General features: G+C 49.9%; 49 protein-coding genes and 1 pseudogene (1 of these 50 running past the window's edge). 44 read left to right on the top strand and 6 right to left on the bottom strand.

Annotation, left to right across the window (positions count from 1 at the left end; genetic code table 11):
- The 4 genes in view from GOM71_RS18180 to GOM71_RS18165 are tightly spaced (at most 5 nt apart) and all read left to right on the top strand, a layout consistent with a single transcriptional unit that may run on beyond the window.
- A protein-coding gene (locus tag GOM71_RS18180; RefSeq protein ID WP_156283616.1) for a dynamin family protein crosses the window boundary here: on the top strand, window positions 1–838 show its end. 1,421 nt of this gene lie to the left of the window's left edge; only the last 838 of its 2,259 coding nucleotides appear in the window; the start codon falls outside the window, past its left edge; the stop codon is at window positions 836–838.
- A gap of 5 nt (window positions 839–843) precedes the next feature.
- Entirely contained in the window at window positions 844–2,796 is a 1,953-nt protein-coding gene (locus GOM71_RS18175) for a dynamin family protein (protein WP_173275787.1), read from the top strand.
- Complete coding sequence (locus GOM71_RS18170) at window positions 2,790–4,634, top strand: dynamin family protein (protein WP_156283612.1); 1,845 nt, start codon at window positions 2,790–2,792, stop codon at window positions 4,632–4,634. The genes GOM71_RS18175 and GOM71_RS18170 overlap by 7 nt, the downstream gene beginning before the upstream one ends.
- On the top strand, window positions 4,621–5,001 hold the full coding sequence (locus GOM71_RS18165; protein WP_156283610.1) for a hypothetical protein: 381 nt from the start codon (window positions 4,621–4,623) through the stop codon (window positions 4,999–5,001). Before GOM71_RS18170 ends, GOM71_RS18165 begins: the two co-directional genes overlap by 14 nt.
- Before the next feature lie 46 nt (window positions 5,002–5,047).
- On the opposite strand, the gene GOM71_RS18160 is transcribed toward GOM71_RS18165, so the two are convergent.
- Entirely contained in the window at window positions 5,048–5,623 is a 576-nt protein-coding gene (locus tag GOM71_RS18160; RefSeq protein ID WP_156283608.1) for a GNAT family N-acetyltransferase, read from the bottom strand.
- A 354-nt stretch (window positions 5,624–5,977) separates the two neighbouring features.
- Here GOM71_RS18160 and GOM71_RS18155 point away from each other — a divergent pair, with 354 nt between their 5' ends.
- From GOM71_RS18155 to tyrS, 9 genes are all read left to right on the top strand, one after another.
- The gene (locus GOM71_RS18155; protein WP_156283607.1) at window positions 5,978–6,946 is read left to right on the top strand and encodes a phosphotransferase family protein; all 969 of its coding nucleotides are present in this window, start codon (window positions 5,978–5,980) and stop codon (window positions 6,944–6,946) included.
- Window positions 6,947–6,981: 35 nt separating this feature from the next.
- Window positions 6,982–10,386 (top strand): P-loop domain-containing protein, encoded by a 3,405-nt coding sequence (locus tag GOM71_RS18150; RefSeq protein ID WP_156283606.1) that lies wholly within the window; start codon window positions 6,982–6,984, stop codon window positions 10,384–10,386.
- The gene (locus tag GOM71_RS18145) at window positions 10,374–11,582 is read left to right on the top strand and encodes an MFS transporter (RefSeq protein ID WP_173275784.1); all 1,209 of its coding nucleotides are present in this window, start codon (window positions 10,374–10,376) and stop codon (window positions 11,580–11,582) included. The genes GOM71_RS18150 and GOM71_RS18145 overlap by 13 nt, the downstream gene beginning before the upstream one ends.
- A gap of 458 nt (window positions 11,583–12,040) precedes the next feature.
- Complete coding sequence (locus GOM71_RS18140) at window positions 12,041–13,537, top strand: type I restriction-modification system subunit M (protein ID WP_156283603.1); 1,497 nt, start codon at window positions 12,041–12,043, stop codon at window positions 13,535–13,537.
- Window positions 13,527–14,798, top strand: coding sequence for a restriction endonuclease subunit S (locus GOM71_RS18135; RefSeq protein ID WP_156283601.1), 1,272 nt, complete (start codon window positions 13,527–13,529; stop codon window positions 14,796–14,798). The genes GOM71_RS18140 and GOM71_RS18135 overlap by 11 nt, the downstream gene beginning before the upstream one ends.
- Before the next feature lie 22 nt (window positions 14,799–14,820).
- Window positions 14,821–17,895, top strand: a complete 3,075-nt coding sequence (locus tag GOM71_RS18130; protein WP_156283599.1) for a type I restriction endonuclease subunit R — start codon at window positions 14,821–14,823, stop codon at window positions 17,893–17,895.
- Window positions 17,896–18,025: 130 nt separating this feature from the next.
- Complete coding sequence (locus GOM71_RS18125) at window positions 18,026–22,393, top strand: DUF4145 domain-containing protein (RefSeq protein ID WP_156283597.1); 4,368 nt, start codon at window positions 18,026–18,028, stop codon at window positions 22,391–22,393.
- Window positions 22,394–22,460: 67 nt separating this feature from the next.
- A complete protein-coding gene (locus GOM71_RS18120) occupies window positions 22,461–23,651 on the top strand; it encodes a restriction endonuclease subunit S (protein WP_156283595.1) in 1,191 nt (396 codons plus the stop codon).
- Window positions 23,652–24,006: 355 nt separating this feature from the next.
- Window positions 24,007–25,266: a tyrosine--tRNA ligase gene (tyrS, locus tag GOM71_RS18115; protein ID WP_156283593.1), complete on the top strand. Its 1,260-nt coding sequence runs from the start codon at window positions 24,007–24,009 to the stop codon at window positions 25,264–25,266.
- A 71-nt stretch (window positions 25,267–25,337) separates the two neighbouring features.
- Here the strand turns inward: tyrS and GOM71_RS18110 are convergent, their stop codons facing one another.
- Complete coding sequence (locus GOM71_RS18110) at window positions 25,338–25,934, bottom strand: AAA family ATPase (RefSeq protein WP_367649687.1); 597 nt, start codon at window positions 25,932–25,934, stop codon at window positions 25,338–25,340.
- A gap of 226 nt (window positions 25,935–26,160) precedes the next feature.
- Between GOM71_RS18110 and GOM71_RS18105 the strand changes: the two genes are divergently transcribed.
- Window positions 26,161–26,604, top strand: a complete 444-nt coding sequence (locus GOM71_RS18105) for an aminoacyl-tRNA deacylase (RefSeq protein ID WP_156283592.1) — start codon at window positions 26,161–26,163, stop codon at window positions 26,602–26,604.
- A 59-nt stretch (window positions 26,605–26,663) separates the two neighbouring features.
- Here GOM71_RS18105 and GOM71_RS18100 read toward each other — a convergent pair whose 3' ends face one another.
- Window positions 26,664–27,233 (bottom strand): CAP domain-containing protein, encoded by a 570-nt coding sequence (locus GOM71_RS18100; RefSeq protein WP_367649686.1) that lies wholly within the window; start codon window positions 27,231–27,233, stop codon window positions 26,664–26,666.
- 144 nt (window positions 27,234–27,377) lie between these two features.
- Between GOM71_RS18100 and GOM71_RS18095 the strand changes: the two genes are divergently transcribed.
- A complete protein-coding gene (locus GOM71_RS18095; protein ID WP_156283588.1) occupies window positions 27,378–27,860 on the top strand; it encodes a GAF domain-containing protein in 483 nt (160 codons plus the stop codon).
- A 109-nt stretch (window positions 27,861–27,969) separates the two neighbouring features.
- On the opposite strand, the gene GOM71_RS18090 is transcribed toward GOM71_RS18095, so the two are convergent.
- Window positions 27,970–28,380, bottom strand: coding sequence for an ImmA/IrrE family metallo-endopeptidase (locus tag GOM71_RS18090; protein WP_156283586.1), 411 nt, complete (start codon window positions 28,378–28,380; stop codon window positions 27,970–27,972).
- An 8-nt stretch (window positions 28,381–28,388) separates the two neighbouring features.
- Window positions 28,389–28,808, bottom strand: coding sequence for a helix-turn-helix domain-containing protein (locus tag GOM71_RS18085; protein WP_156283584.1), 420 nt, complete (start codon window positions 28,806–28,808; stop codon window positions 28,389–28,391).
- Window positions 28,809–29,048: 240 nt separating this feature from the next.
- On the opposite strand from GOM71_RS18085, the gene GOM71_RS18080 reads away from it, so the two are divergent.
- From GOM71_RS18080 to GOM71_RS17955, 27 genes and pseudogenes are all read left to right on the top strand, one after another.
- Window positions 29,049–29,693 (top strand): RNA polymerase subunit sigma-24, encoded by a 645-nt coding sequence (locus GOM71_RS18080; protein ID WP_253944906.1) that lies wholly within the window; start codon window positions 29,049–29,051, stop codon window positions 29,691–29,693.
- A 204-nt stretch (window positions 29,694–29,897) separates the two neighbouring features.
- Window positions 29,898–30,086, top strand: coding sequence for a hypothetical protein (locus GOM71_RS18075; protein ID WP_156283582.1), 189 nt, complete (start codon window positions 29,898–29,900; stop codon window positions 30,084–30,086).
- A 3-nt stretch (window positions 30,087–30,089) separates the two neighbouring features.
- Entirely contained in the window at window positions 30,090–31,406 is a 1,317-nt protein-coding gene (locus GOM71_RS18070) for a phage tail sheath family protein (protein ID WP_156283580.1), read from the top strand.
- Window position 31,407: 1 nt separating this feature from the next.
- Window positions 31,408–31,872 (top strand): phage tail tube protein, encoded by a 465-nt coding sequence (locus GOM71_RS18065; protein ID WP_156283578.1) that lies wholly within the window; start codon window positions 31,408–31,410, stop codon window positions 31,870–31,872.
- A 24-nt stretch (window positions 31,873–31,896) separates the two neighbouring features.
- Complete coding sequence (locus GOM71_RS18060; RefSeq protein ID WP_156283576.1) at window positions 31,897–32,319, top strand: phage tail assembly chaperone; 423 nt, start codon at window positions 31,897–31,899, stop codon at window positions 32,317–32,319.
- 225 nt (window positions 32,320–32,544) lie between these two features.
- On the top strand, window positions 32,545–34,605 hold the full coding sequence (locus GOM71_RS23965) for a hypothetical protein (protein WP_173275781.1): 2,061 nt from the start codon (window positions 32,545–32,547) through the stop codon (window positions 34,603–34,605).
- Window positions 34,605–35,279: a LysM peptidoglycan-binding domain-containing protein gene (locus tag GOM71_RS18050; protein ID WP_156283574.1), complete on the top strand. Its 675-nt coding sequence runs from the start codon at window positions 34,605–34,607 to the stop codon at window positions 35,277–35,279. Before GOM71_RS23965 ends, GOM71_RS18050 begins: the two co-directional genes overlap by 1 nt.
- 5 nt (window positions 35,280–35,284) lie before the next feature.
- Window positions 35,285–36,253, top strand: a complete 969-nt coding sequence (locus tag GOM71_RS18045; RefSeq protein ID WP_156283572.1) for an XkdQ/YqbQ family protein — start codon at window positions 35,285–35,287, stop codon at window positions 36,251–36,253.
- Window positions 36,253–36,591, top strand: a complete 339-nt coding sequence (locus GOM71_RS18040; protein ID WP_216651773.1) for a DUF2577 domain-containing protein — start codon at window positions 36,253–36,255, stop codon at window positions 36,589–36,591. The genes GOM71_RS18045 and GOM71_RS18040 overlap by 1 nt, the downstream gene beginning before the upstream one ends.
- Window positions 36,588–37,001: a DUF2634 domain-containing protein gene (locus GOM71_RS18035; RefSeq protein ID WP_156283569.1), complete on the top strand. Its 414-nt coding sequence runs from the start codon at window positions 36,588–36,590 to the stop codon at window positions 36,999–37,001. The genes GOM71_RS18040 and GOM71_RS18035 overlap by 4 nt, the downstream gene beginning before the upstream one ends.
- Window positions 36,994–38,055 (top strand): baseplate J/gp47 family protein, encoded by a 1,062-nt coding sequence (locus tag GOM71_RS18030; protein ID WP_156283567.1) that lies wholly within the window; start codon window positions 36,994–36,996, stop codon window positions 38,053–38,055. The genes GOM71_RS18035 and GOM71_RS18030 overlap by 8 nt, the downstream gene beginning before the upstream one ends.
- Complete coding sequence (locus GOM71_RS18025; RefSeq protein ID WP_367649685.1) at window positions 38,048–38,608, top strand: YmfQ family protein; 561 nt, start codon at window positions 38,048–38,050, stop codon at window positions 38,606–38,608. Before GOM71_RS18030 ends, GOM71_RS18025 begins: the two co-directional genes overlap by 8 nt.
- A gap of 1 nt (window position 38,609) precedes the next feature.
- Window positions 38,610–39,299, top strand: a complete 690-nt coding sequence (locus tag GOM71_RS18020; protein ID WP_156283565.1) for a hypothetical protein — start codon at window positions 38,610–38,612, stop codon at window positions 39,297–39,299.
- On the top strand, window positions 39,299–41,170 hold the full coding sequence (locus GOM71_RS18015) for a Kelch repeat-containing protein (protein ID WP_156283563.1): 1,872 nt from the start codon (window positions 39,299–39,301) through the stop codon (window positions 41,168–41,170). Before GOM71_RS18020 ends, GOM71_RS18015 begins: the two co-directional genes overlap by 1 nt.
- Before the next feature lie 33 nt (window positions 41,171–41,203).
- Window positions 41,204–41,599, top strand: a complete 396-nt coding sequence (locus GOM71_RS18010) for a hypothetical protein (RefSeq protein WP_156283561.1) — start codon at window positions 41,204–41,206, stop codon at window positions 41,597–41,599.
- A gap of 64 nt (window positions 41,600–41,663) precedes the next feature.
- Complete coding sequence (locus GOM71_RS18005; RefSeq protein WP_156283559.1) at window positions 41,664–41,954, top strand: hypothetical protein; 291 nt, start codon at window positions 41,664–41,666, stop codon at window positions 41,952–41,954.
- Window positions 41,951–42,178: a hypothetical protein gene (locus tag GOM71_RS18000; protein ID WP_156283557.1), complete on the top strand. Its 228-nt coding sequence runs from the start codon at window positions 41,951–41,953 to the stop codon at window positions 42,176–42,178. The genes GOM71_RS18005 and GOM71_RS18000 overlap by 4 nt, the downstream gene beginning before the upstream one ends.
- On the top strand, window positions 42,165–42,926 hold the full coding sequence (locus GOM71_RS17995) for an N-acetylmuramoyl-L-alanine amidase (protein WP_156283658.1): 762 nt from the start codon (window positions 42,165–42,167) through the stop codon (window positions 42,924–42,926). Before GOM71_RS18000 ends, GOM71_RS17995 begins: the two co-directional genes overlap by 14 nt.
- Before the next feature lie 300 nt (window positions 42,927–43,226).
- A complete protein-coding gene (locus tag GOM71_RS24740; RefSeq protein ID WP_301539642.1) occupies window positions 43,227–43,355 on the top strand; it encodes a hypothetical protein in 129 nt (42 codons plus the stop codon).
- 200 nt (window positions 43,356–43,555) lie between these two features.
- Window positions 43,556–44,557, top strand: a complete 1,002-nt coding sequence (locus GOM71_RS17990) for a CobW family GTP-binding protein (RefSeq protein WP_156283555.1) — start codon at window positions 43,556–43,558, stop codon at window positions 44,555–44,557.
- A 108-nt stretch (window positions 44,558–44,665) separates the two neighbouring features.
- Window positions 44,666–45,193 carry a hypothetical protein gene (locus tag GOM71_RS17985; RefSeq protein ID WP_156283553.1) on the top strand — a complete coding sequence of 176 codons (528 nt, stop codon included), beginning with the start codon at window positions 44,666–44,668 and terminating at the stop codon, window positions 45,191–45,193.
- Window positions 45,194–45,483: 290 nt separating this feature from the next.
- Window positions 45,484–48,018, top strand: a complete 2,535-nt coding sequence (locus GOM71_RS17980; protein ID WP_156283551.1) for an EAL domain-containing protein — start codon at window positions 45,484–45,486, stop codon at window positions 48,016–48,018.
- Window positions 48,019–48,236: 218 nt separating this feature from the next.
- Window positions 48,237–48,764 (top strand): sigma-70 family RNA polymerase sigma factor, encoded by a 528-nt coding sequence (locus GOM71_RS17975; RefSeq protein ID WP_367649684.1) that lies wholly within the window; start codon window positions 48,237–48,239, stop codon window positions 48,762–48,764.
- Window positions 48,765–48,826: 62 nt separating this feature from the next.
- Window positions 48,827–49,993: a hypothetical protein gene (locus GOM71_RS17970; RefSeq protein ID WP_156283549.1), complete on the top strand. Its 1,167-nt coding sequence runs from the start codon at window positions 48,827–48,829 to the stop codon at window positions 49,991–49,993.
- Window positions 49,986–50,951, top strand: coding sequence for an ABC transporter ATP-binding protein (locus GOM71_RS17965; protein WP_156283547.1), 966 nt, complete (start codon window positions 49,986–49,988; stop codon window positions 50,949–50,951). Before GOM71_RS17970 ends, GOM71_RS17965 begins: the two co-directional genes overlap by 8 nt.
- Complete coding sequence (locus GOM71_RS17960; protein ID WP_156283543.1) at window positions 50,948–51,835, top strand: ABC transporter permease subunit; 888 nt, start codon at window positions 50,948–50,950, stop codon at window positions 51,833–51,835. The genes GOM71_RS17965 and GOM71_RS17960 overlap by 4 nt, the downstream gene beginning before the upstream one ends.
- A 294-nt stretch (window positions 51,836–52,129) precedes the next feature.
- Window positions 52,130–53,173 (top strand): annotated as a pseudogene (locus GOM71_RS17955) (transposase).
- Between the two features lie 122 nt (window positions 53,174–53,295).
- Here GOM71_RS17955 and GOM71_RS17950 read toward each other — a convergent pair.
- The gene (locus tag GOM71_RS17950; protein ID WP_216651772.1) at window positions 53,296–53,985 is read right to left on the bottom strand and encodes a hypothetical protein; all 690 of its coding nucleotides are present in this window, start codon (window positions 53,983–53,985) and stop codon (window positions 53,296–53,298) included.
- A gap of 235 nt (window positions 53,986–54,220) precedes the next feature.
- On the opposite strand from GOM71_RS17950, the gene GOM71_RS17945 reads away from it, so the two are divergent.
- Complete coding sequence (locus GOM71_RS17945) at window positions 54,221–55,252, top strand: LacI family DNA-binding transcriptional regulator (RefSeq protein WP_156283539.1); 1,032 nt, start codon at window positions 54,221–54,223, stop codon at window positions 55,250–55,252.
- Between the two features lie 16 nt (window positions 55,253–55,268).
- Entirely contained in the window at window positions 55,269–57,461 is a 2,193-nt protein-coding gene (locus GOM71_RS17940; RefSeq protein WP_156283538.1) for an alpha-galactosidase, read from the top strand.
- Window positions 57,462–57,671 lie beyond the last annotated feature (210 nt).

Genomic DNA, 57,671 nt, shown 5'->3' with positions numbered 1-57,671 from the left:
CAGCATGCTGGAGCAAAAGTATGAGCAGCTTCTAAATGGAGCAATTGCTGCGACATTCGAATATCGCAAAAAGGTTGAGAAAACGGATAAGGCAGTTGCTGGAGATCTCCGGCTTCTGGATCGCTTTTTACCAATTCGAAGATTCCAATTGACATTGGGCGAGCATTTATCGGAACTGAAAGAAGCGGAGACACATACGGCCGGAGCAGCCGCAGCATATGAAGCGCTGCTTGAGCTGCGGCAAATGGATGTATATGCAGACTTGGCAGAGCGTATCAGGGGACGGTTAAAGAAGAAGGATCCCGATGCATTTGATCCGAACACGGTTCAGCGCGCTGTACCAGCGGAATGGAAAGCGATCGCAAGAGATGCGCTCCAGCGCGACCGCGATATGCCTGAAGAGATTGACATTCAAATCCGGCGGCCGATTTATTGGTTCGGCAAGCTCCGTCTCGTTCTTCTCCTTTCAGCAGCCGTGTTTCTATTCGTCACATTCACAAACGACCGCGAACAAGCCCAGTTGAAATTTGATCATGCGGTGTCGCAAGTGTCGGAATGGTTCGAATCTGTATTTGTGGAAAGCTCGATGGACGAACCGGCAAGCGAGAACGATGGGCAGCAGCAAGCGGACGATGGAGTTATCGGATACGCTGTCGTTAAAGCGGCGGAATTGAACGTACGAACGACGTATTCTACTCAAGGAGAGGTCGTCCGTACATTGCAGCAGGAGGAACGTGTCGATATTATTGGCGAAATGAACGGATGGCTGCAGATCGGGAAGAACGAATGGATCAGCGGCAGCGACAAATATGTTCAGTATACGCAACTGGAGGAGTAGACTTCATGAACTTGAAAGAAGCGGGCACGAGCAAACAGCGCACTATCGACCTATATAACCAAAGGCGTCAGCAGGCAGTCGATTTGCTGGAGGAGCTTGAAGCAGCGGCAATTCGATTGCAATTCAATCGCAAAGCGGAGGATTTATCCGCAGCCGTGAAAAGAATGAAGGACGATCAATTCGAGGTTATGGTTGTCGGCGAATTCAGCAGCGGAAAATCTACGTTCATTAATGCGCTTCTCGGTACGGATGTGCTGCCGACTGCGATTACGCCTTGTACCGCCTTATTGACCCGAATTGCGTACGGAACTGAGCAAAATATTCGGATTATTAAGCGCGATGGCGGCGAAGAACGATTGTCGAAAGAGGCATTCCGTCAATTAATTGCCCCTGATATTCCCGATGACAACGAAGAGGATCGGCTGCGAGCCAGACGAGAGGCGGAGCGCATCGCCAGCATCGCTTACGCGGACGTACAAATGCCGACTTCATTAGGCAGCGACGGCGTTATTCTCATCGACAGTCCCGGTACGAATGATATGGATGCCGCCAGAGAGGCGATTACAAACCATTACATTCCGAGCAGCGATGCGGCGATTTTTGTTATTCACGGAATGAGGCCGTTGACTCAATCGGAGAAATCGTTCTTGTACCGGATTAAAGATGCGGATATTAGCAAAATCTTCTTCGTCGTAACGTTCAAGGATATGCTGCGGACGGACAGCGACAGAATAAGAGTGTTAGAGCGAGTGCGCAATGAGGTTAATGATATTATGCAAACAGAGCATGTATTTCTCGTATCTTCCAGGCATGAGCTGCTGAATCAGCAGTATCCCGGAGGACTAGGCATGCCGACGATGCGCACGCCTCTTCTCAAGCAAGAGGAGACGGGATTCCGCGAGCTTGAAGAAGGGCTTCAACGCTTTTTGGCGGTTGATCGCGGCGCGGCAAAGCTAGGCAAGCCGATCAGCAGAGGAATACGGATTATTAACGATATGATTCGGTATCACATCGAATTTGAAAGACGGACGCTGTTGAATCGGATGACAGACGCGCAGCAATCAATAGGCGGGCTTCGCGAGCAGCTGGAACGAACGCGCAGTCAAGGCATTCAAGCGATTGCGGCGATGAGAAACCGGCTGAGCGCGGACGGGGTTGAGCTGCAGCAATGGTATAAGGGTGAGCTGAAAGCAGTCGCTTCCTTTGCATCAGAAGAGATGGAACGAGTATATAGGCATCATAGCAATACTGCGTTAACGAAAGAGACGATTGAAAAGAAAACGGCAGTCCGGGAGAAGGAGCTGCAGACCGAGCTGGAGAAGCGAATGCGGTCCTATGAAGAACAAGCGATTATTCGCGCGAACAAGGACATGCAGGCGGAGCTCGGCCGCTATGAAAGCTTGCTTGGCGGAATGCTGGGCAGCGAGTTTAGCGCCGGTACTGATTCTAACGATTATAGCAATGGAATGGATAACGTACCGTTATCAGGCTTCCATTCTCCTCTGGCCAATATGATGATTGACAAGGCGGATGAACTGCTTGATAGGGGCGGTTTTCTGCGCGGGGTAACAGGGATCGGAATAGGAATTGCAGGGGCAATTGTAGAGGGGGCCGCCCGTTTATTTGGATGGCTGTTCGGCAGCAGCAAACCTTCTCCTTATGAGCAATTGAAGGAAGAAGTAGATAATCGCTACAATAAGCCTATTTCAGACAAGTGCAAGCAGCTTGAGAAATACTGGACGAATCGAACGCAGAAATTAACGGACGGCTATGAGCAGGGAATCGAGCATAGCACAGACGACAGCCGCAAGCAGCTGGACAGCGTTGTCCGCAATTTTCAATTGAGCGAAGAGGAAACAAAGCGAAAGCTGGAAGAGCTGGAAATGCAGGAGCAGGCGTTGAAGAATATTGCCGTTCGGCTGCAAGTGCTCAATGAGGAGGTGCAGCAACCATGCTAAACGTTAATGATAACGAAAGCTTTTCCACACATCCATTAGAGCTGCAAGAATGGTTGATAAGGCTTCAGCAAATATGCGCAAAGCATGAGTTAAGCGGCAATGCGAAAGCGGCAGAACGTTTGAAGGCTGAGCTGGAGTGGCAATCTTTGCGTATCGTTGTCGTCGGGGAGTTCAATAATGGCAAGTCTACGCTTGTTAATGCATTAGTTGGCGAACGGTTGCTGCCAATGGACGTTACGCCGACAACGGCTCAAATTCATTGGATGGTTTCGAATACGGAAGAAGCGCGTCGGGCTGAGATTCACTACGAAGACGGAACGGTTCAATCCATCGAGGCAACAGAACAATCGCTTCAGCATTGGTCTGCTGACGGGGACGACAGCAGCGGTTCGACAGCGGGTATCTCGGGAATCGAATTGCACATGCCGATGCGCGGAATCGAACAGGGAACTGTCATCGTCGACACGCCGGGACTAAATGATTTGAATGAGATGCGCTCTGATGTTACCTATCAGTATATTCCGAGAGCTGACGTTGTCATTGTCGTTCTTCATGCGCTTCAGCCTGTTAGAGCAACCGAACGCGAATTTTTGGAAGAAACGCTGCTAAAGGCGGGGCTCGACCGTATCGTGTTCGTTCTCAATTTTGCAGATTTGACGGACGGAGCGGAGGTCGAAGCGCTAAGCGCGGCGAGGAAGAGACTGCAATCTATCCCTTCTTTTGCACAGGCAGAGCCGCTGCTCGTGTCTGCTTTAGAAGGCTTCGAAGCGCGCATGGACGATAACGATGCATTATGGGAATCGAGCGGAATGGCATTGCTTGTAAAAGAAATTCAGCGGCTTTCCGAGAAAGGGAGCGCAGCCGATCTCCGGTGGAAGAGCAGTTGCAGAAGCGCAGAGCGTTTGCTGCATGATGTCATTGATGTATTGGAGGCGAGGAGTAAAGCCGCGCTCTTCAATCGCGACGAGCTTCAGGCTGAGCTCGAAGAGCTTCGCCGCTGGAGAAACGGTTGGACCGAGCGGCAGCAACTGCTTCAAGGTTATGTTGAGGACCGCCGAATCGAGCTTAAACAGATGGTTAGTAAATCGATTCTTTATATGTTCGAAAGCATGACTGAAGATTTGATGGAAATGACGGAATCCTATCAGGGCGGGGATCTGGCTAAATTCGTGTCTGTGGATGTGCCGCTTACCGTCAAGCGCCGGTTGAAGGGCTGGATTGAGCAGTACGGCTATCGAATAGACGAGCTGTTAGGCAAGCTCGCCGATCAATTGTCGATTGGCCTATCCCAATCGTTTGGGGGCGATATTCGGCTTCGTCCGGTAACGATCGATTTGTCTGACGTCAGGGTAGATGCGGATGTCACTGTGGAGAAACGCACTGACCCTATGGTGAAATCAGGGCTTATCGTAGGCGGCGTCAGTGCGTTAGCCGTCTTGCTTGGCGGTCCAATCGTCGTTCCCATCATTACATTAAGCGGATTGCCGCTGGTGCAAAAAACGATAAGGGATCGTGATTATAAAGCCCAGAAGCCGAAGTTAACGGCAGCTATACGAGAACAGCTGGAACTAGTTGAGATTCGTTTTGCGGAAGAAACGCTCGGTTATGTAACGGACTGTATTAATCGAATTCACAGGTTGGCAGTCGAGCAGTTCGACAAGCGATTGGACAGCTATACTGCTGAGATGGAACAGCAGCTGACCAAGCTGGAGCGATCGGCTACTAACGGAGAAGAGCTGGCGAGACAATTGCGAGATGCCAAGCTTGAAACGGAACTGATGGCTGGCGAACTGAAACGAATTGCAGCCGAAAGGGGAGCAGAGTATGAGCGAGTATAACGGTGTGAACAGCGGCGATCATTCGTTCGCGGGCCATGACCATTCCAGTCATTCGCATCATGATGGATCGGTTTATCATATGGGGGAGCATCATTTTGAACCGCATGCCTACAATACGTTCAGCGGAACAGGCCAAGGGCTCGATTTTTCAGATATGATGAAGTGCCCGGATCCATTGTCCCAGTCGCATTCTTATCAGATGCAGCCGATTGATTGGAATCATGTCCACGTCGTAAAGCCGCATTATGTACATGCTTACGTAAAGTCCGACGGCACTTTTGTCGAAGGGCATATGCGAGGAGACGAAACAGGCGGTTACTTGCGATCCAATCCGGACGGCGATCCAACGAACAATTTGAATCGATAGCAAATGAAAAGGGCTGCCTAATGGCAGCCCCTTTTGATTGTTTCAACTAGTTCTTGCTAAGCTTGTAATAGCGGTAAATTCGATTGTCCAGCTCGATTTCGCTTTGAAACGCAAACCCGCATTTTTGGATCACTCGATTCGACGGAACGTTAGTGATCTGCGCGATTGCGACCAGTTGCTCTACGCGGACATGATCGAATAAATAATCGATTAATCCTCTGGCAGCCTGCGTTGTGTAGCCTTGATTGCGATGTTCGCTTGAAATGCCGAAGTAAATTTCTCGGTTTGGAGAAGGCAATTCATCTTTGATTCCCGTGCCGCAAACGCCGATAAATTGGCCTGTACGCTTGGAGACGATCGCTAGTCGCAAACGCAAATCTCCAATATCTTCATTAGAGGATACAGCATCCAGAAATCGCTTGTTTTCAGGTATTTCATAATTGCTGATCCACTCTGCACGCTGTTCCTTGGCAACATTCCAGTCCATTAAAAACGCATGAAAATGGGGTTGCCACGTTAGATTGTGCAAGGCGTCCAAATCTTCAACCAAATATTCTCTCAAAATAATATCTTCGCACTCTATCGTAAAGATATTCTCGCGTTTTTGCTGTAAATTGCTCATTTATTTATATCCTCCTAGGAATAGAAGGTATACAAAGCGATATAAGAGCAGGCTTACCGCAAGCTAAGCAGGAGATCACAAGGATCCGCCTGCATCATGCGATAAGACACACCATGCTTTGCATCCTTGTAATAGTGAAAAAAATATAGGCTATCAACCATTACAAAGTTGCTGGCATCGTGAATCCTCCTTTTCATATCGTCACCAAATTGTAAATGATTTTTCAGTCGTTTTCAATGAATTTCCAATAGAATGTCGAATGAAGGGATTATTGTTCTTTTGTGGAATAAGTCTAAAGGACTATTAATTATTTTTCGATATGTAATTATTTAGGTTTATAGAAGGGGAATTGGGATGGACAAGCTGAAGCAGACAATCGGTTTGACGCCGCAAAGCGGTTATTACAACAATAATTATGTTGTTGCAGACGGAGATAACAAGTATATCGTAAGAGTGCCGATTGCCGATTGCGATGAGATGGATTTAAGAATCATCCCTGAAAAATATGTGCTGGAGTTTCTGTCCGGCAGAGGGCTTCCTGTTCCGCAGCTGCTGGAGGTTCACAGCAATCCGGACTATCAGGTGCATGAATATATAGATGGCATCGTGGTTAACGATGGCTATCCGAGGGGAACGCAGCTGCCGGAATATTTCATTCCTCAAACGGTGAATTTTATTGTCCGGTTATTCGCATTGGATTCAAGCTCGCTGAGAGCGTGGTTCCCGGAGTGGCCTGCAGATGGCGATACGGAGAGCTACTTCCTGCGCATGCTTGAGGAGGTTGAGCATACCTATGCTGCTTTCTGGCCTGAATACGGACATTTGTTCCAACGATACGGCTTGCCCGCACAGCCTTTCGAACGGTTTCGGACTGCTGCCGCTTCGTTGCAAAGCCGTCCATTTGTGCTCGCGCATTGCGATATTCATCGCAAAAACGGTATCCTCCGCGAAGGCGAGGTCATTTTCCTCGATTGGGAATTGGCCTTGATTGCAGATCCGGTCTATGAGATTTCCGTTCATTTGCATAAAATGGACTATCTCCCGGAGGAAGAGGCGCGTTTCCTGCAGCTGATGGAGCGAGAGCTGCCGATAGAGCTTGCCGCTGGCTTTCAAGCGGATTTGCAGCTTTACCGCGAGCTTGAACAGGCGAAATCGCTAATTGTTGATACGGTGCGGTACTCGAAGCAACTGCAATCGAATGAAATCGATAGGCGGGAAAAGCTAGAGCTTGCAGACAAGCTTGAGAAAAAGCTTAAACAGGCTTCGTCGTTCTGGAATGTGGAGCTGTTCACGGCGCAGCAGCTGTTTGCCATGCTGTCTTAATAGACGCTTGCATATTAGTCGGAGGGATAGTCGAGATGGAAGACCAATATAAAAATTTGATTTTGCAGCGTTATCCATTTCCCATTGCAGTGTATTACAAAAGTCTTCTGCAAAAGGAACGGATGAAGGCCGGGATAGCGAATGACAAAGTTTTGTTCGACTTTAGCATCTATATGTTCGATATGATGAATCGTTTTCTTGCAGTTCTGGCGCTTAGCAATTACGTGCACGAGGGCGCATTCTCTCAAGAGCTCAACCAGAGGCTGGCGCAGAAGCTCACGAAAAAGCTGTCCATGGGCGATTGGCTGGAAATATTGCGAGAGACGGTGCGGGCGTTCGGGAACTGCCGGGAAAAGCTGTTCATGCCGGAGTTGCTTGAATTTCTGTTCACAGTGAAGCCGAACGGCAAGCTTGAAGAGAATGCAACGCTGAAGCAGTTTGCCTCACTGCTCCAAATCCGCAATAAGAAATATGGGCATACGCTTGGCAGCGCGCTTGCCGAATATGAGAGCTTGTATCGGGAAAATATGCTAATGCTGCAAAGCATTTTGCAAAAGCTTGAGTTTCTTGACCGCTACGACCTCATCTCGCCGATCGGAACGGACGGCAAATCGGTAACCAGCTATCAGGTGCTTAATGGGGAGAACATTGCAGTAAAATATGATTCGTTAAAGATGGATCAGCCGGCTATGGAGGGTGAAATATTTTACCTGAAAAAGAACAACGGCGTATACAACAGCCTTAAGTTGACGCCTTTCTCGTATTTTGACACGCAGTACGAGAACGAGGAGTCTTATGTTTATTTCTACGATGAAGTCGACCGGAAGAAGGATGTCATCCGCAAGTTTATGTTTTTTGGCGTTGCAGGAGCGACAAAGTATACTACGCACGCTGTGGAAGATAACGACGAGCAGCGCCAGCTGTATCGGCAATTCCGGGAATTGCTGTTCCCTCTTCTCGGCGGAGAACGCGGCACCTTTGCGGAAGAGCCGGCTCGCATCCCCCGCCGAAACTATTATTTCGCGAATCAGATAGATTTGATCGTCAATTACCGCAGAAGATTCATCGGTCGAGGTCATATCCTGGAGTCTGTACGTACGTTTATGGAAGAACAGCCTTCGGGCTATTTGCTGCTAAAGGCGGCGCCGGGCCAAGGCAAAACGGCAGTAATGGCTTGCGTTTCCGACCAAGAGCAATACGTGCATCATTTCGTATCGAGCAACGGCGGATGCAATAACGAGAAAGCGATGATTCAATCGCTTTATTATCAGATTAGCGGCAAAATGGGTCATGAAGTCGACGATATACAGGACGATCCCGAGGAGCTGAAGCGGGATTTCATTAATCTGCTTGCGGCATTCTCGGCGTTTTGCGCAACGAACGGCAGGAAAGAAGCGATTGTGATTGACGGATTGGACGAGCTCAGCGGGGTGGAAAACGGCGTGAAGCTCGCGTATTTTCCGGATTATTTGCCGCAGCATATTTATGTGCTGGCAAGTTCAAGATCGATACAGGGATTGGAGTCGCTTCATTCGAGAATAAACAAGGAATTGGAACTGGACGAGCTTACCTATGAGGAGACAGAAGGCATTATTCTGGCCTCGATTCCTTCGGCTTCCCACGGTTTAATTCTGCAAATCTATAATAGCTGCAAGGGAAATCCGTTATTTTTGCAATGTATCGTAGAAAGCATCAAAGGCGGCGGCGACTTAAAGGACAACATGGGCAAAATACCGAATTCGCTCGATCTGTTTTTCCGGAATTTGATGATCGAATTGCGCAATGCGGAGGACCAGGCGAAATTGAGCATTATGGGTCTGCTCGTAACGGCTCGCAACGGTCTCAGCATTCCGGAGCTGGCGAAGATGATTGGCGTTACGCGGCATCATGTGCATGCAACGATGAGAAGCTTATCTGGTTTTCTCGCTCAAACAGGTAAAAAATTTACGATTTTTCATAAAAGAATTGTAGAAGTGCTGCTTGAAGATGACGAGTATGCGTTCGATGAGGAGGAAATAGCGCAATACCATCGGATGATTATCGATTATTGCATGCCTTATCAAGAGAAGGAGAGCGACTACGCCTATCGCTATTTGCCGTTTCACTTTCATGCGATTGGCGATTTGAAGGGCATTTTGCAGCTCAGGGAAGATATTGAGCTTTTCCGCGATGCGATTACAGCGCTGCTTGTAGAGCTTGCCCTGGCTTATGGCGTATCGCCCGTCAAGGCTAGGTCGCGAACGGACAGGCTGTATAGTTTATTTGCGGAGAGCAAGGACTCGGAGCTGTACCGCATTGTGATCGACGCTTTCGAGCAGGTAATTGCTTTCGGCTGTTTCGATTTCTGCGTGCCGCATTTAGAAACGATGGAGCGTCTATGGACGCGGGACGAGGAGCCGGAGCTTCGAATAAAGCTGCTCTACCAGCTGGCATGGATCGATCGCGAGAAGGGTCATCTGGAGAAAGCCTACAATACGTTCAACGAGATTCAGGCTAATATTTCCGATGTTCTTGACCATAGCTTCCGTATTAAAATTGGCATGCAGCATGCGAACGCCGCGCGAGAGTTCGCGCTTCCGGACGTTGCGACGCAATTGTATAAGGAAACGTTAGAGTTGTGCTCGGTCATTCATGACCCGGACAAGTATTTGGATATTAAGCAGTTTTTGAATGATGGGCAATATGTAAGAAGTCTGTTCGTCGAAACCCATGCGGAGCTGCAACAGGATATTGCCATTGCAAGGGAGAAGGGGCTGCTTGCACAAGAGGCGGACATGCTGCGGCTCGAGGGGCAAATTTATTATTTGCTGGAGCAATTCGCAAATGCCAGAGACAGCTTCAATAAAGCGTTAGCGTTAGTGAGCAAGCTGAACGATAAAATCCGCTTGGGCAGAATCTACAACAACCTTGCTCTGGCATTCGCCTATATCGATCCGAAAGAAACGGAAACGTTCGGCAAGCTGGCGCTTCAGCTGAATACGGAGCTGTCCGCCAAGCTGGAATTGGGCAAGAGCTACGAGGCTTTGGCTATTGCGGCGCGGAGAAAAGGGCAGCTCGAGCTTTCGCGCCAGCACATGGAGCAGGCGTTTAGCTTGTTTGAAAATGCAGGCTATCGGTCGGGCCTCGCCTTCGCATTCCATCACCATGCGATTTTGGCGCTTAAGCAGAGCGATCCGGCACAAGCCATTCAGTATGCCGAACGTTCGAATGAATATTTGAAACGGCGCAAGGTGCCCAGCTATCCTGTTCTGATTGCGAAGAACGCGATACTGCGGCAAGTTGCGAATGAACGAATGGGCCGGCACAGCCAGGAGTCATTAGATAATGAACCGTTGTATCAAGCGATTACGTCATTTGAATCTAAGGATGAACTGTTCAGACGGTTTAGAAATCAGATTGTGGAAGAATGTTTATCGGAGGAAGTGCAGTGGGAACGGTAGATTCTAAATCATTATTAATTCATAGAGTGATGAATGAACTTGCAGACAGTCTGCTTAAAGTGTTCATTCCGATTATGATTTACAAAGAAATGGGCAGCATCGGCTATGCGGCTGCTTATTTGGGCGGCTATTATTTGCTTCAATCCTTGCTTAATATGGTGCTGGGCCGGTTTATGACAGCCAAGCCGATCGTATTCATATTGCTCCGGCTCCTTCCCGTACTGGGTACGCAATATTTGCTGTTGGAAGGTCAGGGGTACGTGCTCTTATACGGCTTGATTGTGACAACCGCACTCGCAAACGCCTTTTATTGGATTCCGTTGAACTATTTGTTCGCGGTATCGGCAGGCAAATCAGTCGGAAAAGCGACGGGCCGTTTTCGCGCCGCATCTGTAGCGGGCAAAATTATCGGGCCGGGCGTTAGCGGCATTGTGCTGTCCTACTTCGGAGTTGCAGCCGTTTCCGTCGTTGCGGTCGCTTTCTTCGTCGTCTCTATTGCAGTGTTGCTTTTCTCCATTTTGAAAAACGGACAGAATGGAATGTCTGCGGCTGTGCCGGAAAAAGCGGCAACGGAATCGGTAGAGGTATCGGCCGAGCCGATCAAGCCGCTTGATTGGAAATCCCGCTTGTCGGCGCTCCGGGTATATATAGCGTCATCCGTGCTTTCGGGATTTAACGATACAGCGGACATTTTTTGGTCGCTGTACGTCTTTTCCGTATCTGCCGCCTTTATCGATGTCGGTTTTGTCGCTGTATTTATACAAGTGGGCGTGCTCTGCGCAAACCTGTTAATCGGTAAATTAACGGATATCCGAAAATGGCTGCTGCCGGCGCTCCTCCCATTGCTTGCGTATGCAATCATATGGTCTATTAGGCCTTATGCGATGGAGCCGCTCAGCGTATTTGCATTGTCTGCGCTTGGCGGATTTCTAGCGCCGTTTTTCACCATTCCGGTATTCGCCAATTTTATTAAGGACAGTAAAGGGACAAATGATCTTGCCGGTTGTCTCGTAGCGAGAGAGGTTTCGATTAAGGGTGGCGGCGCGGTCTCGATCGTCGGCTATCTGGCAACGGGATTGATTCATGTTCCGTTTATTTTCGCCAGCGTCGCCTCGTTGCTTCTCGCAGTGCCGCTGATGCAAATTTTTAATCGGGTAAAATCGGCTGACGGCACCGTAAAGGCCGTTAACAAATAAACGATTGCAGAACGTACATTCGCTGACAATCACTTGTCACTTCCGACCGTCATAATAATCATTAGAAACAACTGGACGGGAATGGAACTGAGAATGGAGCAAACGGTATACGTCGCAATTACGACGAATGTAGGGCTGGCGGATCTGAAGGAGGGGATAAAATGATGAAGTACAGAAATTTATTCATGAGCATACTTACTCTTTTATTAGGTGTATTGGTCTACCTCATCATGTCTCCTGACGATCCAACCTATTTGAAAATTGCTATGCCTTTCGTATCTGTATTTTGCGTTTTTTCTGGATTGTTTGGATTGTACACTTTCTTTCGCAAACGTTAAATTCAACCAAACGCCTTCGATGAACGAAGGCATTATTGTCGGTTTGCGGACTCGAGCCTTATAATGACTAGATAGAGTGATATGCAAATTGGAAAACCTATAACGGAGGCATTCTGCGAAATGGCAAAAGAACATTTAGTGACCAGCATGGAAGATAAGCTATGGGCGGCAGCCGACAAGTTGAGAGGCAGCATCGCTTCATCCAAATATAAAGATGTCGTGCTCGGCATCATCTTTCTGAAATATATTTCTGACCGCTTCGACCTGCGCTACAACGAATTGGTGGCGGAGGGCGACGGCTTTGAGAACGACCGCGATGAATATGAGCGGTTCAATGTGTTTTACGTTCCTGAGAATGCGCGCTGGAAGCATATCATCGAGCATGCGACCAAGCCGAACATCGGCCAAGTGATTGACGAGGCGTTTATTGCGATCGAGAAAGAAAATAAAAACCTGGCCGGCGTATTGCCAAAAATATATTCGGGAGCCGATATCGACCAACGCCGCGTAGGCGAAGTGGTTATGGTGTTCGAAAACTCGGATACGTCGCTCATTGAAGAGGACGCGCTTGGTCGCGTCTATGAGTATTTCCTCGGCAAGTTTGCCTTTATGCTCGGCCAAGGCGGCGGTGAATTCTACACGCCAAGCAGCGTTGTGAAATTGCTCGTCGAAATGATCGAGCCGTTCGAGGGCACGATCTATGATCCGTGCTGCGGTTCGGGCGGCATGTTCGTGCAAGCGCAGAAATTCGTGAAGGCGCATGGCGGCAATGCGTTCAACCTATCCGTATACGGTCAGGAGCTGAATGCGGAAACGCGCCGTCTGGCGACGATGAACCTGGCGATTCGCGGCATCGAAGCGAATCTTGGGAACACGCATGACGACACGTTCCATGGCGATCAATTCAAGGACGAGAAATTCGATTATATATTGGCGAATCCGCCGTTTAACATCAGCGACTGGGGACAGGACAGCCTGCTTGATGATTCGCGTTGGAAATGGGGCATGCCTGCCCGGGGCAATGCCAACTATGCTTGGCTGTCTCATATGTTGACCAAGCTGAAGCCGTCCAAAGGCGTTGCCGGCATCGTGCTGGCGAACGGTTCTTTATCGTCGCAAACGTCGGGCGAGGGCAATATTCGCGCGCAGTTTATTGAAGAGGATTTGGTCGACTGCATCGTGGCGCTGCCGGATAAATTATTTTTTACGACCGGCATACCGGTCTGCTTATGGTTCCTGCGCCGCGGCAAGAAGCGGAAGGGCGAGGTGCTCTTTATCGACGCGCGCGACAAAGGTTCGATGATCAGCCGCAGATTGCGGGAGCTGGAGGATACGGATGTCGCTTCGATAGCGGAGACGTATCATAAGTGGCTGAACAACGACGGTTATGCGGACGAAGTGGGCTTTTGCAAGTCGGCAAGCCTCGAAGAAATTCAAAAGCATGATAACGTGCTCACTCCGGGACGCTATGTTGGCGTGAAGGAAATCGAGGATAGCGAGCCGTTCGAACAAAAGATGGAGAAGCTTGTCGCCGAGCTTGCCGATCTCATGTCGGAGTCTTCTGAGTTGGATGAGAAGATAAAGCGGAGTTTGGGGGCAATTGGGTATGAGTTTTGAATTAAAAAAATTAAGCGAAGTAACGACTAAAATCGGAAGTGGTGCGACACCTAAAGGAGGAAAAGAAGCTTATTATAGTACGGGTATTCCGTTTTTAAGGAGTCAAAATGTACTGGATTTTCAATTTAGTCATAATGGCTTAGCATTTATTGATGAGAATCAAGCTCATGATTTAAGAAATGTTACTGTTGAAGTGAATGATGTTCTACTTAACATAACTGGTGATTCAGTAGCACGATGTTGCATGCCTGATAAAAATGTTGTTCCTGCACGAGTGAATCAGCACGTAGCAATCATTAGAACAGATCCTGATCTTGCAGATTCAAAATTTGTTATGTATGCATTATTGAATCCTTTAGCAAAAAAAAGTCTCTTATCGTTGGCTTCGCATGGAGGGACAAGAAATGCCCTAACAAAAGCGATGATAGAGAATTTTGAGATATCGCTTCCGCAAATGGAGATACAAAAAAAAATAACTTCATTATTGTCAACCCTTGATGACAAAATCGATCTCAATATCCGCGTGAACAAAGTCCTCGAACAAATGGCTCAGGCCATATTTAAGCAATGGTTCGTTGATTTTGAGTTCCCGAATGAAAACGGTGAGCCTTATAAATCTAGTGGTGGCGAGATGGTATGGTGCGAGGAAATAGATAAAGAGATACCGCCTGGTTGGAAAATAGAAACTATTGAAAATGTAACTAGTTTTGTATCAAGAGGTATTGCTCCTAAATACGCAGTTGATTCGGACAGATGGGTAATAAATCAGAAGTGTATAAGAGCTGGAGCACTTACTTTATCGCTTGCAAGACCACATGAAAGTAAGGTTAGTTTAGAAAAAATAGTTCAGTTTGGTGATATTCTAGTTAACTCTACTGGCACGGGAACTTTAGGCAGAGTAGCACAAGTGTACGAGCATTTGGTGAATTTTACAGTTGATTCTCATGTAACAATTATCCGTCCGAATTTAGAGAATGGTATCGGTTTTTTAGGTTGTATGTTGAAAAATATGCAATCAACATTTGAAAATGCTGGGACTGGAAGTACCGGACAAACAGAATTAGGTCGCGAAGTGATTAAACAAATGAAAGTATTAATTCCAGACGCAAAATTAATTAAAAGTTTTTCGGAGATCTATCATTCTTTTTCAGAAAAGATGATTCGCGCTCAAAAAGAAAACAGTAACCTATCCTCCCTCCGAGACACCCTCCTCCCCAAACTCATGTCCGGGGAGATCGACGTGTCGGAGATCGAACTCTAACAACAGATAGGCGGTGAAGCCTTTGTTTAACGAAGATAGCTTGGAAGCTGTCGTCCTGGAGCTGCTTCAAGACGAGCTTAACTATAAAGTCCAGAACGGTTACGAGCTTGCCCGTGACCCGCATACGGTTGTGCTGGAAGAGGACTTGCGCGATGCGCTGTACAGCCTCAACCCATCCTTGTCCGAGGAAGTGATCGAAGCTGCGCTGCGCAAGCTGCTTTATATCGACGATGCCAGTCTGGTTGGCGCTAATCAGCAGTTTCACCGCTATCTGATCGAGGGCGTGCGTATCGAGGTATACGGGGAGGATGTTCCTTCCCGGATCGTCCGGGTGATCGACTTTGACCATCCGAACAAAAACAGCTTTAAGGCTGTCAATCAGTATACCGTCATCCATAAAGCGGAGAAGCGTCCGGACGTTGTCGTGTTCGTAAACGGCTTGCCGATCGTCGTGATCGAGCTGAAATCGGCGGTGCGCGAGGATGCGACGATCCATGACGGCTATTTGCAAATCAAGACGTATCAGGACATGATCAAGCCGCTGTTCCAATACAACGCCTTCAGCATTATTAGCGATGGGGTCAATGCCCGTTTCGGATCGATAACAGCTGATTATGACCGCTATATGCAGTGGAAGCAGGCAGATCGCTATTCGCCTATCGTCGATGAACCGCATATCGCCCAGATCGGCACTCTGATGAAGGGGCTGCTCAACAGAGGGCAATTGCTCGATATTATTCGCAATTTTAGCTTTTTTGCCGGCGGCAAGGCCAAAATCATTTCCGGCTATCATCAATATTTCGGGATGAACAAGGCGATCGACAGCGTCGTACGCGCCGTTGACGGCGACAAGCGCGGCGGTGTCGTCTGGCATACGCAAGGCTCCGGCAAGTCGTTCTCGATGGTGTTTCTGTCTGCGGGTTTAATCTCGCGCCTGAATAACCCGACGATTGTCGTCGTAACGGATCGCAACGATCTTGACGAGCAAATCCACGGCACCTTCAGCAGCGCGGCCGATTTTCTCCGCCAGGCGCCTGTTCGCGCCGAGTCCCGTGAAAATCTGATCGAGCTGCTGGAGCATCGTTCGATTGGCGGTATTTTTTTCACGACGATTCAGAAGTTTACGGAGGAGACGGGGCTGCTCTCGAACCGTCCCGACATTATCGTCATTGCCGATGAAGCGCATCGTTCCCAATACGGAATCGACCCTGATATTCGCATCGACAAGAAGACGCTCGAAGCCGAGCTCGTCTACGGCTACGCCAAATATCTCCGGGACGCGCTACCGAATGCGACGTTTATCGGCTTTACAGGGACGCCGATCGATTCCCATGACAAATCGACGATTGGCGTTTTTGGCGAGCTGATCGACGTCTACGATATGACGCAGGCGAAGCTGGACGGGGCGACGGTCGATTTGCATTACGAGAACCGTCTCGCCAAGGTGCATTTGGATGAGGGCATTCTCGATCAAATCGATCACGAAGTCGCAAACATTGAAGCTCAGGGGCTTACTCCGGAGAAAATCGAGAAGCTGAAAAAGGATCTCGTGACGATGGAGGCAGTGATCGGCGATGATGATCGGCTTAATCTCGTTGTCGACGATATTCTCGCTCACTATGAGATTCGCAAAGATATGTTGAAGGGAAAAGCGATGATTGTGGCTTATTCCCGCAAAATCGCTTATAAGATGTACCAGCTCATCAAGCAAAAATCGCCCGAGCTTGCCGATAAAGTGGGGCTGGTTATGACGGACAGCAACAAAGACGAGCAGGAGATGCGGGATCTTGTCGGCAACAAGCAGCACCGGCAGACGCTTGCGAACCAGTTCAAAGACGAGAAAAGCAATCTCAAGATTGTCATTGTCGTCGATATGTGGCTGACCGGATTTGACGTGCCATGCCTCGATACGATGTACATCGATAAAATAATGAAAGAGCATAATCTGATGCAAGCGATTGCCCGGGTCAACCGGGTGTACAAAAACAAGCAGGCCGGTTTGATTGTCGATTATATCGGGCTCAGCAAGTATTTGAAGGAAGCGCTCAATACGTACACCAATCGCGATAAGAACAGCATCCCGGAGATTGAGAAGGCCAAGGAAATTCTCATGACAGAAGTCGAGATTCTGGAAGATATGTTCCATGGCTTCGAATTCTCAAAATATATGAATGCAACGCCGAAGGAACGGTTTGAATTGATCCAGGACGGCGTGGAGCATGTGCTGAAAGAACGGGCTAAGGAAGTATTCATGAAGCATGTCGCGAGAATGCAGAGCGCGTATAACATTTGTGCGACTGCGCTGGATTTTACGGTGCGCGTGCAGGTCAGCTTTTTTATCGCGGTCAAATCCTTTATCGTCAAGGTCGAACGCGACGGCATGCCGGATGTAGAGGCGTTCAAGAAAAAAATTACGGCAATGATCGAGCAAGCGATCATTAAGGACGGCGACGAGGTCGTATCCATTACGGCAAAGAAAGAGAAGAGCTTGCTGTCCGTCGAAAATTTAGAGCGCATTATGGCGATGAAACGGAGAAATGTAGCCGCAACGATTCTTAAGAAGCTGATTGACGATAAAATCAAATGGTTCGAGCAGACGAATATCGTCCGCGCCGGATTTTTCTCCGAGAAGCTGAAGCATATCGTAGAGCGGTACAATCAGGCTGAAGATATTGATGTGCTCATTACGCAGATGATCGATTTCGCCAAGGAAATCGAATCGGCGATCAATGAAGGGATCGACCTTCAGCTGTCGCCGGAGGAGCAGGCATTCTATGACGCATTGGCGAAGCCGGAGCTGGTGAAGGCGCATTATCAATCGGATGTTTTGCGGGAGATGGCGAAGAAGCTGCTTCAGCTCATTGCAGACAACCAAACGCCTGATTGGCATAAACGCAATGACGCGAAAGCGAATATGCGCTCGCTGATCAAAAGGCTGCTCAAGCAATTCAAATATCCGCCTGATGAAATTCCGGAGGCGACCGAGCTTGTCATCAAGCAGGCAGAGCTGCAAATGAAATATAATGCTTACGATTCCAAGCGAAACGTTTCGAACTACTCCGTAGCTGCCGAGAATAACCGTCCTTATACCATCTAAAAAAGAGAAGTCTGCTGGCATTGCGAACTCATTCGTGAGCTCGCAATGCTTTTGGTTATGTAAATGGCTGCATAAAGTCCTGAGAGGATCTGGAGAAGCGGCATGTAGTCGAATTTAGGAGGTTAGCGCATTGTCTTCCTCATTTCTTTTATTAAACACCTTTCATACGGAACTGGCCAAGCTTGCGGAAAAAGCTGAGGAACTCATCTGGTCCAATCCAAGAATGATGCTCATTCAGGGACGATTGTTCGCGGAGCAATTGGCGATTGACGTAGCAAAGAGAGAAAAGGTAGAGCCTGTCTATCCGATTAAACAAATAGAACGAATCGATAAATTGGAAAAAAACCAGCTGATTACGCCGGAAATCCGCGCTTCATTCGAATGGCTGCGCATCCACGGCAATATCGCCGTACATGAAGCGAAGGATACGCCAATCGATATTGCGCTCACTGCGCATCGGCAGCTCTATCAACTGAGCGCATGGTATACCGAATTGTACGGTCCGATTGAAGTTGAGGCGCCGGACTATGTCATGCCTTTGCCGGAAGCTGCAGCCGGAAATACCGCAGCGACGGATATAAGCGAGACGATCAAAAAGCTGATCGAGGATCAAGTATCTGGAAAGCTGCTGATCTCAATTGACGATAAGTTTCGTGAAATGCAAGAAATGTTGAACAAGTTCGCAAGCGGCGTTGACGAATGGGCGCGCAACACAGCTGCGTCAGGCAACGCTGCGGTTGCAGCGGAGCCAGTGCCAGCTGCGATTAAATCGGCGGAAGCTGAGGCTGAAATCGAAGCCAAAGCCAAAGCCGATGCAGAAGAGCTGCCGGACACAAAGACCGATTCGGACAAAGCCCAACAGAACAGCGAAATCGAGATCGGACAATATATGATCGATTTGTCGCTGGATGTTGTGGACAAGCGGGAAAACGGCGGCGCGCTATGGATTATCGGCGGCTGGGAGCTAAAGGATACGCTGTTCGCGCTAAAGCCAAAAGGCTTTAATTTCCGCTTCGCCCGCAACGGCAGCCAGTCGACCAAGCGCAAACCGGCTTGGTTCCTCATGGGCAAAGACCCTTCGGCCAAACGCTGGTTCATTCAGGAGACGGCAGAGACAGCGGAAGAGGAGAACACGCTTGCAGCTGCCGAGAGCGAAGAAGCGGCCAGCGCTCCATCTGCAGAAGCTGTGCAAGCCATCGCTGAACGAGAAGCTGCGCCGGCGATCGAGCAGAGCGAATTATCCGAGCCCTTCGAGCAGCCCGAGCAAGATGCTGTTGATGCTGCCGGGGATCGCGGAGATAATGGCGTCATTATTCCGCAAGCGATTCGGCTCCATCGTCTCGACAGCTACGAGCCGAGCCGCTTAAGTGAAATATCGCAGCAGCTGGGCATTGTTACTCTGGAAGAATGGACCGAGGAGCAGCTCAAGGAGCTATACCGTCAGCAGCCCAAGCATTTGCATGATGTACTCGTCCAGCTATGGTTTCTCGGCGTGGAGTTCCGGGGAGAGCTTAGCCGTTTTATTAAGCTGGAACGCGAATCGGATGAAGCGTATATTAACGGGTTGAAGCCGGACATCGTTCTGGAGGATGTGCTACGCCTTGACGTGTCCAGACTGCTGGCGCGCTTCGGCATTCGTTCGACCGGGCAATTGAATGGCATTCCGGTCGCTTCGATCAAATGGCTGCTGCGCGGACGTACGGATGATATGCTGCAAACGCTGGAACAGTTTAAGCCGGAGGAACAGCCGGAAGAATCGGCAATCGCAAGTGTCGATGAGGAAAACGCAGAGAATGCGGATGAGCAGCCGCTCTTGCTCTCGTTCCAGGAGGGACTGCTGGAAGTTCCGGTTCAATTGCTGGATACCCGCATCGATGACCTGTCGATTCAAGGCTGCAATGCTCTTCTTACTGGAATTAAGCGGCAATATAATATTGACCTCATCCGTGATCTTCCTGTAAATCTGTCTGATTTGACAGCGCGAATCAGCGGAGTCGGGCAAGGGGCCGTTCAGAAGTTTTTTGTACAGCTGGCTTCTTTTGTGAACGGAGGAGAAGCGGAAGGCCTGTCTCATTCCACAGTCGCCCCTCTTTCCTATTTGAATCAAAGCGCCAAGGAAAGCGGCAAGATCTTATGGGAAGACACGACGATTGAGCTCCAGAACGAAGATATGGATATGCCGCTGTCGGTGGAACTCTATCCGACCGTGCCAAAGCTGATTTATGAATTGCAGAGCCAGCATATTTATAAGCTCGGCGAGCTTCCGACAATGCTTGGAAATCTTCAGCAAATAAACGGTGTAGGCCGCACAGTCGTCAATAAGTTTGCGGCACAGTTGGCCATTCGTCTACAAGCGTTCCGATCAGGGCGGGAGCAGGAGCAGAAGTGGCATAGCATGTCTGTTTCGGAGAGAATTGCTTTTGCCATCGAAAATCTGGAGTCGTTATGGCTGGAGAAGCTGTCAGATGAGGCGATTGCCGGCAACCGTAATTTGCAAATGTTGCATTTGCGTTGGACGGAGCGCAAAGAAGGGCGCAGGGCGACATTGGAATGGCTGGGCCAGCGTTATGAATTAACGAGAGAACGGGTTCGGCAAATTATTAGCAAATTGCTTACGAAGCTGCATCCAGACGTAGCTGTAGTCGAACGGGCGCTCAAGGAGGCTTGTCTTCAGCATCAGCAATACTATTGCTATCCGATGGCCATAGACGAGAAGTTCTCGCACGGACTGTTGGAGCAAGTCGTCGAGGAGTATGAAGGGCTTGTATATTTGGAGCAGTATGGATGGTGGACCATTGAGAAGCAAGAAACATTCGAGGCGGATGCCTTGAAGCTGCGCAAGTCTTTCCAGGAATGGATGAGAGGCCGAATGGTGCCGATCGGACAAATTGAGGCGATTATTCCGCAATTGACCGAAGGCGCAATGCCCGATGAGCTTGCGCTGCGAATTGTCCATGAAGAGCTTCAGCTTACAGCGGACAGCCTTTATATTCTGGCAAATTCCAAAAAGTACGAAATGGTCGAGATGGTGCTGCGCCTCTATCCGGAGGGCGTGGAAATTTATAAACGCGCGAATGAATTGGTTGCAAGAGCCAATCTTGTACGGCCCGGTGAATTTGTAAGGGAACGGGACTTTACTTCGGTATTTGCGCGTGATGAATTTATGGATACCGCTTATCTCTGGGGGAGGGGCGAATATATTCATCATTCCTATGTCCAGGTGAATCCGTCGCTCATCGCTGCGGTTTCGGACAAAGCGCTCGAGCTGCTGGAAAGAAGAAGCCCGATATCCGTAGGCAGGCTCTTCCAATTGTTCGAGGACGAGCTCGTACAGGGCGGCATGCCGAATGAGTACGCGTTGTATACGATGCTTCGCAAACTGGGCTCCGACAAGCTGGCTCCCAATAAATTCCCGCATATCTGGCATCAGGATGACGCCTTCCAGCTTAGCAACGGGGAACAGATCAAAATGTTTATTCGCGAGCGTCAAGAGCCTCAGAAGCTGGACAGTTTGCGGGATGAATTCATTGTGAAGCGGGGCTGGAAAAAGTTCACGCTGGAGTTCTCCATTTCGACGGATTCCGATTTTGTCAGCGCGGATTTGGGCATTGTCGGCTTGAGGGAGTTTTACCCTTATGCGGAGAACGATTTCGAGCCGATCACGAAGCAGTTGCACGCATTGCTGGATGATACGGGGGTCGTTCATATTAACCGGGTTTATGAGACGACGAAGCAAGCTTGCGATCGCATGGGCATTGCATCCGGTTATCTGCTCTACGATTTGCTTCAAGGGCTTGGCCTCGATCGTCTGCGCTTTGCCAGATATCCGCTCATTTCCACGGATGATCATCCGCTTGAGGGACTAACCCTGCAAACGATGGTGGAGCAATACCTTGCGGAACAGGAAGCGGAAGTGCCTAGAGAATTGGTGTACCATTGGGTGACGGAAGAAGTCGGGGCAAGAGAAACGACGCTCGATATTGCGCTGTCGAACAGCGATGTTATTTACTACTACCGCAGCGGGCAATTCGGGGAGTATATTCACCGCGATAGGCTGGGCTGGTCAGAGGAGAAGAAAGACTGCCTTGTGGAGTATGTTTCAGCTCAACTGAGCGACAAGCTTGCCGCGTCGCAATATTTCGTTACGGTGGATTCAGTGCTGGATCAAACGAAATTGCCGCCGATCGAGAGCGGATTGGAATGGACGCATGATTTGTTAATCGATTGCTTGCGCAAAAGCGGCAAATTCAAATTGTTCGGTTCGTTCGGCAACATTGTTGCGCATGCTAACGACAGCTCTATTCCGAGTGAGACGGATTGGATCGCACACGTCTTGCAGCTTCGATTCGAAGGCAAGGCTGCGCTCAAGGATTTGTTCTCCGAGCTGGCTAAGCTCAGGTACTCTAAAGATGGACGATTCTTGTATGAAACGTTGACCAAGCTTGAGGACGGGACGGCGCCATTTATTGTTGAAGACGAGACGGTCAGGTCCAAATAGGCATGTAGTCGTAGTCACCGCGGGCGTCGAGCACGAGCAGGAAACAAACAACGGAGGCGTTCTACGAATGGCAAAATATAAAGTGTCAGACCTGGCTGCGTTCAATGCGGTCACGCTGCCCAAAAAGCATAGCTTAGACTATATTCAGTATTTGGACACGGCAAGTCTCACGACTGGCATCATATCGGAAGTGAAAAAGCTAACGGTTGGTATTGACGCCATTCCAAGCCGAGCGCAAAGGGTCGTATCGGCCAACGATATTCTCATCTCGACTGTTCGGCCTAATCAGAAGCATTATGGCATTATTAAGCAACCGGTTCCCAATATGATCGCATCAAGCGGTTTTGCAACGATATCCGCCAATGAGGAAATGGTGTCGCCGCAATATTTGTATTATTATTTGACGCAAGAAGAGATTACGAGCTATTTGTCTGCGATCGCCGAGACGAGCACGTCAACGTTCCCGGCGATTACGCCTTCGGTCATTAAAGATCTCGAAATGGAATTGCCTCCAAAGGAACGGCAATTGGAGATAGCGGCGATTCTCTCTGCATTTGACGACAAAATCAAGCTGAATATCCGCAAGAACTTTGTGCTGGAGCGGATGGCGCAAGCAATTTACAAGCAATGGTTTGTCGATTTTAACTTCCCGGACGCCAATGGCGAGCCTTATCAAGCGAGCGGCGGCGAGATGGTGTGGAGCGAGGAGCTGGGCAGGCCGATTCCGTCGGGGTGGTCCATTGGCTGTCTCGACGACATTGCAGACATTGCGAGCGGCAAGCGTCCAGCCGGCAAATCGGAGACGAGAAGCGAGGAATATAACATTCCGCTCGTTGGCGCAAGCTCTGTGATGGGGTATGTCAATCAAGCCCTGTACAATGAGCCGATTCTGGTCATTGGTCGCGTAGGAACGCATGGCGTTGTCCAGCGCTGCCAAACCGAATGCTGGCCCTCGGACAATACGCTGGTTATCCAAAGCGAGGGTTACGAGTACGTCCATCAGGTGTTGAAGCATATCGACTACCCGTCGTTAAACCGAGGGTCGACGCAGCCGCTTATCACGCAAACCGATGTGAAAAATACGAAGCTGGCGCTTCCGGATCCGGAAACCGCAGCGCTGTTCGAACAAACGGCAGGCGTTCTGTACGAGCGGGTCGAGAATAACAAGCGGCAAAGTGAAGCTTGCGCCGCTCTCCGCGATACGCTCATTCCGAGGCTGATGTCGGGCAAGCTTGCTCCTGCCGCTATTGCGTATTGACTTTCGTTTTCCGATTCGGATATACTGTCTGTAATCTTATAGCTGACATACGTTGAAAGAGACCAGTAGCAGCTTTTGTCCCTGTTCCAGAAAGCCGGGGGTGATGAAACCCGGACAAACAAAGGACTGCGAATTACACTCTGGAGTATCTTGGGTAATGCCAAGCGGAGTAGCGAACGATATTTCGCTGAAAGCGGCATGAATGGCGCGCGTAAAGCGCATAGAGCCATTGGTGCAATCTGGGTGGTAACACGGTTATTCAATCGTCCCTATGTCTACAATAGACAAGGGGCGATTTTTGTTTTTTATAGGAATCTATAACGTATATCTATTCGATAGAAGGGGTTGTACAGAAATGAACATTATTGATGAACTCGAATGGCGCGACGCCATTAACCAACAGACGGACGCGGAAGGGCTGCGCGAATTAACGAATACGAAATCGGTATCGCTTTACTGTGGCGTCGATCCGACAGGCGATTCGATGCACATCGGACACTTGATTCCGTTTATGGTGCTGAAACGGTTCCAGCTTGCGGGACACCGTCCGGTCATTCTGATCGGCGGCGCTACGGGCACAATCGGCGATCCGAGCGGACGGCAAACGGAGCGTTCCCTGCAAACGATGGAGCAGGTGCAAGCGAACGTTGACGCCTTGACGGCGCAAATGAAAAAGCTGTTTGTTACCGAAGGCGACACTGGCGTGCGCATGGTGAACAACTACGATTGGACGCATAAAATTAACGTAATAGACTTCCTGCGCGACTTCGGCAAAAACTTCAGCATCAATACGATGCTGGCGAAGGACGTTGTGTCGAGCCGTCTTGACAGCGGCATTTCGTACACGGAATTTTCATACCAAATTTTGCAATCGCTCGATTACCTGCATCTGTACCAGCACGAGGACGTGCAGCTGCAAATCGGCGGCTCCGACCAATGGGGCAACATTACGAGCGGCTTGGATCTCATTCGCAAAAAAGAAGGCTCCGAAGCGAAAGCATTCGGCCTGACGATACCGCTCATGCTGAAAGCGGACGGCACGAAATTCGGCAAAACGGCAGGCGGCGCGATCTGGCTCGATCCGAACAAAACGACGCCGTTCGAGTTCTACCAATTCTGGGCGAACACCGACGACCGCGACGTCGTGAAATATTTGAAATACTTCACGTTTCTCGACAAGGAAACGATCGACGGACTGGCTGAGAAAGTGCAAACGGAGCCGCATAAGCGCGAAGCGCAAAAAGCGCTGGCCGAGGAAATGACGCGATTCGTCCACAGTGAAGAAATGCTGGTGCAGGCAAAGCGCATTACGGCGGCCTTGTTCAGCGGAGATATCAAATCACTGACAGCCGATGAAATCGAGCAAGGCTTTAAAGAAATGCCGACGTTTGAAGCGGGCAAAGAGTCGAAGAACATCGTCGATTGGCTCGTTGAGCTCGGCATTGAGCCTTCGAAACGCCAAGCTCGCGAAGATATTACGAAAGGCGCTATCTCGATGAACGGCGAACGCGTCGGGGACTTGGAGCTTGAAGTAACGGAGGAGCACGCGATCGGCGGACGCTTCATCATCATCCGCAAAGGCAAGAAAAACTACAGCCTAGTGAAATTGACATAGCGCCCAAGCGCAAAAAAAGCTTCTTTCCGATTCGCTATCGATGCGAAATAGGGAAAGGAGCTTTTTTTATATCAGCTGAATAGGCGAATTTGTTTAATCTGAGTAGCGATGCGGTCGAAGCTTTTCTGAAGCTTGCTCCGGTTATCGGGAAGGAGAGTTAAATCAAGCTCGGCTGCGATCGCTTGTACGACTTGCTCTGTTGTCATCTCGTCGGTGTTCAAATGCTTTTGAAACAGCTCGCCCGACAAGCTCTGCATACAGCGATCGATTTGCGCGGCTCCCCAAGAGCGGGCTCCGTCTCCCCGGCTGCGCAGCCGCTTGAGCAGCACCGGCTTAGACGCCCACAGCGTGAAATGTCGGACGTCCAGCCCGTCAAGCTTTAACTGGCCAATGATTTGCAGAAAATAAGCGGGCGATACAACTGTCATAGGGACAATAATATGACCCTTGTATTCTTTGCTTATGTATTTGAGCATGGCATAATTGATCTCGCGCCATACCGGATAGTCTTGAAAGTCGGCTTTCAGCATCGTCATTGGAAGCTGCTTGCGAATATAAAAGCCTGCGTTCTCCGGGTCAAAAACGAAAGAACCGGCCAGTCGTCTATGAAGCTCATAGGCGGTTTGCGATTTTCCTGCCCCAAATGCGCCGTTAATCCAAATGATCACGTTAGTTCACCTCTATGAGTTTGAATGACCGCTTTCATTGCATATTGAAAAAATTGCCGCGATTGGTTAGACGCAGTGAGAGGAAGAAAGGTTTCTGACGCTTTGACGAGTTCTGTACTATGTCTGAGTGAATAAATGTAAATAAAGGATAATCCAAGTAAAAGTCGAATGGTGTTAACGCAATGTAGAAATAAGAAATTCAAACGAGCAGGGAGATTGATTGAAAATGAACAACGTCTTAACGACTTTGCAACAAAACGAAGTTCAGTATGATCTCATCCGCCATGAGAAGCAGATTCGCTCAGCACAAGAAGGAGCCATCTATTTTGGGATTGAAGCCGGACAGACGGCCCCTGCGTTAGTTCTCAAATCAGAAACAGAATTTTACGCATTGATTGCTTCCGGAAATCGAGGGCGCGTAAATCTTGAGGAAGTGTCGGAACTCATAGGCTGCGGCCCATTAAAAATGGCAAGTCCTAAGGAAGTTCAGCAAATAACCGGATATGCCGTCGGCAGCGTCCCTCTTGCGCTTTCTTTGCCCTGTATCGTGGACCGAGAGCTTTACCGATATCCTTATATTTACGGAGGTTCAGGAGATCCGATGTCGACATTAAAGATTGCCCCGACCGATCTGGAAAAACTGAATGTGGTTGTCGGCTTTTTGGACTAAGCGTTGCGATATCGCTGCTGCTGGATAGGCGATGGTTTTATTCGAGAACTGGGAGAGGCCTATAGACGGACGAATAGTTGTGCCCAATAGGTTTTGTAGTCATTTTGATCATTGCCGGGCACATAGCCGACACCGAGATGGGTGAAGTTCGGATTTAAGATGTTGGCGCGATGGCCGGGACTGTTCATCCACGATTCCATAACCGCTTCCGGAGTGAGCTGTCCGGCAGCGATGTTCTCGCCGTAGGCGGTCCATTCCACGCCAAAGTCTGTCAGCATTTGTCCGGGCGATCCGTAAGTGGGGGACGTATGGGAGAAGTAGTTGTTGTCACGCATATCTCTTGCCTTCAGTGTGGCAATATCGTTTAGCTGATCTGTGGTGAGCATTTCGCCGTTCGGCAAATCAGCCGTAATGAACAGCTTCTGCAGAGGGAGAAGACCGGCTGCAACCCGTTCCTTATTGGTCAAACTGAACACGTCGTCAGCGTACAGCTGCTTAATGCGCGCCCTTCGCCGTTTGGCGAGAATCAGCCGATATTTGCGAGTGACTTTATGTCTTCGCTTCGTCGAAGAGGACAAGCTTCTTGCGCGTTGCTTCCGAGTAGAGGAAGCGACCTTTTTTTTGTTCATTCTATACCTCCCAAAAAGTTCTGCGAAGCAAAACTTGCTTCGAATGAATAAGCTCATTATAGTTATCGAATAGGATATGCTATTCAGAATCTATCGATTTGTAATAGATGATTACTGGTTTGAATAGAAAAGAGGCGACTGGACATGTTTGCGAACGAATCCTACAGCGGATCGAAAGAGGAAAATTACGGGATGCTGCTTAAGCAGCTGACCGCATTAATAGAGGATGAGCCGAGCCGAATCGCCAATTTGGCGAACGCATCGGCGCTGTTGGGCGTTTTTTTGGAGCGGATTAATTGGGTTGGGTTTTATATGCTTGAAGGAGAAGATACGCTCGTGTTAGGCCCATTCCAGGGGAAACCGGCATGCACGCGGATTGCGGTCGGCAAAGGAGTATGCGGGACGGCTGTCAGCCGGGGCGAAGCGGTGCTTGTCGATGATGTGCATCAATTTCCCGGACATATCGCTTGCGACAGCGCTTCGAACTCGGAGCTTGTTATTCCGCTGCGGCGCGATGGGCGGATCATTGGCGTGCTTGACATCGACAGCCCCGAGTTTGCGCGTTTCGACGAGACGGATGCGCGTTGTTTGACCGAGTTTGCTGATGTTCTTGGGAAGTATGTGTAGGAGAAAGCCTGCACAATTGAAAGGTTTCACCGTGCAGGAGGCTAATTGGCACAAAACTGTACCTGAAAACAAAAAAGGCCGATTGGCCTTTTTTTGTTTTCTCCGCGATCTAAAAGTAAAACTTCTCCATCTCACGCGGGACGCCGTTCCGGGCGAGAAGCTCGCCTACGGACTCGCTCAATTCCAGCGTATCCCCGGATGTGAGCAGCCGGACCGCAAACTTGTTGGCTTGCCGCTCATACTTTCCCACGTTAAAAAAAGATTGCTCGTCGAGCCAAAATCGGTTGAATCCCGGATGCAGCCTATCGTGACCGAGTTCATGCGCGCAGACGAAACGCCGCCAATCATCCGGCAGCAGCTCGTGGATAACGATAAAGCGCCGCCTCAGCTTTTTAAAGTAGAGTCCTTTCGTTGCATCGCCCAGATCGGCATACCGGATATGGATGCCAAGCCCCTCTGCGATGACAAAAGGATCGTTCGTCTGGAATTTTCGGATAAGCCGCAAGATTAGTTTGTCCATGGCATCACCTACTTGTCTTGGTTAGTCGGATCCTCTGGTTCCGTTTTTTTAGGGCGTTTATTCATTTGCTTGGCTTCCCAGAACAGTCCGGTCAGCACATCCATAACGCGCTGCCTGTCCGTATCGCTTAAAGGCACGCCGTCGAACATGAGGTCGCCTTCTTCTTCGAGCATTTTTTTGAAATCCCGCTTGTCTTTATACGTTGCCCACTCGGGAATCGATTCGGGAGACGGCTCCCGGCCAAGCAAAAAGTCGGCAGTCGTGTCCAAAATATCAGCAATCTTCTGCAAGTCGCCGCTGGACGGCACGACACGGTCATTTTCGATGTGGCCGAAGTTGGAACGCCCCATTCCGAGCTTCTCCGCAATATCCTGCTGCGTTAGGCCATTTTTTGTCCGCAGATCCTTGATTCTTGCCCCAATCGTCATTGTCTTCATCCTCCATTTTTATCGAAACGGTATTTTAAATACACTTGACGGTATTTATATTACCAAATATAATGGGCTTGTAAAGAGAAATCGTATTATAAATACTCTATAACCAGTTTATTGAGATCAAAGGGTAATGTCAATATCACCGGAGACCCATTAGCAGACAAGCATCTTTTTTTCACTTCATAGGGTATTTTAAATACCTATCATCAAACAATCTCGAATGGAGGCTTTTATATGAACAAAAACATGGAACTAAACCTGGAGCAGGATGTCGTTGAACAGTTAAAAGGTTACAAGCGTCTCGTTGCGCGGAAAAAATGGATTGAAAAGCAGCCGGTCGGCAGCGGAGTGACAGTCAGCTCCGTTTACGAAGACGACAAGCTGCAAGAGCTGCACCGCCAGCTGCGGTCCATGCCTTCTTATATGTACTTAAACAAAAGGGAGCAGCAAATGGAGCAGGCGGCGCATAGTCATTTAACCAGCTATCCGACCGGCACGAAAGCGCAGATGAAAGAAGTAAAGCAGGCTGCCCTCCATGCGCAATCCGCAGCCCCGGAGGATGAGAAGCTGCTCCGCGAGTTAAGCCGCAAGATCGAGAAAGTAATTGAAGCAAGAGCCGGAGCCGCAGCGGAAGGCTATGAAGGCGTTATTAACCGGGTCAGCGAGCTGCAAGACCTGGAGAGGCAGCTGAAAGCGATCGATCAGGCGATGGAGGCGCTGCAGTCTTGTTTTCCTGAGTATGAACGATTATTGAGGCTTCGTTATATTGAAGGGCGTCCGGCGGAATTCGTCGCTTCCGAGCTTGGGATTGTAGACCGAACCTTCCGCAGATGGCGGCAAAAGGCATCGCTGGAGCTTGTCCGGTTTTTGTCCGAATGAAGTCCGCGGCTTGTCCGATTTCGCTCTAAAAACCGTGCTACTATGATATTGTGAAATACTTCATCAGCAGCGGGGACGAGCGGCGAAACAAGCCGATCGTCCTTTTTATTTTGGAAGAGGGGGTGATCGTATGTAACGGTCAGGTCCGGGTTAAACGTTGGTCGTCAATGAGGAGCAGGGAAACGATACGGAGGGATACAAGCTATGGGGAACAACGAACAGACGGCAACGCCAACCGCCGCTATTCATAGCAAGCAGCAATTGCTTGCTTCGAAAAAGTATTCGGCGACGGAGAAAGACATTTTAGCCGCCATTTTAAACGATGGACAAGGCACCACTCACGAGCAGGCGCAAACGATGCTTGCCGCTTATTTGAAAAAGGAGGTCATGTAGATCATGGCAGGAGGAACTTGGACAACCCAAAACAAAGTAAGACCAGGCGTATATATCAATTTCACGGTTGAAAGAAAGCAGCAATCGGCTTTAGGCGAACGAGGCATCGTGTCAGTACCGCTCGTACTCGGGTGGGGCGCGCCAAATACTATTGTATCGATTCAAGCAGGCTCGGATATGAAAAGCTTGCTCGGCTACGATCTGAACACGCCGGAAATGCTGCTTGTCAAAGAAGCGCTTAAACGGGCAAAAACGCTGCTGCTTTATCGTCTGAACACAGGCACGAAAGCTTCGGCTGTTCTCGGCGGCCTGACTGCAACGGCAAAGTTTGGCGGCGAGCGCGGCAATGCGATTCAAATTACGATTCAGCAAAATGTCGACGATGAGCAGCTGTTTGACGTTGCGACTTATTTGGCCGGCGAGAAGGTGGATCTGCAAACGGTTGAAGACATTGCCGCGCTGATCTCCAATGCTTATGTCGATTTCAGCGGTACAGGCGCTTTGTCGGCTACGGCGGGCATTTCGCTTTCCGGCGGCGCTAACGGCTCCGTTACAAACCAGCAGCATGCCGATTATTTGGAGGCGATTGAGCTGCATGAGTTCAACACGATCGCGCTGCCGTCCAACGACGCTTCGCTGAAGCCGGTCTATGCCGCCTTTGCCCGTCGTCTTCGTGAAGAAGAAGGACGTAAAATTCAAGTGGTGCTGGCGAATTACCCGTCAGCCAATCACGAAGGCGTCATTAGCGTCAAAAATGGCGTCAAGCTTGCCGACGGAACGGCTGTTCATGCCGAGCAAGCTGTTGTGTGGGTAGCCGCAGCTACAGCAGGAGCCGGGATTAGCGAATCGTTAACCTATTCCGTTTATGAAGATGCGGTCGATACCGATATCCGCTACACGGGTTCTCAAATTGAACAGGCGCTGCAAAACGGCGAATTCGTCTTTTCCCCAAGCAGAGGCGGCGCGATCGTCGAGCAGGATATCAACAGCCTCACCGATTACGGCACAGGCAAGAGCCGTTCCTTCTCGAAAAACCGCGTGGTGCGCGTCCTTGACGGCATCGCTAACGATCTCAAATCGCTTTTTGAAACCTCTTATATCGGCAAAATCGACAACAATGCGGACGGCCGCAGCTTGTTCCGCTCGGAGGTTGTGAAATATTTGGAGCAGCTGCAGAGCCGAAATGCGATTCAAAACTTTGATTCTCAAGCGGATCTGACCGTAGCTGCGGGTGAGGAAAGCGATGCGATCGTGATTGAAGTTCATATCCAACCGGTAGATAGCGTAGAAAAAGTATACATGAAAGTGACGGTGAAGTAAGATGGCATTTCTGAACGCAGGCGATACGATTTCCGGCCAAGAGGGCCGCGCATACACGATTTTGGACGGCAAGTACGAGGAAATGTTTTATATTAAAACGCTGGAAGCGAGCATTGAAAAGCAGAAGGCTGAAATTAAGACACTCGGCCATCGCGGGCTGCAGCATAAGGCGACCGGCTGGTCCGGTACGGGCAGCATGACGATTTATTACGTAACGTCGAAATTCCGCCAGCTGATGCTGGATTACGTGAAAACGGGTGTGGACAAAAGCTTTGACATCCAAATTACGAACGAGGATCCGACGTCGACCATCGGCAAGCAGATCGTTACGCTTTACAACGTAAACCTGAACAGCGTCGTAATGGGCAAGCTCGATACGGAAAGCGAGGCGCTGGAGGAAGAGCTTGAATTCACATTCACTGGCGTCGATATTTCCGATACGTTCTCTGCGCCGGCGCAGGCTTAATCATAATAGGGGAGGGTATTGAAAATGAGCGATTTAAGCGTATTTTTCGCGCAAAATACGGCATCCGAGTCGACGGTAAAATTCGCTGTATCGGAGCGCTTTATGGATAAAGAGGGGAATCCCGTTAGCTGGGAGCTCCGCAGCATGACGGAGTCGGAAAATGAGGAATGCCGCAAATCGGCAACCCGCAAAGTGAAGGGCAAGAATGGCGTTTATACGTCCGAGACGAACACGGATGAATATTTGGCCAAGCTCGTCGTCAGCAGCATTCATTTCCCTGATTTGAAAAATGCGGAGCTGCAAAAGTCTTACGGCGTCATCGGCGCTGAAACTTTGCTGCGCAAAATGCTGCGTCCGGGCGAATATGCGGCCCTCGTGCAGCAAGTGCAGGACATTAACGGCTTCAACCAATCGATCAACGATTTGGCGGATGAAGTAAAAAACTAATCAAAGAGGGCGACGGCGAAGCGAACTATGCCTATTACGCCCTCCACGAGCTTAACATTTTGCCGCATGAGCTGATGCGCATGAGCCGCCGCGAGCGCGCGGCCATCTACGGCATGATCGACATTCGCGTCGAAAGCGAGCGCAAGCAGCGTGCAAAGGCAAAACGAAAATAAGGAGAAGGCGCCCGGGAAGGGCGCCTTCTGTTCGTGAAAGGGAGGTGTGAGAGTGAGTGATCAATTAGCGGTAACACAATCGAAAGCTGTTGTTAGTCCAAAACTGACATCGCTAGCAGGCTCTCTTGTTGTCTTCATCCGAGCAGAAAATATGCTTCAGTTTACGCAGAATTCGCCCATGGTGAAAAACAGAACTAACTCAGCAAACTCCTCCAATCGGGATGCTCAGGAATCAAGTAAAGATGAAAAAGAGCCTCCCGCGAAAAAGAAATCCAATAAATTTCTTGAGATGCTGGATCTGGAGTCGATTGCTGCGGTAGTAACGATTTTTTCCGGGTTTAAAGACCTTTTTGGCGGGGCTAACGAAAAGTTAAAAGCTGCGAATACGGCGCTTGGCAAATTCGCTTCGGCTTTAGGCGAGGCAATCGTAAGCGCGGCGAAGATGTCGATCAAAGGGGCAGCCGAAGAAAGCCATTTGAAACAAATGCTCATCGCCCGCAGCGGAAGCGAGGATACAGGGACCCGCATCTTTGACATGATTCGCAGCGATGCGGCGGCAGCGGGAGCAAGTGTCCAGGCGGCAGAAACGACCGCGCTGGAGTTTATGCCGGTGGTTCAAGATACCGACCAGCTGCGGGCAATGACCAAGATGGCAATTGACTTGTCAGCGTTTGATGTTACCGGAGGAGGCTTAAAGGGAGCGACCGATGCGATCCAGAAAGCAATCGGCGGAGATGTCAAAGAGCTGACTGAACGTTATAATATTGCACCCGCCGTAGCGGAGCAATTAAAGAAAGGCATTGCGGAAGCGAGCAAGAGCGGAGATATGGGGGCGGCTATTAAGTCGTTGTCCGCTATGATGGAGAAGGCGAATATGGGAGCGTCCGCATCCGAGGCTTTATCGAAAAGCCCTACGGAGCAGTTCGGTACGATGCAGCAAAACGTGCAAAACTCGTTTGCACAGGCTGGAGCGGGAGCCGTCGCAGCCATTTTGCCCTTAATGACGAAAATCAATGAGGCGTTCCAGGCAGGCAAATTCCAACCGTTCTTTGATTTGTTTGGCGGCGGATTGACGATTGTCGCTAACCTGCTCTCGATTGTCGGAGATGCGGCGCTTTGGCTGGCGGATGCGTTTATTCAAAATTGGCCAACCATTCTAGCCATACTTATGACGGTAGCTGTTGCCTTATTGCCTATGATGCTGGCTTCGCTCTGGTCATTATTGGCGCCTCTATGGGCAATGATTCCGCCGCTGCTTATGCAGGCTGCAGCATGGTTGATGATAAACTGGCCGATTCTTCTAATTATATTATTGGTTGGAATATTAATTGGAATGTTTCTTGCTTTTGGAGGCACGGCAAGTCAGATTGTCGGCGCTATAGTGGGAGCGTTCTATGCTTTTTTTGCCTTTATTTATAACGGCATTGCATTTTTGTGGAACAATTTGGTTTCATTCGCTGAATTTTTCGCCAATTTATTTAATAATCCGGTCTATGCGATAAGAAAGCTGGTCTATGATCTATTGGTATCCATCGTTGGTCAGTTCGGTTCGATGTACGATTCAGTACGAGGGATACTAAATAAGCTCATCGAAAAATTCAATGCATTTTTTGGGGCAAACATATCGATCATACCCGAATTGGATACAAGCTTATTAGATAAATTGAAACCAGAGGCCGGTAAGGACGTTGCGGATTTTTCAAGTAATAAAATGAAATTTAAAGATGTTGGCGACGAATTTATGAAGGGCCAGGATAAAGGAAAAGACTGGACCTCAAAAATCGGCGGCGGATTGGAAGACTTTAAAACGGAGCTCAACGGCGGAAAAGCAGGCTTCGCGACTAAAGACGAAAAAGCCAAAGGGGCCAACATCGACCGAGTCGGAGAGGTAGGCAAAATCAATGATTCCGTCGACATCTCCAGCGAAGAAATCAAAACGATGCGCGAGCTGGCGGAGATGAAAAACATTCAAAACTTCGTTACGCTGCAGCCTTCGATCAGCGTGCAGACAGGCGACATCAACAACGGCTACGACATCGATACGGTGATCCGGAGGATGGAGCAGTCGCTTACCAATGAGATCGCATCGTCGGCGGAAGGAGTGTATCGCTAATGAGCGTAAATCGCAGCTTGGATTATACGATGTGGCTTAGTTACAACAATCAAAAGGAAACCATCGTGCTCCCAGTCAATCCTCCAACCATTCAGATCAACGAAGCCGGAGGAGGCAAAAGCTTCGAGGTTTCCGGACTCGGCGAAATTAATGCGATTCAGAACAAGAAGCTGATGGACATATCGTTCGAAAGCTTCTTTCCCGCTGCTGGCGCGGAGTATCCTTTTATCGTTAAAAAGGAAGCACTGCGCCCTCCGGAATATTACATTTCGGCGATTCGCGGCTGGATGATGAAAAAAAGGCCTGTCCGGTTCGTTTTCACCGGTGCCTCCTTTGATTTGAACCTTCCGGTCAGCATTGAAAAGTTCGATTGGAAGGAAAACGCCGGTTCCGGCGATATTGAGTACAGCCTGTCGCTGAAGCAGTATGTTTTCTACGGGGCAAGGCCCGTTATCGTGAAAAATTCCGTAGGAACGGCGAAGAACAATCGGCCCGCCGATGCGATCCGATCGGAGCGAACGTATCGAATGGTGGCCGGAGATACGCTGATCAAGATCGCAAAAAAACAGCTTGGGGACGATTCGCGATGGCGGGAAATCCAAAAATTAAACGGCATCAGCGATGCAGCCTTAAAGAAGCTGCAAATCGGCATGGTGCTTAAGCTGCCGAGGTGAGCGGGATGCTGGAAATTATTTTGGATAACCGCGACGGCAAGATGTGGGACATCACAAGCATCGTTCCTTCGCTCACGTACAAAACGAAACGAATCGGCGCAGCTTCCAGCCTTGATTTGACGATAATCAAAACAGCGCCGTACCAGCACAGCGCGTTTTCGGTCAACAACGGCGACGTCATTCGGGTGCGGATGGACAAGCATAACGTTTTCTACGGCTATGTGTTCGAGGTTGGCAGGGGGCAGGACGAGACGCTGACGGTTAAAGCGTACGATCAGATCCGCTATTTGCTGGGGAATGATACGTATGTGTTCAAAAACAAAACCGCAAGCGAAATCGTTAAAAAAATCGCGGGCGATTTAGGGATGAAAACCGGCAAAATCGCGAATACCGGCTACGTCATTCCATCCATGATTGAAGACAATAAAAAGCTGCTCGATATTGTTTGCAAAGCGCTGGATTTGACGCTGATCAACGGCAAGGGCAATTATATGCTGTTCGACGATTTCGGAGTGCTGTCGGTGCAGAAGCTGGACGACCGGAAGGTCGATGTGGCGATTGGCGATTGGAGCTTGATGTACGGCTTTGATTATAAAAGCTCTATCGATTCCGACACGTTCAATAGGGTGAAAATCGTCAAAGACAACAAGGAAACCGGCAAAAGGGAAGTGTATCTCGCCCAGGACAGCGCCAAAATCGCACGTTGGGGAAGGCTGCAGCATTACCAGCAGGCGAACGAGAATATGAACAGCGCCCAAATCAACGAACAGCTGGATCAATTAATGAAGCTGAAAAACCGCGAGCAGCGCAGTCTGAGCATTCAAGCGGTCGGCGACATGCGCATCAGAGCGGGCTGCTACGTTCCGATTCTGATTGAGGAGCTAGGTCTGAAGCAATATTTTCTCGTCGAAGAGTGCTCGCATTCCCTTGATGCGGACATGCATACGATGAAATTGGAATTGAAGGTGATCTGATGGCTTTATTGGAACTGATCAAGCAAGCGGGAGCCGCCGCTTATGCGTCGGGCAACCCGATGGCCGTATTGGCTGGAAAAATTGTTCAGACCCATCCTCTGGAAGTAAGCGTCGACCAGCGCTTTACATTGCCGGAGGATTTTTTGATTGTGCCGGAAAGCATGACCCGTCTAGAGCTTGACTTGACGCATGTACACGGTACTGGGGGCGGCGTTTCGGGGGAAGCGTTGACGGGAAAAACGGTGATTCGACGCGGGCTAGAAGCGGGAGACGCCGTTCTGCTGCTGCGTGTGCAGGGCGGGCAGCAATACATTATTTTGGACAGGGTGGTCACATGACGATACCGACAAATGGCGTTCAGTTAGTAAACGGCACCGATACGGAGTCCATCCAAACGAGCAAAACGTATGGGCTGCACGTTGAAACGGGGCGAATTGCAGGCACCGTCGACGGTTTGGAAGCGATGCGGCAGGCGGTGTTCAAAATGATGCAGACCGTTCGTTATGAGCATTTTGTATACAGCTCCGATTACGGTTTCGAGCCGGTCAGCCTCGCTGGCGTCGACATCGGATTTGTGAAGTCGGAGCTGAAGCGCCGTATCCAGGAAGCGCTGCTTCAGGATGAAAGGATTACGGGCGTCAACGAGTTCGAGCTTACGGCAGACGGAGATGCTATTTTGGCCAAGTTTGCCGTTCAAACGATTTTTGGCGATTTTCAATCGTCTTTGGAGGTGAACACGAATGTATGAAACGGAAACGTTTGAAGCGATTATGCAGCGGATGCTTGCTCGCGTTCCAAACGACGTAGACAAGCGGGAAGGCAGCATCATTTACGATGCGCTGGCTCCTGCCGCTGCCGAGATGGCTGAGCTGTACGGTCAGCTGGATATCCAGCTTAATTTGAGCTTTGCCGACACATCCAGCGGCGAATACTTGCGGCGGCGGGCCGCAGACTTCGGCGTGATGTGGCAGGAGGCGACGCGGGCGCGGCGGTTGGGGTTGTTCTGGGATGAGGAGGAAGCGCCTTGCGATGTTCCTATCGGTACCCGTTTCTCTCTGCGTGAACTTAATTACGCAGTAGTAGAAAGACTGGAGACCGGACGTTATGAGCTGGAATCCGAGACGGCGGGAGCGGCGGGCAATGCCGATTTTGGCGTTCTGCTGCCGGTCGACTACGTGGCGGGGCTTGCCCGGGCAGAGTTGTCTGATGTGCTGATTCCCGGTGAGAATGACGAGACGGATGACATGCTGCGGGAGCGTTTTAGTACGCATGTGCAAAGCCCGGGAACGAGCGGCAATATATCCGATTATATGAAATGGGCGCTCGCTGTATCCGGTGTAGGCATGGTTCAAGTAGCCCCTTTATGGGATGGTCCGGGGACGGTTAAAGTGGTCGTCTTGGACAGCAGCATGCAGCCTGCTTCCAGTCAGCTTGTAGAAGATGTTCAATATTACGTTAGCCCCGTGTCCGGAACCGGTGAAGGAATAGCTCCGGTCGGCGCTGCAGTAACGGTTGTAGCGGGAGAAGGGGTTGCTGTAAACGTATCGGCGACGATTAATCTTTCGGGAACAGCTACGATTGAAACGGTACAAAATAACTTTAGAGCGGCGGTTGCCGCATACCTGAAAAAGATTGCTTTTGCAGAGGATCCTTCTCCGAAATATGTTCGTATCGGTTCAATGCTGCTTGACACGGAGGGTGTACAAGATTACTCCGGACTGCTCGTTAATGATGAGACGCTTAACGTGGCCATCGAGCCCGGTCAAGTCGCAGTTCTTGGGACGGTGATTCTCAGTGAGTGAGATTTCTAGCCCGAGGGGTCAGGAACTGCTTCAATATTTACCCGGATATTATTCGAGGATTAAGGAGTTTCAACAACTTTATGATTCAGAAGGTGTTGAGTTCGATGATCTAGTAGAGGCGACAAACAGCAATTTGGATCAAATTTTCGTCGATACTGCGACTTGGGGGCTGTCTCGGTGGGAAAAGGAGCTTGCGATCAAGCCTCCTGCCGGTCAGCCCTTTGAACAACGCCGTTCGACGATCCGTTCGAAGATGCGCGGGACGGGCATGATAACGATCAAACTTATAAGGTCGGTGGCTGAAGCTTTCCATGGTGGCGAGATTGATGTTTCGACGCATCCTGAATTATACCGGGTAACGATTAAGTTTATAGATTCGGTTGGCATACCGCCGAACTTAGACGACTTGAAAAATGTGCTTCGGGATATAATTCCTGCACATCTTGATGTCGTTTATACATTTTCGTATTTGCTTATTAACGAAATCCACGGAATGGTGACCTTGAGCGATTTGGAGGCCATTCCGTTAAAAAAATTTGCAGGAGGTGCTTGAAATGGCGTCTAATACACCGAATCTCGGATTGTTAAAAAAAGACCCGGCAATAGACGGAAACGATACTTTTAACATCGAGACGATGCTGAACGAAAATTGGGACAAGATTGATGTCGCACTCGGTGACGGAAACATCTCGGATGCGAAAATAGGAACACGAACGATTGATGATAACGTCCCGGCAGCCGCAGGGGCTGATACGCCTGCGCGGCTTTGGAGCAAACTCGGAAACGTTTTAAAAGGATTGATGGGTACGGCGAATTGGTACACCTTACCTTCGATGACGATTTCGTCGATTATTACACTGCTCGGCACGTTAGCTCCAAAAGCTTCGCCTGCGTTAACGGGTACTCCGACGGCTCCGACAGCTGCGACCGGCACTAATACGACGCAGATCGCGAATGCGGCATTTGTTCAGGCGGCGCTCAGTGGCGCGAATAACCAGTCTGTAACGAAAATTAAAGCCGCGCAGCTAAAAACCGATACTCGCACAACTACCCTAACGTATACGAACGGTGTATTAACTGGCGTTGTCGAATCGGACGGAGGAACGCCGGTCAAAACTACGACGTTGAATTACACAAGCGGCATACTGACAAGCGTGGTCGAAGCAGCTGGAGGAACTACGGTGACAACAACTCTCTCCTATACTAGCGGCACGCTGACAGGTGTAAGCAAGGCGGTGAGTTGATGAATAGCGTTGCTTATGCTATGGCTAATACGATAACCGTGACCGAAGGGGTTATGGTGACAAAGGCAGTAATGCCAACCGCGAGATCGTCTCCCACAGCTACGGAAATAAACGGAATCATATATGTTGTCGGGGGACAAAGCGGCTCGTCGTATCTAACCGCTAATCAAGCATACGACCCGGTATCAAATACGTGGTCAACTAAGGCCGCAAGCGGAACTGGTCGGTCACAGGCGACCGCTGCTGTAGTCAATGGCATCCTATACGTCATTGGAGGGTACGTAGGGAGTCCGGCAGGGCTGGCTATTAACCTGGCTTATGATCCCGTCGCAAACTCTTGGACGACAAAAGCCGCTATGCCTACTGCTAGGGGAGGTCTTCCTCCTGCGTCTGGAGTTGTTAATGGCATCATATATGTAATCGGCGGTTATAACGGTAGTTACTTAGGGACTAACCAAGCCTATGATCCCGTTGCGAACTCCTGGACAACAAAAGCAGCCTCAAATAGTACGGTGGCTTCCGCAGTAACGGAGGCAATAGGCGGCAAGGTGTATCAAGTTAGTGGCTACGATACCGACTATTATCCAACGTCTAATCGAGTATATGACCCTGTTGCAAATACGTGGGCAGCGGCGGCTAATATCCCAACACCAAGGAAGTTAGCGGCTTCAGGCGTACTCAACGGTAAAATGTACGTTTCGGGCGGTCAGCCTACTAATTCGACAGTCATGTCGTCCGTCCAAGTATTTGATCCCATTTCCAATACGTGGGATTCAGACAGATCCCTCCTTACCGCTAGACAATCCGTTGCCGGGGCGGCGGCTAACGGGAAGTTTTACACTTTCGGCGGTTGGACAGGCTCTGCTTCCGGGGTGAATGAGGAACTAACTCCGGCCTCCGTTTCCAGTAAGGAAACATTAATGGCCTACCTCGAAGGAGTCTGCAACGACTCTATCGGGTACGCATTAGCTGGTAATGTTACTGTGGCGGCGTGGACAGCTAAGGCCGATGCACCTACCAATATCAGTGCTACCGATATAATCGACGCTATTAACGGGGTGCTATATGTTGTGGGAGGTTCTGGAGGATCGACAGCAACACGCGCTTATGACATTGCTACTGATACATGGTCTTCTAAAGCCGCGCTGCCTGAGAGCAAAATAGGCGGATTCGGTGGCGCCATCAATGGAATTTTGTATGCGGTTGGTGGGTTTGCGGCCTCTACGTCCTCGTCGTTTACTACCAATTATGCATACGATCCTGCTGCAAATTCGTGGTCAACGAAGGCAGCTATGGGAACGGCGAGGTCATATGCTGGTGCGGCTGTGTATAACGGACTGCTGTATGTAATCGGAGGCTATAATGGGTCGTCCTACCTTACAATAAACCAATCCTATGACCCTGCTGCAAACTCATGGACAACTAGAACGGCAATGACAGGCGGGAAATATACGTTCGCTTGTGCAGAGGTCGGTGGGAGCATCTATGCAACGGGAGGATCGAATGCGACGGCCTATCTTGCGACTAACTACGCCTATTCTGTATCGGGTAACGTGTGGTCAACGAAAGCTGCCCTTCCTGTCGCTGGTAGTATGTTAAATGGAGCAGGGGTGGAAGGCAATCTTTTTATAATCGGTGGTCAGTCCAACTATGATTCAGATAGGAGGGTGCAAACCTATGATCCTGTCGGGAATGTATGGGATCATGCGCCGATGCTAATAACAGGCAGACAGAGCGCGGCAGCTATTGAATATGACGGAAAAATCTATGTTGTGGGAAACAATATCGGTGCTACACAAAAGAAATTAGAAGTGTACGGCGGCGCTGCGGCTGACACAGGGGCGTTAAAAGCGTGGTTAGCCGCTTCTTAAAAATAAATTAAACAATTACTGGAGGTATTTTATATGTTGGATGCAATTCAAATTTTGAAAGAAGTAAACGAACTGGGCGCGACGAAAACGTTGGCTGAGGTGGACGCGGTTTTGGCAGCGTACGACTACCCGGCATTGAGAACAGCGGAAAGGACTCGCTTTCAGGTCAGTTTGTGGGATAAAGTTTCGCCAATTAACGGAGTACCAGCTGACGTTGTCGGAGCGGACGTGCCAATCGGCGGCGAGGTTTATTTGATTCACATTGACGGTAATCTCGTATTTATGCAGAAGCATGATTCGGAGCAAATGGGATTCGTTGCTATGGACGCTCAAACTGCGACCGCAAAGGCGGATGCTTTTATCGCGCAATTGGTCGAGGAAGCGATCGACACGCGATTGAAAAGCGAAGTCATGCGACAATTATTGTAATGATTAATCTATGGCGTTCTCTATCGGGGAGCGCCTCTTTAATTTTTACAGAGGAGGCAGTCGCGTGGATCAAAATATTATTTCTATTATTGCAGTAGTAGGTACGCTCAGCGGCATCGCTCTGGGATGGCTCGGGAAGGTTCGTTCAGTCCAACAAGACACAGTGGCAGATGTAAGTAAGGATGCAGCGCTGCAAGCGGATATGGCTTATCTTAAGCGGGGCATCGACGATCTGCGTGTTGAGATCAAGGTGCAGGGACAGCATTATAACGAGTTGTCGGAGAAGGTCATTAGGCTGGACGAGAGCTTGAAATCCGTGTATAAGCGTGTAGATAAATTGGAGGTGCGACAATGATCAGCTGGAAACGCAAACTGGCAAGTCGCAAGTTTTGGGCGCTCGTATCTGCTGTGGCTACGAGCGTTATTGTTTTGGTAGGAGCTGGCGAAGAGGCTGCCGTAAAGATTACAGGTTTGATTTCGGCAGTTGGCAGCGTCGCCGTGTACATCTTGGCTGAGGCGCATGTCGATGCAAAGCGAAGCGCTGAAGAGGAGGTGGTAGCCGCAGATGCAGAGGCCTAAACTAATTGCATTATGTGACGGGCATGGAATGGAAACAGCGGGAAAACGCACGCCAACGTTTCCTGATGGCCGAGTAATGAAAGAAAATGAATTTAATCGACGCGTCGTTAAACTGCTGGCCAAGCATTTGGAACGATGCGGCTTTAAGGTGCTGCTCGTCGCTCCTGCCGATGTCGATACGCCGCTTAAGGCGCGTACTGATGCGGCCAATGAAGCTAATGCAGATTTTTACGTTAGCATCCACGCCAACGCAGCCGGCGTTGAATGGAATAGTGCGCGCGGATTGGAAACGTATTATTACGCCAGTTCCGAAGCCAGCAAAAAAGCAGCTGAGATTTTGCATCGGCACTTGATCGCAGGCACGGCGCTTCCGAACCGCGGTGTGAAGTCTGCTGATTTCCATGTGCTGCGTGAGACTAACATGCCTGCGGTGTTGATCGAGGCAGGTTTCATGACGAATCTTGAAGATGCGCAACTATTGCTTTCCGAAGCGTACAGATCGGAGTGTGCGGAAGAGCTGGCGCGCGGGATCTGCGAATTTTTTAGTACCGTCTACAAAAGGGAAGCCGAAGTACAGACATCTGTGTTGAAGCCAGTCGATACCTATGTGAACGGGAAAAAGCTCGCTGACGGCCTATACGATGATAAGACTGGCATTACTTATGTGCCTGTGCGTCTTATTGCAGAAGCGCTTGGCGCAGCTGTGATATGGGATGGAAGCAAAAACCGCGTTGATTTGAAATGCTAGAGCATATACCGGCTGCTTGGCAAGCAAGCAGTCGGCTGACTTGCCCCTTCCCGCTAAACATCCCCTTCTACAATCCATCCTATTTATCACTCCCAACAGTCACTTTTTCCCCTCTCCCCAGCATGCGCACATTTTTTTCCTCAGCCCATTCGCTGTAGGTTTTTCCACATAAGATACATATGTACCTTCGCAAACAGCTTCCGTACAAACAGACATCCGTTACAGATCACGGGGTTAAATGCGAAAGGCACACCCTAACCTTTTTCCTCCCTTATTTCTTTTCACAAAGGAGATGAACAAATGAGCTATGGAGTAGGTAACGCCGGCGCTGGCTGCGGCGGACACGTTGGCGGCGCTTTTACAAGCGTTGGAGTCATTCTTGTCCTCTTTATTCTTCTTGTCATTATCAGCCGTTCCATCTTGTGCTAGTCGCTAGCGATTAGCTGGGAGCAATATGGCGTGGCCGCCACAATCTAATTATAGATAAAGACAAACTCTCAAGACTGGCAGTCTTGGGGGTTTGTTTGCGTCGAAGCGATTATCCCGCTGTAACAGCCGTAACAATTACGATATAATAGCATCAACAGCGAGCGTTAATAAACTTCGAATATAAAGAGGGTTAGAAAGCGATGGACAACACGAAAGCATTAATACCGGTACACTTGCTGTCGGGCTTCCTTGGCAGCGGCAAGACGACGCTGCTCACGGCTTTGCTGGAGCATTGCCGCAATGATGGTTTAAAAGCGGCCGTCATAATGAATGAGCTTGGCGACATTAATTTGGACGGACAGCTCGTCGATGGCGATGTGCCGATGTCGGAAATGCTAAGCGGCTGCATTTGCTGCACGATCCGCGGCGATTTGAGCATGGAGATTAAAGCGCTGATGGACGAGCATCAGCCTGACATTATATTTATCGAATCTACGGGCGCAGCCAATCCGATCGAAATATTGGACGGCGTTACGGAAGCGGCCATGTATTGCCGAATCGAGCTGCTGTCGGTAATTACGGTCGTTGACGGACCCGAGCTGCTGCAACGCAGACGAAGCGGCAAAGGCCGGACGTATAAGCTGATGCAGGAGCAGATTCGCTGCGCAACGCGGCTGCTGTTGAACAAAGCGGATAAGCTGGAGCCGGATGAGCTGGTCGAAGCGCAGCAGCTTCTCAGAGATTTGAACGAGCATGCGCCGATTATGGCTACGATTCGCTGCGCGGTGGATGATTGGAACTGGCTGCTGGCAAACCAGAAGCCGTATGAGGCTTCGCCGCAACACGCTGACCATTCAGCAGATTGCGGGTGCGGGCATCAACATGATCATGGCGATCACCATCATATGCATGAGCATGTGATGGCGCTGACGCATTATCTGCGCGGTCCGGTCGACAGCGAAGCTTTCGAAGCGCTGCTTAAACGCCTTCCGGACAATATTTACCGCGCCAAAGGAATCGTTACGTTCTCGGATACGGCGAGCCGATTTCTTTTTCAATACGCTTATCGCGAATCGGACTTTATGCGTATCACGCCGCAAGGCGAAGTGAATGACGTTGCCGTGTTTATCGGCGAGCATTTCTCCAAAGATGGGCTTCTCGCGGAATTGAACCGGCTGGAGAGCGGCGGCGACAATTGTTAGGACGCATGTCTATTCGTCATGATGGTTGGGAAAAATAACCCATTAGAAGCGTTTCGATGCTTCTTAACGAACACATCATGAAGGAATGGAAGGGTTGTGGCAAGCATCATGAGAGCAAAACAGTTCGCTGCGGCGCTGGCCGGCGCCTTGCTGATTATAGCTGTACCGGCATACGCGGCTCAGCCTGAGGCGGCACAAACCGAAAAGCAGCAGCCAAGCGGCAAAGATGGCGGCGATCAGTCGCAGCAATCGAGATCGGAAGACGGCTGGCAGTTTGGGCAAGGGCATAAGCATCATCATGGAAATCCGCCTTCTGCGGCCAATATAGAAGAGCATCGGCTGGCGAAGCTGCGCTATATGGCGAACTATTTCGGCATCAGCACGGAGGGCAAGACAGTCGAACAGCTTAAGACCGAGCTTCAAGCGGCTAAAGTAAAGGACAAGGCGAAATGGGAAGCATTTAAAGCCGAGCATCGAGCCAAAAGGCTGGAACATTTGCGCCGTATAGCCGGCGAGCATGGGATTGCGACGGAAGGGAAAACGTCGGATCAATTGCTGGATGAGCTTCGCAAGCTGCGCCGCGCTGAAGAGAAGAAGCAAACCGAATCGAATGCGGCGAAGGAAAGCAAGACGTAAGCGGCAGACCTTCGATATGAATAAGGCTGGAACGATGTTTTTCACCTGCGTGTACAACGCAGGTGAAGACATCGTTTCCAGCCTTTACTTATTATTACAGAGGAATAGAGAAGGAACTACTATAATAAATTTCGACAAATATTGTCGATTGGGTTGATTTTAACTTCTATTTAATTATGATATTAACAATTGAATTTATATTAATTTGTCAAGTATACTAGAAATGGATCATATTTTGACATAAATAGTCGAATGGAAGTGCCGGTCCAAATCAGGGGGTGGAAACAACTTTGAGGAAATTGAGGCTCAGCATTGCACAGAAGCTTATTACGGCATTGGGAGCGCTCATGCTGCTGTCTTTCACCTTGCTCTTGTGGTTCCATTTGGTTAAGCTCTACGATGCCAATTTAAAGCAAGGAGAGCTGCTTGCGCAAAAGCAGTCTATTACATATATCGGAAGTTTCACAAAAAATGTGAACGATACGTTAACCCAGCTTGAGTCGATGCGCACGGCTATGCTTCATATGCGTCTGAATGATGAGCCGAACAGAGACTCGGTTGTAACGATGCTTGAGGTTATGGTTGTTGAAAATCCTCATTTGCTTGGCGCCTTTACGATCTGGGAACCGGATGCATTTGATCAAAATGACGCAGGTTACCACGGGGTTGAAACTTATGAGAGCGAGACCGGACGATTCGCTCCTTATGTCGTTCGTATGAACGGCATGATTCAGAGCATGCCGATCGTCGATTACGATTTGCCGACATCCGATTACTATCAAATTCCGAAACAAACGAATCGGTTCACCTTGCTGGATCCTTATACATATATCGTGAACGGCGAACCGATGATCATGACTTCCCTTGTGGTGCCGATCATTGATGACAGCGGTCATTTTCTTGGTATTGTCGGCGCCGATTTCTCGTTGCCAATGCTTCAAAGAGAGGTTGAGAAAGTGCAGCCTCTGGACGGCTATGCAAGCATTATTACGTCAAATAACCATTATTTAGTCAACGGCAAGCATCCGGAGCTGGCAATGCAACCCTATGAGATGTGGCCGGGCGGAGTAAGCTTGGACGAGATTAAGCAAAAAGCGGAAAAGCCGTTTTACACCAAGGACTTGGATGGTTCAGGCACTGTGCTTCGCATGTTCTATCCGATCCAGATTGAAGATTATACGTGGTATTTCGAAGTGGTCATACCGAAGGAGAATATGCTGACAGAGTATCGCAGAAGCTTGTGGAATTCGATAGCGATCTCGGTTGCCGCTTTAGCGGCGATTGCCGTATTGATGGTGCTGCTGCTTCGGAAAATCGTACTGCAAAACATTCAGAAGGTTGCTCATGTTTCTGAAGCGCTTGCTATGGGCGACCTGAAGCAAAAGCTCGATATCCGTTCCAATGACGAATTTGAACATATGGCTAATCAGTTTAACCGAATGATCGAATACCGCAAGGAAGCCGAGGAGCTCATTGAGTTTCAGGCGACGCATGATTTGCTGACCGGAATTCCCAACCGTTACGGCTTTACGCGTTATTGGGACGGGAAGGTCGCGTCTGCTATGCGGGATGGCGATTATCAAAGCCATACCGCGCTTCTGTACATCGATCTTGACCGGTTTAAAATTATTAACGATACGCTCGATTATTCGATGGGCGACTTGCTTCTTAAGCAAATCGCGAAGCGGGTTGCTGCAGTCGTCAGCCCAAGCAGCCCGCAAGCGCACTCCGGCTATTCCGGCAAAGTGTTCCGGTTTGGCGGAGACGAATTTGTTGTGCTGCTGGAGGATATCAGCCATCTGCATCAAGCGCGAATGGCGGGCGACGATATTTTACAAGCGATTGCGGAGCCGATTAAATCGAAGGGGCGTTTGTTTTATATTACGGCAAGTATCGGAATGAGCGTCCACCATGAGCTTGAGCAAGGAAGCGGAGATCGTCTGGTGAAGGAAGCGGATATCGCTCTCTACATTTCGAAAAAACAACGCAATACTTGCACGCTTTACACGCCGTCTCTAAATGATGTGCCCAAGAAGGAAATCGTGCTGGAGAACAGCCTGAACGCAGCGCTGGAGGACAATCAATTTACACTCGTCTATCAGCCCAAAATCGAGCTGTCCACCGGACGCGTATACGGCGCGGAGGCGCTCATTCGCTGGAAGCATCCCGAGCTTGGCATGGTGTCGCCGCTTGAGTTCATTCCGCTTGCGGAAAGAACAGGCTTTATTATTCCGCTTGGCGAATGGGTGCTTCGTCAAGCCTGCAAGCAGATCAAGCTATGGGAGCAGGCGGGCATTACCGCATTGCCGATCAGCGTCAACATGTCGATGATCCAGTTTCAGCAGAAGCATATCGTACATACGATCGAGAGCATTATTTCCGAAGCGGGAATCAGGCCGGAGCAGCTTGAACTCGAATTAACCGAGTCGATCTTCATGGACAATCCGGAGCATACGCTAAAAATATTGCATGAGCTCCAAAGGCTTGGCGTTCAGCTGTCGCTCGATGATTTTGGCACGGGCTATTCGTCGCTAAGCTATTTGCAAAGCATTCCGCTCCATTACTTGAAGCTGGACAAAAGCTTTATCCATGAGATCGTTTCGGATATTAAGAAGCAAATGATTTTTAAATCGCTGGTCGTCATCGCCCATAACCTGAATATGAAGGTCGTAACGGAAGGCGTCGAGACGATGGAAGAGCTTGAAATTATTCGTAAGCATAAATGCGATTTGGTGCAGGGTTATTATTACAGTCCGCCAGTGCCCCCGGACGCGTTTGTAACCGTTTTTGAATCTGCCGCTTCCGCAGCGGAGCAGAGCGAGTAACGAAAGGATCATTTGAATGTCTGGCTATAAACCGCCCGCTCAGGGCGGTTTTTTTGCGCGGAAAATAATATAAAATAAGACAAAGTTGATTGAACTGTTACATTCAAGGGATTTGGTCCGTCTTACGTATAGCTTAAGCGAAGCGGTTGCCGCTTCATTATAAACAAGGAGTGACTTTGAGCTCCGCTCAAAGATCCTGATGTCAGGAGGCTACACAAGTGGAACATTCGGCGCCGGATATGTTTCGACAGCTGTTTGACCAGCATTACCCGTCGGTTCGACGGAAGCTTATTGCGCTAGTAAGAGATGAAGCCGCAGCCGACGATATTGCGCAGGAAGTGTTTTTGAAGCTTTATCGCAATCCGCCTGAGCAGTTGGAGGCCGTTGGCGCCTGGCTGCATCGGGTATTGACGAGACAAGCCTATGATTATATGGACAAGAAAGCGCGCGAGAGAGCGCTCATCCAGAAGTCGGAGCGCCAGATGATGGCTGAGCCGCAAGCCTATCAGTCGAATGAGCAGACGGTTATAGACAAGGATGAGCAGGAACAAGTTCAGCAGCTTTTGGAATTGTTGCCGGAGAGGGATCGCAAGCTGCTCCTGCTCAGATATTCCGGTTACAGCTATTCGGAAATAGCGGATAAGCTCAAGCTGCAAAAGCCGCAGGTCGGCACGATGCTCAAGCGAGCGGGGGATCGGTTCAAACGGCAAGCGCTGCAGACAGAAGGCGCAGTGCCTAATGATTGAGGGCAAATGGATGAAGCGGATTTTTGGACATTAATCAGCAACAACTAAAGGAGGATCTTGCGATGACAAACTATGACGAGGAGTCGGCGGAATTGGAACGGCAGCGGAAAGAAGAAGCTTGGTTGCGTTTGGAAGCTAAGCTTGCGGAGGCCGAGCCGTCACCGCGATGGGCCGAATGGGCTGAGGCGGAGCGGAGCCGGTCGGAAGAAAGGCCTTTCGCGCATGCAAATGAAGAAACGGAATCTCCAGCCGTTCAAACCGCTTCTGTATCGGAGGCGTCGGAACCGTTCATTCATGCTGGCAGGAATAACAAGGCTGCGAAGCGTACGGGAAAACGGAGCTGGATGAAGCGCCATATGTTGAAAGTGGGTACGGCAAGCGCAGCGGCGGTACTTGCGGCTATTATTGCTATTCCGTCTACGAATGAAGCTTTGGCAGCGCTTTTAAACCATTTTAAGATGGAAGAGGTCGTCGTCGTGCAAGAAAGCGACTTGGAGCAATTGCAGAGAATGTTCTTCGGCGACAACAATGTGGTCAATAAATTCGGTACATTTACGTACAAGACAAACGGCGATTATCGGGATGAATTGACGAATGAACAAATGCTGGCGGAATTCGGAGTCGTCAGACCGGACATTGATCTAAAAGGAGTGGGAAAAACGCAGTTCTCGAACGGCGCAGGTCCATCTTCCGAGTATACGTTAAAGCTGAATGTCGATGAGTTAAATAGCACGATGAGAAAGCTGGGAGCGGATAAGCTGCTGCCGCAATCGGTTGACGGCAAGGAGCTGAAGCTGACCACAGGCGAGACGCTTAACTTGTACTATCATGAAGAGCCGGAAGATAACGGAAGAATCAATCGGAGCGTAAGCGTTTATTATGAACAGCTTCCGACGATAAAAGTGGATCCTTCCATCGACGTACAGGATGCGCTCGATACGGTCGCTCGCTTGCCGGGGCTTCCGGGCAATATTCGCACAGCGATCGTACAATCGGCTAGAATTGAGGAAGGAAAGCTTCCGTATCCGCAATTCACGAATGGACAGCTTGAGAAAGTGACGATTAACGGGGAAGATGTTTATTTTGAACGATTTGATAACAATGCCGACTTGGAAGAGTGGAGCGCTTTCTGGATTTCAGACGGCATGAAAACTAGCGTATATTCGAACGGCATTGAAGATCGTCAGGATGTTGAACAAATCGTAGCGGAGATTATTGCCCATGACTAATGCAGCAATTGAAACAAACGGAATAACCAAAGATTACGGAGACGGCCGCGGCGTTCGCGGCGTCTCTCTTCGCGTTGAAGCGGGCGAAGCATTCGGATTTCTTGGACCGAATGGAGCGGGGAAAAGCACGCTTGTCAAAATGCTCGTCGGCTTGATCGAGCCGACGGCCGGCTCCGCGCGCCTTCTCGGCATGGCAGCCGGGAGCGTTGAAGCTAGGCGCGTGATCGGGTACTTGCCGGAGCTGTTCCGCTATCCGCATTGGCTGACCGGCGAAGAAGTGCTTCGTTTTCATGCCGAGCTGTGCGGCATGGACCGTATTGCCGCCAAGCAGCGCATTTTTCGACTTCTGGATGAAGTTGGAATCGGCAGCCGCGGCAAGGACCGGATCAAAGGCTATTCGAAGGGGATGCAGCAACGGCTTGGATTGGCTAGCGCCTTGCTCGGCGATCCGGAAATCGTCTTTTTGGACGAGCCGGCATCTGCGCTTGACCCGGTTGGACGCTATGAGGTGCGTGAGCTGCTTATGCGATTGCGGGGAAAAGGCAAGACGATTTTTCTCAACTCTCACTTGCTAGAAGACGTTGAGATGCTTTGTGACCGCATTGCTTTATTGAACAATGGGAATATTTTGGCGAACGGGTCTATACAGGACGTTCTTTGCTCTCGCAACGTTTGGCGTGTACGCGTTGGCGGCTTTACGCCTCTCGTGCTTGATTGGCTTGCCGAAACCACGGGACTGTCCGTTAAGATCGTTCCTGACGCGGAAGAGGCTGCGCAGGATGACGGAACAGTATGGCTGGAAGCGGCGATCGACAATGCCGAGCAAGTCGGCTTGCTGAACTTCCGGCTGATCGAACAGGGACTGACGCTGTACGAATCGCATAAACACGCCTCTCGATTGGATCAATGGTTTGTCCAAGCGGTTTCCGGCCTGGAGCATAGGGGGGAAAGACGATGAACGCGGTATGGCGACTTACTTGGACGGAGCTGCTTCGTAAGCGTGTGACATTGATGACTATTGTGATGACAGCTATATTTTTGATCGCGTTCTGGTTTGTCTCAAGAGCCATTGTAGGAGAGCAGCTTGGACCGCAAAACGAACTGTCGATCGCAGATAATTTGTTTAACCGATTTAGCTTTGGCTCGGTCATATTGTCGTTGGGCTTTTTCTTTGGCGCATTTGCGGTTGCCTTTCTTGCTATTTTCAGCTCGGTATCGGCTGTTATGGGAGAAGCGGAGCATGGCGTGCTGCAATCGGTGCTGGCCCGGCCGCTGCCGCGCTGGAAATGGTATATTGCCCGCTGGTTCGGGTTTACGGTGTTCGGTATCGGTTATACGGCTATTATGTTTATCGCAATTGTGTATATAGCTTGGCTGCAGACAGGGTTAAGGCTGGAAGCGTTCGTTATGTTTAAAGCGTATTTGCTGTTTGCTTCTGTCGTTCCGTTGTTTGTATCGCTTACGATGCTTGGCTCTTGCTATTTGTCTGCATTGGGGAATGGCATCGGCATGACGATGCTGTACGGACTTGGCTGGCTCGGGAGCATGATTGAGCGGGTATCGGATACCGGGCTCACTACTGAAGAAGGTTTACATTCATTAAAGACGATTACGGGTATAATAACGCTCATTATGCCTTCAGATGCGCTGCAGCAGCGTATGCTGGGGGAGCTGCTCTCTGTCCGCGACCTGGCCGGCGCCATAGATGTTGGCGGCTCTTCCGCGCTCAGCTTGTTTATGATGGCGACGCCGCCGTCTAATACGTTTCTTGTTTACGCGGCCATTTACACCGTTGTCATCTTGCTGGCGGGACTGCTCGTCATTCAGAAGAAAGATTTTTAATCGAAAGGGGCTGTCCCAAAAGTCTTTAGACTTTGGGGCAGCTCTTTTCGCTACACAGTCACTGCTGAAAGGCAACTGTGCAGGCGAATGTTCTTACGATCGCTGTGCTCTTACGGATTCCTTGAACAAATGGGTTAAGGTTGGAATCCGAAGAGCAAGGCGAACGCTAACGCTTCTTCAGAATCATTCGTCTGCTCCGTTGCTGGACAGTTATTTATCAAAATGAACAAAAAAAGAAACAGCTTTTTGGTAAAATGGAGGTACCACCCAACCATTCCAAAGGAGCTGTTTCTTTTGTACATCCAATATACCATGGATCAACTTTGCCTGCCAATGAACCTCGAAGAGGATATTCCTCCGAATCATCTCGTTCGCGTCGTCAACGCTGCTGTAAACCGTCTCTACTACAAGATCTTTGCCGATGCTTATCCGGGCGGTGGTCGAGATAGTTATCACCCCAAAATGCTAACCAAAGTGATCATTTATGCATACACGCAGCGGATCTACTCTTCCCGCCAAATCGCAAAGGCGGTTCGCGAGAACCTCATGTTCATGCGGATCGCGGGCAGACAACGCCCAGATTTCCGCACCATTAACCGCTTTCGGTCCGAGCGAATGAAGACCGTACTTGAGCACATGTTCACTGCCATGCTTCAATTTCTCATCGAAGAAAGCTACGTTAAGCTGGAGCATTACTTCGTCGACGAAACCAAAATCGAAGCGAACGCGAACCGCTACACCTTCGTTTGCCACGAAACGTCATTGCCGACGCAGGATATGGCGGCGAAGAAAACTACGCGTATTTGGAGAGCGAACAACTGGAAGCATTCGTGAAGTACAGCACGTACCACAAGGAAAAATCGAAGAATTGGCAGCAAGATATAAGTAAGCTGGACAATTGGCAGTATGACGAAGCCGAAGATACATGGACATATGCAGCTGGACGCAAGCTATTGTTTCGTTATGAAAGTAAAGAGACAACGGAAAGCGGATATGAAATTCGAAAGCGGCACTACCGAAGCGAAAACTGTAAAGAGTGTCCACTCCGAGAAGCGTGTACGAAAGCAAAAGGAAATCGAGAAATTAGCGTAAGTCTGAAGTATCAGCATTACAAGCACCAAGCGCGCGAGAAACTAAGGAGCGAGGAAGGGTATGCGTTGTCGGTTCGAAGAATGATCGAACCGGAAAGCGTATTTGGACAATTGAAGAACAACCGGGGATTCCGGCGTTTTCTGCTTCGAGGCTTAAGCCTCGAGGTCGGTTGGCTTTCGCTTGCCCATAATCTGCTCAAAAAAGCGGAAATAGACGAAAAAGACAGAAATGGCGGTGCAGGGATAACCATCCTGACACCGCCATTTTGCTAAAAATATGATATTTTGTTAAGCAAGCTGTCACATCAAGCCAGCGGGATCTACTTATGGGTCAGCCGTTATTTTTGTTTGAGTGCAGGTGATTGCCGGCTAGATCGTCCAGCTGGAGTGAACGATCGCGCTGACATACCAAGCTGCCCCTTCTTGCTCAAGCACAAGAATCAGGCTCTCCCAATCCATTCCCTCATACTGCGGATCGAAGCCGCTGAAATGATACTCGACTGTTGTGCTCTCCGGAAATACATCGGTAATATTCACGAGCGTATTTCCCTTTCCGACAAAAGCGTTAACGTTTACCGATTCGGCGTTGGCAAAGTCGCGGTCGTAAATAAACTTGTCATAGTATTCCCCGTAGGTAAGTCCAATCGGCTCACCCGAACCGTCATAACTTCCCCATTGGTATACGGTCTGATCGTTTAGAGTCGGCAAGTCTTCCGCTTGAAAGGTCAGGACATTGGCGGAATCGATATGAGCATAGGGGGAGAACAATACCCCTTTAACCGGATGAATGAAACTGACCAACGTTTCTTCGTCTTTTTCCTTGAGCGCGGCGATGATGCTTTGCGCTGTTTCTTCGGCGGACAGCGCCTGCTGAGGCTCTGCCGGGGGCTCAGGCGATGGAGATACCGTCGTCGGTAATGGCTCAGAAGGTGACGGCGACGAGGTGGCGCTTGGCGCTGCAGACGATGGAGAGGCAGACGGCGGAACACTTTCGGCTGGGCCATTCCCGGCCGTTGAACACGCGGCAGTAATGATCGCTATTAGAAGCATGATGGACATACTGCGTAACATGGCGGACATCGTCATCAAGACAATCACTCCGTTCTGGATAGAAAGTATCGGTATTATTATAGTAACCACTCTGACGTAAAGAAGACGGTATTGTTGCGAGCATGCAGCCTATTTTTGCATTCTTGGGCAAAACAATATTTGATTGCATGTCCGGTATCGATTTGATAAAATGAATTTCGATATATTTAGTAAAATTATTAACTAAAATTAGTTGGTGAATGCGATGGCAACCATAAAGGACATTGCGCAAAAAGCAGGCGTATCGTCCGCAACTGTTTCTCGCGTGTTGAATAATGACGTTTCTCTTTCCGTTAGCGAGGATACGAAAGAACGCATTTTTGCAATCGCGGAGCAGCTGCAATACAAGCCTGCCAGATTAAAGCGGCTGAAGCAGGAGAGCATGTTGTCCAATCGGGAGATTGGCATGCTGCTCGGTTTCTCCCTCGATTACGAAAGCAGCGACCCTTACTTTGCTTCAATCCGAAGAGGAATCGAGCACCGCTGCGAGGAACTCAGCCTTAGCATCGGCAAGGTTTGGCGCTCCAACAGCGCGATGGATTTGCATCCAATGCCGCAGCTAAGCGGGTTAATTGTGGTCGGCAATTTCAACAAGGAAGAGATCAGACATCTCATCGGTGACAATGATAAGGTCGTGCTCGTCGATCATCGCGGGCGTATTGCCGGTTACGACTCGATTCATCTGCATTTCGAGCAGGCGGTGAAGGAAGTCGTAGAGCATTTGCTGTCGCTCGGGCATAAGCGAATCGCTTTTATCGGCGGCAGCGGCGATGGCGAATATGAACCGCGGCTGCTGTATTTCAAGCAGCAATTGAGTGACAAGGGTATGCTCGATCCTGAGCTTGTCATTCAAACGGGCGAATGGTCGACGAATAGCGGCTACGAGCAAATGCGCCAGCTGCTTCAGCGCGAGAATCGGCCTACAGCTTGCTTTATCGGCAGCGATCCGATGGCGATCGGCGCGCTGAGGGCTTTGCATGAGGAAGGCATCGCGGTGCCTGGGCAAATGGCAATTGTCGGCTTCGATGACATTGAAATGTCGGCATTCGTGAGCCCGCCTCTGACAACGGTGAAAGCCTATCCCGAACAAATGGGCAAAACGGCCGTACAACTGCTGCTTGAGCGGATCGAAGGACGGGAAGCGCCGATGCAAGTGACGATGGACACGGCGCTTATCGTTCGTGAAAGCTGCGGGGGAGTTCCTTCCGCCTCATCCGCAAATCCGAATAACAATTGAATTGGAGGCTGCAACAATGGGAATTCGTTATGATGAAAGCAGTAAAATATTCCACTTACAATCGCTGGATACAAGCTATGTTATTCAAATCGTAGAAGGCGGTTATCCCGCGCATGTATATTGGGGACGCCGTGTTCGCGGAACGCGGCTTGAGCGGATGCTGGAGCTGACAACCCGCGTTTCTTTCAGCCCCTCGACGGATCCGGATCGCTTGGAAATTTCGCTCGATACGCTGCCGCATGAATATCCGGCATACGGCAACTCCGATTTCCGCTCGCCGGCCTATCAGGCGCAGCTTCCAAACGGAACGACCGTGACCGATCTTCGTTATGAATCGCACGAGATTCACAAAGGCAAGCCGGCTCTTGCAGGACTGCCTTCCGTTTATATCGAAAGCGAAGATGAGGCAGAGACGCTGGAGCTCACGCTGAAAGACGCTGTCTCAGGGCTCACGGTCGTGCTTGCCTACACGGTATTCGAGCAGCAAAACGCGATAACGCGCTCAGCGAAGCTCATTAACAACGGCACAGCGACGCTGCAGCTGCTCCGCGCTTTGAGCATGAGCCTTGATTTTGCCCATGACCGGTACGATCTCTTGCAGCTTTCCGGCACTTGGGGACGCGAACGCCATATTCACCGCCGCACTTTGGTGCCGGGCATGCAATCCGTAGAAAGCCGCCGCGGCTCGAGCAGCCATGTGCAAAATCCGTTTATCGCCTTGCTTGGCGAAGGGGCGGACGAGGATCATGGCGAAGTGTACGGCGTCAATCTTGTCTATAGCGGCAGCTTTTTCGCAGGCGTAGAGGTTGATCCTTATCATGATGCGCGCCTGCAAATCGGCATTAATCCGTTCGATTTCGGCTGGAGGCTGGAGCCGGGAGAGCAATTCCAAACCCCGGAGGCAGTGCTGGTTCACTCTTCGGAAGGCCTTGGCGGCATGTCGCGCACTTATCATGATCTGTATCGCACCCGGCTTATTCGCGGCCAATTCCGCGATAAGAGCCGGCCGATTCTTATCAACAACTGGGAAGCGACCTATTTCGAATTTACGGCAGACAAAATCGAAGCGATCGCGAAAGCCGGTCAAGCGCTTGGACTTGAGCTGTTTGTGCTTGACGACGGCTGGTTCGGCAAGCGGGATAACGACACGACCTCGCTTGGCGACTGGTTTGTCGATCGCAGAAAGCTGCCGAACGGACTTGAAGATTTGGTTGATCGGGTTCGCCGTCTCGATATGCAATTCGGGCTCTGGTTCGAGCCGGAAATGGTATCGCCGGAGAGCGAGCTGTACCGCGCTCACCCGGATTGGTGCCTTCATGTGGAAGGACACAGAAGAACGGTGGCTCGCGGACAGTTGATCCTCGACCTCTCCCGTGCTGACGTGCGCGACTATATCGTCGAGAGCGTGTCCAACATTTTGGCAAGCGCGCCGATTACGTACGTGAAGTGGGATATGAATCGCAATATGACCGAGATCGGCTCGGCGCTGCTTCCGGCTGAGCGGCAAAGGGAAACGGCGCATCGCTATATGCTCGGCGTGTATGAGGTGATGGAACGAATAACGTCCGCATTCCCGCACATCCTGTTCGAGAGCTGCTCGGGCGGCGGCGGCCGTTTTGATCCGGGCATGCTGTACTATATGCCGCAAACGTGGACAAGCGACAATACCGACGCTGTATCTCGTCTCAAAATCCAATACGGAACAAGTCTTGTCTATCCGATCAGCTCGATGGGATCGCACGTATCTGCCGTACCGAACCATCAGGTCGGGCGCATCACCCCTCTTGAGACACGCGGGAATATCGCGTTGTCCGGCAACTTTGGCTATGAGCTTGACCTGACGAAGTTTAGCGAAGAGGATAACGAGACGGTAAAAGCGCAAATTGCGCTTTACAAAGAAGTTCGCCATCTGGTGCAATTTGGCGATTTTTACAGGCTGAAAAGTCCATTCGAAGGCAATGATACCGCGTGGATGTTCGTATCAAAGGATAAAGCGGAGGCGCTTGTCGTTTATGCGTCGGTACTGAAGGAACCTAATCCGCAGCTTTCCCGATTCCGCTTGAAAGGACTTGATCCGGCACGCGAATATACGCTTCTGGCAAGCGGCGAAGCGTACGGCGGCGATGAACTGCTGTATACGGGAATTCCGATGCCGCACTTCCACGGCGATTATGAGAGCAAGGTGTATCGCTTCCAGGCGGTAAAATAGCAAAAAAAACGGGGCTGTCCCATAAGTCATGAAAATGACGATGGGATACCCCTTTTTTTATCTGGGTTAAACAGTAAACTGCTCATTTAAATGTTCTTCCGATCGCCATTGCTCAGGGATTCCTTTGAATCAACGAGGTAAGGTTGGGATCCCTTCACAAAAACGAACGCTGACGCTTCTCCAGAATCATTTAAATGCTCCGTCTACCCT

The organism is Paenibacillus sp. NEAU-GSW1 (assembly GCF_009737085.1).
Lineage (GTDB): Bacteria > Bacillota > Bacilli > Paenibacillales > Paenibacillaceae > Pristimantibacillus.
This window is presented reverse-complemented; position numbering and strand designations above follow the sequence as displayed.

Bases quoted from the DNA above. Each gene is read 5' to 3' on its own strand.
- GOM71_RS18175 (WP_173275787.1), top strand. From the start codon at position 844: ATGAACTTGAAAGAAGCGGGCACGAGCAAACAGCGCACTATCGACCTA.
- GOM71_RS18170 (WP_156283612.1), top strand. From the start codon at position 2,790: ATGCTAAACGTTAATGATAACGAAAGCTTTTCCACACATCCATTAGAG.
- GOM71_RS18165 (WP_156283610.1), top strand. From the start codon at position 4,621: ATGAGCGAGTATAACGGTGTGAACAGCGGCGATCATTCGTTCGCGGGC.
- GOM71_RS18160 (WP_156283608.1), bottom strand. From the start codon at position 5,623: ATGAGCAATTTACAGCAAAAACGCGAGAATATCTTTACGATAGAGTGC.
- GOM71_RS18155 (WP_156283607.1), top strand. From the start codon at position 5,978: ATGGACAAGCTGAAGCAGACAATCGGTTTGACGCCGCAAAGCGGTTAT.
- GOM71_RS18150 (WP_156283606.1), top strand. From the start codon at position 6,982: ATGGAAGACCAATATAAAAATTTGATTTTGCAGCGTTATCCATTTCCC.
- GOM71_RS18140 (WP_156283603.1), top strand. From the start codon at position 12,041: ATGGCAAAAGAACATTTAGTGACCAGCATGGAAGATAAGCTATGGGCG.
- GOM71_RS18135 (WP_156283601.1), top strand. From the start codon at position 13,527: ATGAGTTTTGAATTAAAAAAATTAAGCGAAGTAACGACTAAAATCGGA.
- GOM71_RS18120 (WP_156283595.1), top strand. From the start codon at position 22,461: ATGGCAAAATATAAAGTGTCAGACCTGGCTGCGTTCAATGCGGTCACG.
- tyrS (WP_156283593.1), top strand. From the start codon at position 24,007: ATGAACATTATTGATGAACTCGAATGGCGCGACGCCATTAACCAACAG.
- GOM71_RS18105 (WP_156283592.1), top strand. From the start codon at position 26,161: ATGAACAACGTCTTAACGACTTTGCAACAAAACGAAGTTCAGTATGAT.
- GOM71_RS18100 (WP_367649686.1), bottom strand. From the start codon at position 27,233: ATGAACAAAAAAAAGGTCGCTTCCTCTACTCGGAAGCAACGCGCAAGA.
- GOM71_RS18095 (WP_156283588.1), top strand. From the start codon at position 27,378: ATGTTTGCGAACGAATCCTACAGCGGATCGAAAGAGGAAAATTACGGG.
- GOM71_RS18090 (WP_156283586.1), bottom strand. From the start codon at position 28,380: ATGGACAAACTAATCTTGCGGCTTATCCGAAAATTCCAGACGAACGAT.
- GOM71_RS18085 (WP_156283584.1), bottom strand. From the start codon at position 28,808: ATGACGATTGGGGCAAGAATCAAGGATCTGCGGACAAAAAATGGCCTA.
- GOM71_RS18080 (WP_253944906.1), top strand. From the start codon at position 29,049: ATGAACAAAAACATGGAACTAAACCTGGAGCAGGATGTCGTTGAACAG.
- GOM71_RS18075 (WP_156283582.1), top strand. From the start codon at position 29,898: ATGGGGAACAACGAACAGACGGCAACGCCAACCGCCGCTATTCATAGC.
- GOM71_RS18070 (WP_156283580.1), top strand. From the start codon at position 30,090: ATGGCAGGAGGAACTTGGACAACCCAAAACAAAGTAAGACCAGGCGTA.
- GOM71_RS18065 (WP_156283578.1), top strand. From the start codon at position 31,408: ATGGCATTTCTGAACGCAGGCGATACGATTTCCGGCCAAGAGGGCCGC.
- GOM71_RS18060 (WP_156283576.1), top strand. From the start codon at position 31,897: ATGAGCGATTTAAGCGTATTTTTCGCGCAAAATACGGCATCCGAGTCG.
- GOM71_RS18050 (WP_156283574.1), top strand. From the start codon at position 34,605: ATGAGCGTAAATCGCAGCTTGGATTATACGATGTGGCTTAGTTACAAC.
- GOM71_RS18045 (WP_156283572.1), top strand. From the start codon at position 35,285: ATGCTGGAAATTATTTTGGATAACCGCGACGGCAAGATGTGGGACATC.
- GOM71_RS18040 (WP_216651773.1), top strand. From the start codon at position 36,253: ATGGCTTTATTGGAACTGATCAAGCAAGCGGGAGCCGCCGCTTATGCG.
- GOM71_RS18035 (WP_156283569.1), top strand. From the start codon at position 36,588: ATGACGATACCGACAAATGGCGTTCAGTTAGTAAACGGCACCGATACG.
- GOM71_RS18030 (WP_156283567.1), top strand. From the start codon at position 36,994: ATGTATGAAACGGAAACGTTTGAAGCGATTATGCAGCGGATGCTTGCT.
- GOM71_RS18020 (WP_156283565.1), top strand. From the start codon at position 38,610: ATGGCGTCTAATACACCGAATCTCGGATTGTTAAAAAAAGACCCGGCA.
- GOM71_RS18015 (WP_156283563.1), top strand. From the start codon at position 39,299: ATGAATAGCGTTGCTTATGCTATGGCTAATACGATAACCGTGACCGAA.
- GOM71_RS18010 (WP_156283561.1), top strand. From the start codon at position 41,204: ATGTTGGATGCAATTCAAATTTTGAAAGAAGTAAACGAACTGGGCGCG.
- GOM71_RS18000 (WP_156283557.1), top strand. From the start codon at position 41,951: ATGATCAGCTGGAAACGCAAACTGGCAAGTCGCAAGTTTTGGGCGCTC.
- GOM71_RS17995 (WP_156283658.1), top strand. From the start codon at position 42,165: ATGCAGAGGCCTAAACTAATTGCATTATGTGACGGGCATGGAATGGAA.
- GOM71_RS24740 (WP_301539642.1), top strand. From the start codon at position 43,227: ATGAGCTATGGAGTAGGTAACGCCGGCGCTGGCTGCGGCGGACACGTT.
- GOM71_RS17990 (WP_156283555.1), top strand. From the start codon at position 43,556: ATGGACAACACGAAAGCATTAATACCGGTACACTTGCTGTCGGGCTTC.
- GOM71_RS17985 (WP_156283553.1), top strand. From the start codon at position 44,666: ATGAGAGCAAAACAGTTCGCTGCGGCGCTGGCCGGCGCCTTGCTGATT.
- GOM71_RS17970 (WP_156283549.1), top strand. From the start codon at position 48,827: ATGACAAACTATGACGAGGAGTCGGCGGAATTGGAACGGCAGCGGAAA.
- GOM71_RS17965 (WP_156283547.1), top strand. From the start codon at position 49,986: ATGACTAATGCAGCAATTGAAACAAACGGAATAACCAAAGATTACGGA.
- GOM71_RS17960 (WP_156283543.1), top strand. From the start codon at position 50,948: ATGAACGCGGTATGGCGACTTACTTGGACGGAGCTGCTTCGTAAGCGT.
- GOM71_RS17950 (WP_216651772.1), bottom strand. From the start codon at position 53,985: ATGTCCATCATGCTTCTAATAGCGATCATTACTGCCGCGTGTTCAACG.
- GOM71_RS17945 (WP_156283539.1), top strand. From the start codon at position 54,221: ATGGCAACCATAAAGGACATTGCGCAAAAAGCAGGCGTATCGTCCGCA.
- GOM71_RS17940 (WP_156283538.1), top strand. From the start codon at position 55,269: ATGGGAATTCGTTATGATGAAAGCAGTAAAATATTCCACTTACAATCG.